At 55.4% G+C, this 57,671-nt stretch carries 34 protein-coding genes (2 of these 34 cut by a window edge); 12 read left to right on the top strand and 22 right to left on the bottom strand.

Annotation, left to right across the window (positions count from 1 at the left end; translation table 11 throughout):
• The 4 genes from CER19_RS28145 to CER19_RS28130 form a co-directional block, all read right to left on the bottom strand.
• Positions 1–5,107, bottom strand: the 5' portion of a protein-coding gene (locus tag CER19_RS28145) for an Ig-like domain-containing protein (protein ID WP_116668762.1). 3,182 nt of this gene lie to the left of the window's left edge; 5,107 of the gene's 8,289 nt are visible here — the first part of the coding sequence; its start codon is at positions 5,105–5,107; its stop codon lies off the left edge, out of view.
• 268 nt (positions 5,108–5,375) lie between these two features.
• The gene (locus CER19_RS28140) at positions 5,376–6,809 is read right to left on the bottom strand and encodes an efflux transporter outer membrane subunit (RefSeq protein WP_116668761.1); all 1,434 of its coding nucleotides are present in this window, start codon (positions 6,807–6,809) and stop codon (positions 5,376–5,378) included.
• Positions 6,806–9,943 carry an efflux RND transporter permease subunit gene (locus CER19_RS28135; protein WP_116668760.1) on the bottom strand — a complete coding sequence of 1,046 codons (3,138 nt, stop codon included), beginning with the start codon at positions 9,941–9,943 and terminating at the stop codon, positions 6,806–6,808. Before CER19_RS28135 ends, CER19_RS28140 begins: the two co-directional genes overlap by 4 nt.
• A 5-nt stretch (positions 9,944–9,948) precedes the next feature.
• Positions 9,949–11,091 carry an efflux RND transporter periplasmic adaptor subunit gene (locus CER19_RS28130; protein WP_371921564.1) on the bottom strand — a complete coding sequence of 381 codons (1,143 nt, stop codon included), beginning with the start codon at positions 11,089–11,091 and terminating at the stop codon, positions 9,949–9,951.
• 219 nt (positions 11,092–11,310) lie between these two features.
• On the opposite strand from CER19_RS28130, the gene CER19_RS28125 reads away from it, so the two are divergent.
• Positions 11,311–12,081 (top strand): IclR family transcriptional regulator, encoded by a 771-nt coding sequence (locus CER19_RS28125; protein WP_116668759.1) that lies wholly within the window; start codon positions 11,311–11,313, stop codon positions 12,079–12,081.
• A gap of 31 nt (positions 12,082–12,112) precedes the next feature.
• On the opposite strand, the gene CER19_RS28120 is transcribed toward CER19_RS28125, so the two are convergent.
• A complete protein-coding gene (locus tag CER19_RS28120) occupies positions 12,113–13,075 on the bottom strand; it encodes a GlxA family transcriptional regulator (RefSeq protein ID WP_116668758.1) in 963 nt (320 codons plus the stop codon).
• 111 nt (positions 13,076–13,186) lie between these two features.
• Between CER19_RS28120 and CER19_RS28115 the strand changes: the two genes are divergently transcribed.
• The 3 genes from CER19_RS28115 (at position 13,187) to CER19_RS28105 (ending at position 17,549) form a co-directional block, all read left to right on the top strand.
• Positions 13,187–13,537, top strand: a complete 351-nt coding sequence (locus CER19_RS28115; protein WP_116668757.1) for a DUF3817 domain-containing protein — start codon at positions 13,187–13,189, stop codon at positions 13,535–13,537.
• A gap of 408 nt (positions 13,538–13,945) precedes the next feature.
• Positions 13,946–16,372, top strand: coding sequence for a heavy metal translocating P-type ATPase (locus tag CER19_RS28110; protein WP_116668756.1), 2,427 nt, complete (start codon positions 13,946–13,948; stop codon positions 16,370–16,372).
• 154 nt (positions 16,373–16,526) lie between these two features.
• Positions 16,527–17,549 carry an AraC family transcriptional regulator gene (locus CER19_RS28105; protein WP_116668755.1) on the top strand — a complete coding sequence of 341 codons (1,023 nt, stop codon included), beginning with the start codon at positions 16,527–16,529 and terminating at the stop codon, positions 17,547–17,549.
• 161 nt (positions 17,550–17,710) lie between these two features.
• On the opposite strand, the gene CER19_RS28100 is transcribed toward CER19_RS28105, so the two are convergent.
• The 6 genes from CER19_RS28100 to CER19_RS28075 all read right to left on the bottom strand — a co-directional run bounded on the left by CER19_RS28100 (position 17,711) and on the right by CER19_RS28075 (position 22,407).
• Entirely contained in the window at positions 17,711–18,412 is a 702-nt protein-coding gene (locus CER19_RS28100) for a DJ-1/PfpI family protein (protein WP_116668754.1), read from the bottom strand.
• Positions 18,413–18,504: 92 nt separating this feature from the next.
• On the bottom strand, positions 18,505–18,723 hold the full coding sequence (locus CER19_RS28095; protein WP_116668793.1) for a hypothetical protein: 219 nt from the start codon (positions 18,721–18,723) through the stop codon (positions 18,505–18,507).
• Between the two features lie 57 nt (positions 18,724–18,780).
• The gene (locus CER19_RS28090; RefSeq protein ID WP_116668753.1) at positions 18,781–19,140 is read right to left on the bottom strand and encodes a Rieske 2Fe-2S domain-containing protein; all 360 of its coding nucleotides are present in this window, start codon (positions 19,138–19,140) and stop codon (positions 18,781–18,783) included.
• A 241-nt stretch (positions 19,141–19,381) separates the two neighbouring features.
• Positions 19,382–20,776: an aromatic acid/H+ symport family MFS transporter gene (locus CER19_RS28085; protein ID WP_116668752.1), complete on the bottom strand. Its 1,395-nt coding sequence runs from the start codon at positions 20,774–20,776 to the stop codon at positions 19,382–19,384.
• A 469-nt stretch (positions 20,777–21,245) separates the two neighbouring features.
• Positions 21,246–21,962: a nitroreductase gene (locus CER19_RS28080; RefSeq protein ID WP_256660571.1), complete on the bottom strand. Its 717-nt coding sequence runs from the start codon at positions 21,960–21,962 to the stop codon at positions 21,246–21,248.
• 28 nt (positions 21,963–21,990) lie between these two features.
• Positions 21,991–22,407: a hypothetical protein gene (locus tag CER19_RS28075; protein WP_116668751.1), complete on the bottom strand. Its 417-nt coding sequence runs from the start codon at positions 22,405–22,407 to the stop codon at positions 21,991–21,993.
• Between the two features lie 343 nt (positions 22,408–22,750).
• Here CER19_RS28075 and CER19_RS28070 point away from each other — a divergent pair, with 343 nt between their 5' ends.
• From CER19_RS28070 to CER19_RS28060, 3 genes are all read left to right on the top strand, one after another.
• A complete protein-coding gene (locus CER19_RS28070; protein ID WP_116668750.1) occupies positions 22,751–23,377 on the top strand; it encodes a response regulator transcription factor in 627 nt (208 codons plus the stop codon).
• 10 nt (positions 23,378–23,387) lie between these two features.
• Complete coding sequence (locus CER19_RS28065) at positions 23,388–26,597, top strand: ATP-binding protein (protein ID WP_256660570.1); 3,210 nt, start codon at positions 23,388–23,390, stop codon at positions 26,595–26,597.
• A gap of 132 nt (positions 26,598–26,729) precedes the next feature.
• Positions 26,730–27,632 (top strand): EAL domain-containing protein, encoded by a 903-nt coding sequence (locus CER19_RS28060; protein WP_116668749.1) that lies wholly within the window; start codon positions 26,730–26,732, stop codon positions 27,630–27,632.
• A 42-nt stretch (positions 27,633–27,674) separates the two neighbouring features.
• Here the strand turns inward: CER19_RS28060 and CER19_RS28055 are convergent, their stop codons facing one another.
• The 10 genes from CER19_RS28055 to CER19_RS28010 all read right to left on the bottom strand — a co-directional run bounded on the left by CER19_RS28055 (position 27,675) and on the right by CER19_RS28010 (position 50,600).
• Complete coding sequence (locus tag CER19_RS28055; RefSeq protein WP_116668748.1) at positions 27,675–28,640, bottom strand: fimbrial protein; 966 nt, start codon at positions 28,638–28,640, stop codon at positions 27,675–27,677.
• A 16-nt stretch (positions 28,641–28,656) separates the two neighbouring features.
• Positions 28,657–31,092, bottom strand: coding sequence for a fimbria/pilus outer membrane usher protein (locus tag CER19_RS28050; RefSeq protein WP_256660569.1), 2,436 nt, complete (start codon positions 31,090–31,092; stop codon positions 28,657–28,659).
• 150 nt (positions 31,093–31,242) lie between these two features.
• Positions 31,243–31,962, bottom strand: coding sequence for a molecular chaperone (locus CER19_RS28045; RefSeq protein ID WP_116668747.1), 720 nt, complete (start codon positions 31,960–31,962; stop codon positions 31,243–31,245).
• Between the two features lie 45 nt (positions 31,963–32,007).
• Positions 32,008–32,598 (bottom strand): fimbrial protein, encoded by a 591-nt coding sequence (locus CER19_RS28040; protein ID WP_116668746.1) that lies wholly within the window; start codon positions 32,596–32,598, stop codon positions 32,008–32,010.
• Between the two features lie 505 nt (positions 32,599–33,103).
• Entirely contained in the window at positions 33,104–37,354 is a 4,251-nt protein-coding gene (locus tag CER19_RS28035; protein ID WP_116668745.1) for an autotransporter domain-containing protein, read from the bottom strand.
• Positions 37,355–37,798: 444 nt separating this feature from the next.
• On the bottom strand, positions 37,799–44,788 hold the full coding sequence (locus CER19_RS28030; protein ID WP_256660568.1) for a S8 family serine peptidase: 6,990 nt from the start codon (positions 44,786–44,788) through the stop codon (positions 37,799–37,801).
• Between the two features lie 9 nt (positions 44,789–44,797).
• Positions 44,798–45,142: a hypothetical protein gene (locus tag CER19_RS28685; protein WP_133298372.1), complete on the bottom strand. Its 345-nt coding sequence runs from the start codon at positions 45,140–45,142 to the stop codon at positions 44,798–44,800.
• Between the two features lie 268 nt (positions 45,143–45,410).
• Positions 45,411–46,826: an HlyD family type I secretion periplasmic adaptor subunit gene (locus CER19_RS28020; protein WP_116668743.1), complete on the bottom strand. Its 1,416-nt coding sequence runs from the start codon at positions 46,824–46,826 to the stop codon at positions 45,411–45,413.
• A 91-nt stretch (positions 46,827–46,917) separates the two neighbouring features.
• Complete coding sequence (locus CER19_RS28015; protein WP_165861683.1) at positions 46,918–49,077, bottom strand: type I secretion system permease/ATPase; 2,160 nt, start codon at positions 49,075–49,077, stop codon at positions 46,918–46,920.
• 116 nt (positions 49,078–49,193) lie between these two features.
• Complete coding sequence (locus CER19_RS28010) at positions 49,194–50,600, bottom strand: TolC family outer membrane protein (protein ID WP_116668787.1); 1,407 nt, start codon at positions 50,598–50,600, stop codon at positions 49,194–49,196.
• Between the two features lie 378 nt (positions 50,601–50,978).
• Here CER19_RS28010 and CER19_RS28005 point away from each other — a divergent pair, with 378 nt between their 5' ends.
• Positions 50,979–51,218: a carbon storage regulator gene (locus tag CER19_RS28005; protein WP_256660567.1), complete on the top strand. Its 240-nt coding sequence runs from the start codon at positions 50,979–50,981 to the stop codon at positions 51,216–51,218.
• 81 nt (positions 51,219–51,299) lie between these two features.
• Positions 51,300–53,207: an NERD domain-containing protein/DEAD/DEAH box helicase gene (locus tag CER19_RS28000; RefSeq protein ID WP_256660566.1), complete on the top strand. Its 1,908-nt coding sequence runs from the start codon at positions 51,300–51,302 to the stop codon at positions 53,205–53,207.
• A 69-nt stretch (positions 53,208–53,276) separates the two neighbouring features.
• Here CER19_RS28000 and CER19_RS27995 read toward each other — a convergent pair whose 3' ends face one another.
• Positions 53,277–53,774, bottom strand: coding sequence for an SgcJ/EcaC family oxidoreductase (locus CER19_RS27995; protein ID WP_116668742.1), 498 nt, complete (start codon positions 53,772–53,774; stop codon positions 53,277–53,279).
• Positions 53,775–53,949: 175 nt separating this feature from the next.
• Between CER19_RS27995 and CER19_RS27990 the strand changes: the two genes are divergently transcribed.
• The 3 genes in view from CER19_RS27990 to CER19_RS27980 are tightly spaced (each overlapping or abutting the next) and all read left to right on the top strand, a layout consistent with a single transcriptional unit that may run on beyond the window.
• Entirely contained in the window at positions 53,950–55,137 is a 1,188-nt protein-coding gene (locus CER19_RS27990; RefSeq protein ID WP_116668741.1) for a sensor histidine kinase, read from the top strand.
• Positions 55,134–55,787 carry a response regulator transcription factor gene (locus CER19_RS27985; RefSeq protein WP_116668740.1) on the top strand — a complete coding sequence of 218 codons (654 nt, stop codon included), beginning with the start codon at positions 55,134–55,136 and terminating at the stop codon, positions 55,785–55,787. The genes CER19_RS27990 and CER19_RS27985 overlap by 4 nt, the downstream gene beginning before the upstream one ends.
• Positions 55,784–57,671, top strand: the 5' portion of a protein-coding gene (locus tag CER19_RS27980) for an ATP-binding protein (protein WP_116668739.1). It continues 440 nt past the right edge of the window; the window shows 1,888 of its 2,328 coding nt (coding positions 1–1,888); the start codon lies at positions 55,784–55,786; its stop codon lies beyond the right edge, outside the window. The genes CER19_RS27985 and CER19_RS27980 overlap by 4 nt, the downstream gene beginning before the upstream one ends.

Raw genomic sequence — 57,671 nt, 5'->3', positions numbered from 1 at the left:
ACGGCACCTCGAGCGTCGCGGCCTGCGACGTAATACCTGCCGCTTGGGCAACCACGCCCACTTCCCCACCGCCCAGAGCCTGGGGCAGCTTGATCACGGCCTGGCCTTGTGCGTCCAGCTGTACCGGCGCACCAACCGGGTTGCCGCCTTTGTCCTGCAACTGAACAGTAGCGTTCGGTTTGCCAGTGACCGACAACTCAGCTTTGGTCGCATCAAATGCCAGGGTTGGCGCAAGCAGCGGAACCACCAGGGCATCGCTGACAGGCGACTTGGCCTCCTTGAAGGTTTGAACCGCCTGCAGAGTCTCTGCGCCAAGGGAGACCGGGATCGAGATCACGCCTTTGCCTTGGGCATCCAACGTCACAGGTGACCCCACCGGCTTGCCGTCCTTGTCCTGCAACTGCACGCTGGCGCCCGCTTTGCCTTCGACCGCCGTCAGGCCGTTTTTTGGATCAACCGGGCCCAACACCACTTTGAGCAAAGGAATGGCAGTCTGTACCGTCGCCGATTCTTCCTGCCCATCCTTGATGGTTACGCTAACCGACTCTCCACGCAATGCCGGAGAAAGGACCAGATTGCCCTTGCCATCATTGCCCAATGTGAGGCGTTCAACCACTTCACCCGCAGCGTTCTTGACCTCTACCTGCCCACCCGGCATACCGACGATTTCCAGGGCGGTGCCGTCTTCGTTGAAAGTCAATTTCGGCTCGAACAGCGGAACCTCAATCGATGGGGCCTTTTCTGAGCGCTTGGCCGGCTTGGCCGGTTCGACCGTTTGCAGCGCCGGGTTGTCAAACTGTGCGTCAAGCGCACCCGTGCGGCTGGTGGTAGCAGCGTCTTCCTGGCTGGCGGTGATGCTTTGCCCGCTGGCGTTGAAGGGTAGCGTTACCGTTGCCTTACCGTCCGGATCGAAAACACCTCGAACGTAGACCTCGCCTGTTACGTCGTTAAATACCTGGAACACGGCCCCAGGTTTACCATCCAGGGTGACACTTCGCGTTCCTCCGTCAACCTGACCCAGTATCGGTGTCAGCATAGGTACCGCCACGCCGGAAGGGCCGGACTCGACACTGTCGACCAATTGGGTGACGGTCAGATCCAGGTTGCTCAATTGCGGGCGCAATGGGATCTGGCCTTCGCCTTGGTCATTCAGGGTCACGGGGTTGCCTATCGGCAGGCCAGTGCTGTCTTTCAACTGCACGGTCGCGTTCGGCTTGCCTTGAACATTCACTAGATTGTTCGCGTCATCGACAGCGCCCACAACCGGCGCAAGCACTGGCGCCAACACGGTGTTGCTGACGGGCGATTGCACAGTGCCCGAGGTTTGAACGGCCTGCAGATTTTCGCCGCTGGCTTCCTTGGGCAGCGTGATCAGGAACTGGCCCTGCTCATCCAGGATCACTGGCGCGCCGATCGGTGCTCCTTCGCTGTCCTGCAATTGCACGCTAGCACCCGGCTTACCGGTAACCAGCAGTTGGCCGGAGGCGTTGACATCACCCAGTTCGGGTTTCAACAACGGCGCGGTCAGCGCGGTGGTGGGTGGTGACTCGATGTTGTCCACGGTCTGGGTGACCGCCACAGGCTGCTCGCTCAGGGTCGTCGGCACTTGCAGTGAGCCCTGGCCTTGCGCGTCCAGCGTGACTGGCGTACCCACGGTGCTGCCTGTGCTGTCCTTCAACTGCACGGTGGCACCCGGTTTCCCCTGCACCAGGAGGGTGCCTTCCGGATCGATTGTGCCCACGACGGGGGTCAATACGGGGACGGTCAGCAAGTCGCTGGCGGGCGATGTGGCTGTACCCGACGTTTGCACGGCCTTCACGCTTTCGCCTGAGGTGTTTGCAGGCAACGTCAGCACGCCTTCGCCCTCGTCACTCAGGACGATTGGAGTACCGATCGGTTGGCCAGTGCTGTCTTGCAACTGCACGGTGGCACCTGGTTTGCCGGTAACCGTCAACCCGCCGGTTGCGGCGTTGACATCACCCAGCTCTGGCTTCAACAACGGCACGCTCTGTGGAGCGGTGGCCTGGGACTCGTTGTTGTTCACGGTCTGGGTGACCGCCACAGGCTGCTCGCTCAGGGTGGTCGGGATTTGCAACGTGCCTTTGCCGTCGGCGTCCAGGGTGACCGGAGTACCCACGGTTTTGCCCGTGCTGTCTTTCAACTGCACGGTCGCGCCTGGTTTGCCCGTCACTTCGAGGATGCCGGTTTGCGGGTCGATTGTGCCCACGGTAGGGGTCAATGTGGGGATGGCCAGCGTTGGGCTGGTCGGCGATGTGATGGTGTCCGACGTCTGCACAGCCTGCACGCTTTCGCCAGCGGTGTTTGCAGGCAGCGTCAACGTGCCGTTGCCCTGGGTGTCCAGGACGACAGGATTACCAATCGGGGCGCCCGTACTGTCTTGCAGCTGAACGCTGGCCCCTGGCTTGCCGATGACCGGCAACAGACCGGTGGCAGGATCGACAGGACCCAACTGCGGTGCCAGCAACGGCACGTCAAGGTTGGTTGTGAGCGGCGGGTTGGTGCCGTCATTGAGCACCACGCCGACCTTTTGGTCACTGGCATTGCCAGGCAGTGTGAGAGTGCCCTCGCCTTTATCGTCCAAAGTGACTGGTTTGCCAATTGGCTTGCCGTTTGCGTCCTGCGCCTGCACGGTCGCGCCTGGCTTGCCTGTGACTACTACGTTGCCGGTGGCTGGATCGACAGTGCCCAACTGCGGAGCCAGCAACGGTACTTCGACGTTGGTCGTGAGCGGTGGGTTGATGCCGTCATCGAGCGCCACGCCGACCTGTTGGCCGCTAGTGTTGCCTGGCAGCGTTATGGTGCCCTGACCTTTGTCGTCCAGAGTGACTGGGTTGCCAATCGGGCTGCCGTTCTGGTCTTGCGCCTGCACGGTCGCGCCTGGCTTGCCGGTGACCACTACATTGCCGGTGGCTGGATCGATAGGGCCCAATTGTGGTGCCAGCAGCGGTACGTCAACGTTGGTCGTGAGCGGTGGGTTGATGCCGTCATCGAGCGCCACGCCGACTTGTTGGCCGCTGGTGTTGCCTGGCAGCGTTATGGTGCCCTGGCCTTTGTCGTCCAGGGTGACTGGGTTGCCAATTGGCTTGCCGCTTGCGTCCTGCGCCTGCACGGTCGCGCCTGGCTTGCCGGTGACTACTACGTTGCCGGTGGCTGGATCGATAGGGCCCAATTGTGGTGCCAGCAGCGGTACGTCAACGTTGGTCGTGAGCGGTGGGTTGATGCCGTCATCGAGCGCCACGCCGACTTGTTGGCCGCTGGTGTTGCCTGGCAGCGTTATGGTGCCCTGGCCTTTGTCATCCAGGGTGACTGGGTTGCCAATTGGCTTGCCGCTTGCGTCCTGCGCCTGCACGGTCGCGCCTGGCTTGCCGGTGACTACTACGTTGCCAGTGGCTGGATCGATAGGGCCCAATTGTGGTGCCAGCAGCGGTACGTCAACGTTGGTGGCCGGCGACTGCGTGTCACCATCCTTGACCACCACACCGACCTGCTGGCCGCTGGTGTTGCCTGGCAGCGTTACGGTGCCCTGGCCTTTGTCGTCCAGAGTGACTGGGTTGCCAATTGGCTTGCCGCTTGCGTCCTGCGCCTGCACGGTTGCGCCCGGCTTGCCGGTGACTACTACGTTGCCGGTGGCTGGATCGATAGGGCCCAATTGTGGTGCCAGCAACGGTACGTCAACGTTGGTGGCCGGCGACTGCGTGTCACCATCCTTGACCACCACACCGACCTGCTGGCCGCTGGTGTTGCCCGGCAGGGTCACGGTGCCCTGGCCTTTGTCGTCCAGAGTGACTGGGTTGCCAATCGGGTTGCCGTTTTGGTCTTGCACCTGCACGGTCGCACCCGGCTTGCCGGTAACCGCCACATTGCCGGTCTCAGGATCGACAGTGCCCAACTGCGGTGCCAACAGCGGCACATCAACGTTGGTGGCAGGCGACTGGGTGTCACCGTCCTTGACCACCACACCGACCTGCTGGCCGCTGGTGTTGCCCGGCAGCGTTACGGTGCCCTGACCGTTGTCGTCCAAAGTGACTGGGTTGCCAATCGGGTTGCCTTTCTGGTCTTGCCCCTGCCCGGCCGCCCCCGGGTTGCCGGCCACCGCCACATTGCCGGTCTCAGGATCGACAGTGCCCAACTGCGGTGCCAACAGCGGCACATCAACGTTGGTGGCAGGCGACTGGGTGTCACCGTCCTTGACCACCACACCGACCTGCTGGCCGCTGGTGTTGCCCGGCAGCGTTACGGTGCCCTGACCGTTGTCGTCCAGAGTGACTGGGTTGCCAATCGGGTTGCCGTTCTGGTCCTGCACCTGCACGGTCGCGCCCGGTTTGCCGGTCACCGGCAATTCCCCGGTGTCGGGATTTAGCGTGCCCAGTGTCGGCTTCATCAGCGGCAGGGTGAGTGCTACGGAAGGATCAGACTGAAGGCCATTCTCCGTCTGAGTCGTGGTAATAGTTTGATGGCTGGCGCTTGAAGGTAGCTCGACCTGTACACGGCCATCATTACCCAGCGTGCCGGAGGCAAGTACCTGACCACCCTCCCCCTTGACCTCAAATGCAGCGCCAGGGCGGCCCTGGATAGCGAGCTTGTTGGCCTGGGTATCGAAACTGATCACGGGCGCAGACGGTTTGGTAGCGCTGACAGCAGCATCTGCGTTTGCGCCACCACCGCCACCACTGCCGCCACTGTGAGTCGCCAACGCCACCACGCCGCCGAGCCCAAGTGCACCAATGAGCCACATGAAGGTGTTGTCACCGTCCTCCACAAGCAGCTCATCTACATTGGAAATCTCTTTTAAAGAAAGTGATGCCTGGCTTGGCTCATAAGTCGCGTGCCAGAATTTCCCTTCGTTTTCCAACACCAACTCATTGTGCAGACCGTCAGCCGCCACAACAAAAAAGCCCTTGAGCACAACCTGCTCACCGGACTTCAACACGATGACCAAATCGTCGCCAGCCCGGGAAGCAGACTTCAGCGTTTCAGGATTCAACGAAATCTTTACGATACTGGGGCTGCCAACGGTGGTGGAATTACCCGTTGCCTGCTCTACCAGTTTTCCAGATTTGATATCTATCAAACTAACCTGCGCCATACGTGCTTTCGCTCCAAATATGAGAAATCCGACTGAGCGCCCTTCAAACAACGTCGAGGGCTAGTCAGCCAAACCAATAACGTCCGGTCACACATGCGGTGTTCGGACATTTACCGGCGCACATACTCGTGAGAAATTTCCCACCAATATGTAGGACATTTCCCAGCAGCATCACCACTGACTCGAGCAGGCGTTTCAGAAAAAAGGAGAGAAAACTCATGACGATCGTTGACGAGCCAGCCAACGCTGGCCCGTTTTTTTGACGTGACTATCGAGCGGAACTGATCAGTTGAGAGGGCTCCCAACCTCCGCCTAGCGCCTTGTATAGCTGGACTTGACTGTCCAGCTTAAGCAGTTGATCGCTCAACAGCCTTTGCTCGGCCGTGAATAACAGTCGCTGGGCATCAAGGAGGGTCAAATGACTGTCAACACCCGTTTCATAGCGCTGCTGCGCCAAATCGAAATAGGCGCGACTATCCATCACCAGATCACGCTGTGCCTGCAACTGCTTGCCAAAGGTGCCCTGCGCCGCCAAGCCATCGGCCACCTCGCGAAACGCGGTCTGGATGCTCTTTTCGTATTGGGCAACGCTGATGTCTTTCTGGATTTCGGCGTAATCCAGACTGGCGCGCAGCCGGCCCCCGTTGAAAATCGGCACGCTGATCTGCGGAGCAAAGCTCCAGCTGCCTTGGCCGCCATTGAGCAGGTCACCCAACTCACTGCTGGCAGAGCCGGCCGTCGCAGTTAAGCGAATCGAGGGAAAGAACGCAGCCCGAGCCGCGCCGATGTTGGCATTCGCCGCCAACAACAGATGCTCGGCCTGCAAGATATCCGGCCGATGGCGCAACAGTTCGGACGGCAACCCCACGGGGATGTCCGCCAGGACGACGCCCTCCAGCGGCGTGCCTTTGGGTAGGTCGTCAGGGATTTTGGCACCCAGCAGTAGCCGCAGGGCGTTGACGTCCTGGGCAACTTGGCGGGTGTACTGCAGCATTTGTGCCTTGGCGGTATCGACCTGAGTACGCGCCTGGCGTACATCCAATTCGGAAGACGTCCCCGCCTGATGCGCCTGGCTGGTCAGCGTCAGACTCGCGCTGTAGCTGTCCAAGGTTCTGGTGGTCAGCTCAAGCAACGCCTGGTCGGTACGCCACGTCAGATACGCACTCGCCACATCGGCGATCAAGCCGATACGGATGCTGTTCTGCGCCTGTGCGGTGGCCAGGTAATTTTCCAGAGCCGCCGCGTTGAGGCTACTGACGCGTCCAAATACATCCAGCTCATAAGAGGTGATGCCGACATTCAGTCCATATTGACTCTGAATACCGGCGCTCCCCGTACTCGACAGATCAGCCGGCAACCGCTGCCGGTTGCCGCTGCCATTCACATCCACAGAGGGAAACAGTGCCGAGCGCTGGATCCGGTATTGCGCACGATAAGCCTGGACATTCAGGGCCGCGACCCGCAGGTCCCGATTGTTCTCCAGGGCCACGGCAATCATCCGTCGCAGCCCGTCATCGCGGAAAAAGTCATTCCACAGTACCCGGGGTGCATTGGCCTCGATCACACCGGGCTGGGCATAGGCAGCGCCTTGCGGCCAGGTGTTCTCGGCAGGCACTTGCAGCCAGGTTTTTTGCGGAATCAGGCTGCACCCCGGCACGCCAATTCCGAGGCACACACAGAGCGTCAACGTTTTAAGTCTCATGCTTGCTCTCCCGACGGGACGTTATCCGGTTGTTTCTTTTTGCTCAACAGGCCGGTGACGAACGTGTAGAACAGGGGCACGAAAAAGATCGCCAGGAAGGTCGCCGCGAGCGTACCGCCCACCACGCCGGTGCCGATGGAGTGCTGGCTGCCGCTGCTCGCGCCGACAGCCCGGGCCAAGGGCAACACGCCCATAATGAATGCAATCGAGGTCATGATGATCGGCCGCAAGCGCAGGCGGGCAGCCTCCACGGCAGCTTCGACCAGCGTGCGTCCCTGGTGCTCATAAAGGTCTTTGGCAAACTCCACGATCAAGATCGCATTCTTCGCCGCCAAACCCATGGTGGTGAGCATCCCGACCTGAAAGAACACGTCGTTGGACAGCCCGCGCAGCAAGGTCGCACAGACAGCCCCGAGAATACCCAGCGGCACCACCAACAGCACCGACACCGGAATCGTCCAGCTCTCATACAGCGCGGCCAGGCACAGGAACACAATCAGCAATGAGAGGACATACAGCATTGGCCCCTGCGCACCCGCGTGTCGCTCCTCATAGGACAAACCGGTGTAGGACATACCGATGCCAGGCGGCAACTGCGCCGCGATGCGTTCAACCGCTGCCATGGCATCACCGGTGCTGTAGCCAGGGGCCGGTGTACCCAGGAGTTCGATGGCAGAGATACCCCCGTAGCGCTCCAGCTTCGGCGAACCATACACCCACTTGCCCGTGGCGAACGCCGAAAACGGCACCATTTCGCCCTGTGCGTTGCGTACGTACCACTTGTCGAAGTCTTCAGGCGCGATGCGTGAGTCCTGGTCGCCCTGCACATACACCCGCTTGACACGACCGCCGTCGATGAAGTCATTGACATAGGCCGAGCCCCAGGCGACCGACATCGTCTGGTTGATGTCGGCGATGGACACCTGCAGCGCCCGCGCCTGCTCATCATTGATGATGACCTGGTACTGCGCTTCATCATCCAGGCCGTTAGGCCGGGTCAGCATCAACGTCGGATCTTGTGCCGCCAACCCCAGGAACTGATTACGGGCAGCCATCAGGCCGGCATGACCGACATTGCCGTTATCCTGCAGGAACACGTTGAACCCGGTCGAGTTACCCATCTCCAGGATCGCAGGTGGCACTAGGGCAATCACGTTGGCGTCTTTGATTGCGCCGAACTTCGCGTTCAAACGCTTGGCGATAGCAAATACCGATAGCTCAGGCGATGTACGCTCGGCAAACGGCCGCAAGGCCACGAACACGATCCCGCTGCTCTGGCCGCGACCGGCAAAGTTGAAACCGTTCACGGTGAAGGCCGATGAAATACCAACGCCTTCGTCTTCCAACAGGAATTTACGCACCTGCCCCAGGACGTCTTCGGTCCGTTCTGCGCTGGCGTTCTGTGGCAGTTGCACCTGAACCGCCATGATGCCCTGGTCTTCGTCAGGCAAAAATGCCATTGGGATCTTGGTAAACAGCAACCCAGCTCCCACGGTCAATAACAGGTAAATACCCATGAAGCGCCAGCGCCGCGTGAGGATGCCTTTGACGCTGCGCTCATAGCGCAGTGTGTTTTTTTCGAACGTGCGGTTGAACCAGCCAAAGAAACCTTTTTTCTCGCGCGCGCCGGCTTTGTGCGGCTTGAGCAAGGTGGCACACAGCGCAGGGGTAAATATCAGGGCAACCAGCACCGAAAAGCTCATCGCGGCGATGATGGTGATCGAGAATTGCCGATAGATCACACCCGCAGAGCCACTGAAGAACGCCATCGGCATGAACACCGCCGAGATCACCAGGCCGATACCCACCAAGGCTCCGGAAATCTGGTCCATGGATTTGCGTGTCGCCTCTTTAGGCGATAACCCCTCCTCGGCCATGATCCGCTCGACGTTCTCCACCACCACGATGGCATCGTCCACCAGCAAACCAATGGCCAGCACCATAGCAAACATGGTCATCACGTTGACGGTGAAACCAAAGGCGAACAACACGCCGAATGTGGCCAGCAGCACCACCGGTACCGCCAACGAAGGAATCAGCGTGGCCCGAACGTTCTGCAAGAACAGGAACATCACCAGAAACACCAGCACGATCGCTTCAAACAGGGTGTAGATCACCGACTTGATCGAGGCTGCCACCACGGGCGAGGTGTCGTAGGGGAATACAATCTCGACCCCTTCCGGCAGGTAAGGCTTGAGCTCATCCGCGGTTTTCTTGACCGCCGCGACCGCATCCAACAGGTTGGCACCGGTGGCAAGGCGCAACGCAAGCCCCGAGGCAGGCTTACCGTTGAACTGGCTGGAAATGGAAAAGTTTTCCGCTTGAAGCCCCACTTCGGCCACATCTTTGATACGCACCTGCGAGCCGTCGGGATTGACCTTGAGCAGGATCTCGCGGAACTCGTCCACGGTGGTCATGCGCGTCTTGCCAATGATCGTGGCCGACAGCTCAATACCTTTACGTGCCGGCAAACCACCGAGCATCCCGGATGACACCTGGACGTTCTGCGCCGAAATCGCGCTCATGACGTCCTGGGGCACCAACTGATAGCTGTTCAACTTGCCGGGGTCGAGCCAGATACGCATGGCGTTCTGTGAACCCAAGACTAAAAAGTCACCGACCCCCTTGGTCCGTGAAATAGGGTCCTGCAGATTGGCGACAATCAGGTTGCCCATGTCGAAGTCCGACATTCGGCCATCGGTCGAGACCAGCCCCAGAATCAACATGAAGTTGACCTGATACTTCACCACCCGAATGCCTTGGCGCTGGACTTCTTCGGGCAACATGGGGGTAGCCAGTTGCAGCTTGTTCTGCACCTGCACCTGTGCGATGTCCGGGTCGGTACCCTGATCGAAGGTGACGATGATCTGCATGCTGCCATCGGTGTTGCTGGATGAGGAGATGTAGCGCAGGCCATCCAAACCATTGAGCTGCTGCTCGATCACCTGCACCACCGTGTCCTGCACGGTCTGTGCCGACGCCCCCGGGTAGGTCACAGTGATCTGCACGGCGGGTGGCGCAATATTCGGGTACTGGTTGACGGGCAGCGAAATTACCGCCAACGCGCCCCCCAACATGAGCATCAAGGCGATAACCCAGGCAAAGATCGGCCTGTCGATAAAGAAACGGGACATGGGTATCAGCTCCCTTCGCCGGTCGTGGCGCTGAAGTCGCTGATCAACTCAACGTTAGTGGCCGGACTGGCCTTGACCTTTGCTCCCGCGCGCAAGCGTTGCACCCCTTCGGTGACCACTTGCTCTCCAGCTTCGATCCCCTTGCCGACCAACCAGGCATTGCCCACGGTGCGCAAGGTTTGCAGCTCACGCAGCTCGACGGTCTCATCCGGCTTAATCACCCACGCCGTGGCGACACCCCGGCTGTCGCGAATAATGCCTTGCTGCGGCACCAGTTTGGCCGCCTCGCGCACGCCTTCCTTAAGTTGTGCATGGACGAACATGCCGGGCAGTAATTTACCGTTGGGGTTAGGAAACACCGCGCGCATAGTCACAGAGCCTGTGCCGGGATCAACGCTGACTTCGGAGAACTTCAACGCACCCGGCAATGGGTATGCACTGCCATCATCCAGGGTCAGGGTGACATGTGCCTGCCCCGCACCCGTGCTCTGCAAGCTGCCAGACTCCAGCGCACGCTCCAGTGCCAACATGCGAGTAATGGGTTGGGTCACATCGACATAGATGGGGTCCAGCTGGTTGACCGTCGCCAGTTCCGTGCCCTGCCCGTTCGTCACCAGTGCACCTTCAGTGATGTTGGAGCGCCCGATCCGCCCGCTGATCGGCGACAGCACCTTGGTGTACTGGACGTTGATGCTGGCGACCTGAACATCGGCCTTGGCCTGCTTCCACGCCGCTTGCGCGTCGTCATGCTGCTGGCGGCTGATGGCTTTGGTTTCCAGCAGGCTCGCGTAGCGTTTGGCCAGGTTTTGCGCGGTGTCCAGGTTGGCCTGCGCGCGGGCCAGGGTGGCCTGATAGGTCGCCGGATCAATCTGGTAGAGCTGCTGCCCTTCCTTGACCTGAGCACCTTCTTCAAACAGACGCTTTTGCAGAATGCCACTGACTTGCGGGCGTACCTGCGCAACGCGATAAGCCGAGGTTCGCCCAGGCAGATCAGTGGTCATGACCAAGGACTCGGCCTTGACCGTATAGACCCCAACCTCCACCGGAGCACTGGCGGTCGAAACCTGTTCGGATTGATTACAGCCCACCAGTAACGCGGTGGTGAGCGGAAGAATATGTACAGCACGCGACGGCCATCTGAGCTTCACCAGAAGCACTCCCCAGGAAGATGAAAAAAAAGATACGTGAACCACGATAAGGTTCAGTGTATCACTATACGATTCACCAAAATCAATCTGTACTTTTCAAAAACCCTTGGCGAACGCTCAAACATCACGCAATCACGTGCGCCAAATGTGGTGATCACCAGGACCAGAGGGCGCTATCGGGTAAGATGGGCGTTCGGCAAAAAGGCGAGCGAATACGACATGAGCGACGAGACACTCAAGCAGGAAAAAAATGGTGGCATTCAGGTCATTGCGCGGGCGGCCGCCATCATGCGTGCACTGGGAAACAACCCGAAGGGCTTGAGCCATGCGGCGATTGCGCAAGCCGTCGACCTGCCGCGCTCAACGGTGCAACGGATCATCACCGCCCTGGAAGAAGAACGCCTGGTTGAGTCGATCGGCCCGCAGGGCGGCTTTCGGCTGGGGACCGCACTGGGCTTGCTAATCAACCAGACCCAGACCGACATCATTTCGTCGGTTCAACCCTATCTGATCGAGCTTGGCCAGTTGTTGAACGAGTCGGTTACGTTGTCGTCCTTGATCGGCGACAAGGTGTATGTGATCGATAGAGTGGTGGCTGAACGGGAATTGCGCATTGTCTTTCCAATCGGTATCAACCCCCCCTCATTTGCAACGTCCAGCGGCAAGATACTCCTGGCCGAACTGTCACCTCAGGACCTCGAAGCGATCCTGCCAAAACAGCTGCCGGCGCTGACAAGCACCACGCTGAACAAAAAGGACCTGCTGGCAGAATTGGAACAGATCCGTGTCAGCGGCATCGCCCAGGAAACGGAAGAGTACATCGAAGGTATTTGCTCCTACGCGACCATCATCCGCACCTACCTGGGCAATTTCTCAATCACTGTCGTGGCACCGGCCTCGCGGGCAAAGGTGCATGCCGAACGTTTTCAAGCCGCGTTGCTCGAAACCAAAGACGCCATAGAACGTGTGATTGGCCGCCAACACGATTGAGCTACAACACCCGACTTGCCAGCCCGGGCTATCACGGCCGAGCGCTTGAAAAGGCGTTCCGATAAGCAACCGGGCTTGTGCCCAGCAGCCGTCGGAAGTGCTCTCGCAACGACGTCGAGGAGCCAAACCCGGTGCGCAGTGCCACCTGCTCCACGGACAAATGGGTGGTTTCCAGGATGTATTGCGCCCGTCGCACCCGCGCCTGTAGTAGCCACTGCAGCGGGGTAACACCCAGTTGTTCGCGGAAGCGGCGGCTCAGCGTTCGGGTGCTGACCGACGCCCTGCCCGCCAGTTGCTCAAGCGTCAAAGGCTGGTCCAGATGCTGCTCAACCCACGCTTGCAGGTGTTGCAGCATCCCGGTTGATTCGGGAGGCTGGTGAACGATGAACTGGGCCTGCCCCCCGGCACGTTCCAACGGCATGACCGCATGGCGCGCCACATCAGCCGCAATCTGAGCGCCATGGTCGCGCCGGATCATGTGCAGGCATAAATCCAGGCCAGCGGATGCACCGGCAGAGGTCAGTACCTGGCCGTTATCGATAAACAGAACGTTGGGGTCGACGGTGACATGTGGATATCGGCTGGCCAACAACGGCGCTGCGGACCAATGCGTGGTGACCCGCAACCCATCCAGCAACCCGCATTCCGCCAGGATGAACGCCCCCGTGCAGATCGAAGCCACCCGGGTGCCGGCTGCGGCGGCGTCACTCAATGCATCCAGCAGGTTGTTTGGCAGAAGTGCGGTGAAATCCAACGCGCCGGGCACAATGATCGTGTCGACATTGGCCAGCTCGCTCAACCCCCACCTCACACGCATGTCAAAGTGCGCGGACTTGATCATGCGCGAGGGGCCGCAGACCAACACCTCATAGACCAGCTCGCCAGTCTCGCGGCGGGCACGCCCAAACGCTTCCAGAGGTATGGTCAGGTCGAACGGCACCACGCCATCGAAAGCAAGCACAGCAATTTTATGCGCAGCAACGTGAATTGACATTTGGCTGTCCGATTTGGCTCGAATCCTTCGGTAATTGGCATTTTAGCCAATTGGCTCGGCACTGCAAGGTCGCCATACTCGACCGTCTACCCTTCATAGATACCCATCCCGATGACCGACTTACCTGTCCGCGCCTCTGATTCGCTACGGCCATTGCGGTATGCCGCCTGCGTAGAAGGCAGCAGCCTGCTCATCCTGCTGACCGTCGCCGTGCCGCTCAAACATTTCTTTGGGTACCCGGCGGCAGTGCAAGTCGTCGGTCCATTGCATGGCTTGGCATTCTTGACTTATTGCTGGCTGGCGATCAGCGTCGCCGCCAGCGAAAAATGGAAACCCACCAAACTGCTGGGCGCCCTTGCATTGGCCTTTATTCCGCTCGGTGGCTTTTTTGCGGCGCGGTTTCTATGGCGGCGCATTGACCAACTCCAACTTGAGCAAAGCCCTAGGAAATTTCCTACATAAGTTGGCTCATCCCCCCATGTATTTTCGCGGTTCCTCCTTTGAGTTATCTCATGGCCGCTCGCATCGATGTGCTCCACTTCGCGAAGCGGCTTTTTTACGCCTCTAACCTGCCTGCAGGAGATCATAGAAAGCCTTGTCAGTTACACCGACGCAATAACCCCATCCCGGTATCGCCAAGAGTTGAATCAACAGCCGACGATGAGCAGGGGAATTCCCTATTCAACCTGGCCCATTTCTCTCTTAGCGTTACAGCGTTCGCCCCGCCAGCGTTTTCCAAGCAGCCTTACCGGGGGACTTGCTGCTGGTATGGGTGAACTCCATCCATGGTGAAGCACCGTCCCTCAACGCGCAGCAGCGAGATGCCGCTGGCTTGGAGTGATGCGACCCGCCCGAGGACAGGAGACCGCAATGAGCACGCCAATTCCTTGCTACCACTGCACCCTGCCCGTGCCTGCCGGCAGCCCCTATACCGCTGTCGTCCTGGGCACAACCCGCGCGTTCTGTTGCGCGAGTTGTCAGGCCGTGGCCCAAGCCATTGCTGCCAATAATCTGGAGGGTTACTACGGCCACCGTAGTGAAGCCTCGACCAACCCCGAAACGTTGCCAAAGCAGTTGCCGGATGAGCAAGTGCTATACGACCGGGTAGATGTACAGCAACACTTCGTCCAGCATGAGGGCGAGCTGGCCACAACCCTCCTGATGATCGAAGGCATCAACTGCGCCGCTTGCGGCTGGCTGATCGAAAAACACCTGCGCGCTCTGCCGGCGGTGGCTGAAGCACGACTGAACTTGTCCAACCATCGCTTGAATGTGCGTTGGGATGACCAGCAGCTACCCCTGAGCCAGGTGCTTAACGAGATCAGACAGATCGGCTACGCCGCGTACCCCTATCAGGCCGATCATGCGTCCGAACAACTGGCCAGCGAAAATCGCCTGGCCCTGCGTCAGCTGGGTGTTGCCGGGCTGCTATGGTTCCAGGCAATGATGGCAACCATGGCGACCTGGCCGGAATTCAATTTGGATTTGAGCCCCGAGTTGCACACCATCTTGCGCTGGGTAGCGTTGTTTCTCACCACACCCATCGTTTTCTACAGCTGCGCGCCATTCTTCAAAGGCGCCCTGCGTGACCTGCGCACCCGCCACCTGACCATGGACGTCTCGGTGTCTCTGGCGATAGGCATCGCCTATATCGCCGGGATCTGGACTGCGATTACCGGAGTCGGCGAGTTGTACTTCGATGCCGTGGGCATGTTCGCCTTGTTCTTGCTTGCCGGACGCTACCTGGAACGCCGAGCCCGCGAGCGTACGGCGGCCGCCACCGCGCGACTGGTGAATCTGCTGCCGGCCTCGTGCCTGCGCCTGGACGCCGACGGCCAGAGCCAACGCATCCTGCTCAGCGAACTGCGCCTGGGCGATAAGGTACTGGTGCATCCCGGCGCCATCCTCCCGGCGGACGGCAAGATCCTCGAAGGCCAGTCGAGCATCGATGAATCCCTGCTCACCGGCGAATACCTGCCGCAACCGCGCAGCCCGGGCGACGTGGTTACCGCCGGCACCCTCAACGTCGATGGCACGCTGACCTTGCAAGTCCTGGCCCTGGGCCAGGACACTCGCCTGTCCGCGATCGTCCACCTGCTGGAGCGAGCCCAGACAGAAAAACCACGCCTGGCCGAAATCGCCGATCGCGCCGCCCAATGGTTCCTGCTGTTCTCGCTGATCGCTGCGGCCGCCATTGGCTTGCTCTGGTGGCAACTGGACGCCTCACGGGCCTTCTGGATCGTCCTGGCAATGCTCGTCGCCACCTGCCCCTGTGCGCTGTCCCTGGCCACACCGACCGCATTGACTGCCGCCACCGGCACCCTGCACAAACTCGGCCTGCTGCTGACTCGCGGCCATGTACTCGAAGGCTTGAATCAGATCGACACGGTGATTTTCGACAAGACCGGCACACTCACCGAGGGCCGCTTGACCTTGCGTGCGATTCACCCCTTGGGCGATCTCGACAGTCAGCAATGCCTGAGCCTGGCCGCAGCCCTGGAGAACCGCTCCGAACACCCCATCGCCCGAGCCTTCGGCCGTGCGGCGCTGGCTGCCGAACACGTGCTGAACATACCTGGGTTGGGTCTGGAGGGCCGGGTGGGCGAGCAACACCTGCGCATCGGCCAGCCAGCGTTCGTGTGTGACCTGAGCGCCTGTGCAGTCCCGCCAATGCCGGATGAAGCCGGCCAATGGCTGCTGCTGGGCGATAGCCAAGGGCCGCTGGCCTGGTTGGTCCTTGACGACCACCTGCGCAGCGACGCCCCCGCGCTGCTTGCCGCCTGCAAGGCGCGTGGCTGGACCACGCTGCTGCTGTCGGGCGACAGCTCGCCAATGGTTGCCAGCGTCGCCACCGAACTGGGTATTGACGAGGCCCGCGGCGGCCTGAGCCCGAATGACAAACTGCAAGTGCTGCAACAATTGCATCGCCAAGGCCGCAAAGTGCTGATGCTCGGCGACGGGGTCAACGATGTTCCGGTGCTGGCCGCTGCGGATATCAGCGTGGCCATGGGCTCGGCCACCGACCTGGCCAAGACCAGCGCCGACGCGGTGCTGCTGTCCAACCGCCTGGATGCGTTGGTGCAAGCCTTCAGCCTGGCACGGCGCACACGTCGGATAATCATTGAGAACCTGCTGTGGGGGGCGCTGTATAACGGCCTCATGCTACCGTTCGCCGCCCTGGGTTGGATCACGCCCATTTGGGCCGCAATCGGCATGTCCATCAGCTCGTTGACGGTAGTACTCAACGCCTTGCGCCTGACCCGGATGCCGCGCCAACGCTCCGCCTCAAACCCATGAAAAGGGCATGGAGCGAGCCTCCCTGCCCTACAGATAATGTGACCTTGATCTGGCTATATTTTTCATGCGTTGAAACGTCGATAGCGCCAGAACTTTTCGATGTGACATTTATAAGAAGACGCAACATCTTCTCTTGCTGCCGTGAGCGTCATTGATGAACAGCTACTTCCAGACACTCGATTTATCCCCCATGTACCGCAACCTGGTCTTTCAGTCGCGCAGTGCGGCGGACTTTCAGGCGTACCTGCGTCAGGCACTCAGCAATCACGTAATGCGCTGGGGGCCTGGTGAAGTGGACTCCGCGCTGTACAGCATCGATACCCGGCACCTGAGGCTGATGATTCTTCGCTATGGGCCGGCCGTTGAGATCCGGCCCGATCCGTGCGATGGTTTCATTCTGGTCCAGGTACCCTTGCGGGGACGCTCGGTCATCAAAAGTGACGGGGCAACCACCTCCATAGGCCCTGGTCAGGTCGCCGTTCTTGCACCGCGACGGGAAATCAGCTTTCGCTGGAGCGAAAACTGCGAGCAACTCATTCTGCGGGTGCCGTCCGCTTTTGCCAGAGATGCTGCTTCGCGGCTTCATACACCGCTTACGGAACTGAACGAGGGGGTAGATCTGGAGCCCGTGGTACTGCTGGACAGTCACGTGGCTGCGCAATGGTGCAGCCTTGTTCAGTCGCTCGTCGACCAGATAAACCCAGGGCACGGCGACGGTTTCGGCCATTGCCACCCCGCCTGGCTGGAGTATCTGGAGATTGGGTTGGCCCTGCTCCTTTTAACCCATACACACAAACAGCCTGACACGCCGGCGAGCCATGCGTCACAGCCTCCGTCAACGAAGCGCTCGGCACTCGACGCGGCGCGCCAGTACAGCCTTGCTCATTTGTGGGCGCCAATCTCACTGCAAGACCTGGCTCGCGCAGCCGGAATCAGTTCACGCACACTGCACACCTTCTGCAAAAAGGAGTTCGGCGTAGGCCCCATGGCCTGGCTACGCAATATCCGCCTGGACGAAGCCCGCCGCAAAATTATCGCCCACTCGCCCAACAGCATTACCGACATCGCGCTGGCGGTTGGTTTCGGGCCTCTGGGTCGGTTTTCGGCGTACTACAAGGATAGGTTCGGCGAGCTGCCAAGCACCACGTCGGCATTGCACAAGTGTGCAACGCCTTAGCTTCCACACAAACCACGCCGGAACTTATCAGGCAACGACTGCGACGGCCTCGATCTCGAACAATATGCCATCGAGTGCCAGACGCGGCCCCCCCCTCCTCACTATTTATTAATAGGGGATCTGAGCCAAATAAAGCACTTGATGCTGGCTCGCACTCGTATTCAGATGGCGTGGAGCAGTCGCTTGTTTCTACGGCATACTTCATTCGTCGCAGCCGCAATCCCATCCGTGATTGGCGCGAGATGAGGCAGCAGCATGGAGAGTATCTCGTCGTCGGCCTGCTCCGGTGTACCCGATGTAAAAGGTGGGGCTGGATCGTACTCAAGAAACAGCGTCATGCCCTTGGCAACATCTTCGCCAATCAATGTCGCCACGACCTTCAGGCCGAAATCGATACCCGAAGTAATCCCGCCGCCCGTGATCCGATTACCGTCAAAGACGACACGTTCCTTGACCACTATTGCACCCAGCCTGCCAAGCTCATCACGCGCTGACCAATGAGTCGTCGCCTTGACGCCCGTCAGAAGTCCGGCTGCGGCCAGGATCAGTGACCCGGTACACACCGATGTGATGTAGCGGCTGGAGCGGCCTTTTTCCCGGATGAAAGACAGTATCTCGGCGTCCCGCATCATGCGACCGGTACCCGCGCCACCCGGTACAAACACGATATCGAGATCGCTGGGGCAGTCGGCCAGTGTGCAATTGGGGTTGATCGACAGGTTTGTGTCGGTTTGTACGGGCTCTAGTGTCTTCCAGACGAGATAGATGTCGGCAAACTTGCTGAATACCGTTTCCGGTCCCAGCAAGTCCAGCAATGTCATATCTGGATAGCACAGCATTGCGATCTTTAGCTTGGTATTCATGAGCCAGCTTTCCTTTAGGTTGGATGTCTTTCGTCATCGATCCAATAGGTAACATCGCCGGTCCTTTGGCACATGGATGATCTGTAAGGGACTTACTTGGTCGTCGATTTGCTTATTTTACGAAGGAGCATGAACACACCCATGAAGGCACTGATCAAACCGCTTATAAGTCCGGTAATGGCATGCCCTATCGAGTTCTCCAGGGAAGAGAGAGGCAGCGGTGAATTCTGATTCACCAAAAAAGATATGACGGCCGAAATGATTCCGCCGATCAAACCTGCAATAAGCGATTCTTTCAGAATGACGTTCATGAAGGCGTTCCCTTTTACGATTTTCAAGAAGGTAATCATTCACGGGGGCGAGAGGTTCTAAACGTTCGGAACTACTCCTGGCGTGAACAGGCGAACCGTCGCAAAGGGTGACGATCGAACTCGCCGCGCCTCCCAACCATCACCCTCGGCAACCAGGTTCGCTCCGCGATGCGGGCAGCGGTAATAGAGCCCGCTGATCTTCTGGTCATTGACCCGCACCATGATGACTTTGTGGTCGCCAAGCTGGGTGGCGTGATAGTCGCCGGCCTTCGGCACCTGGCTTTCACGGCCCACATGGACCCGGGCCTGTCCGTAGGCTCTCTGCATTTCCAGGGACAAGATCTCGGGGTCGGTATAGACACGCTTGTGAACGTCATCTGGACGTACAAGCTGCCTCAATTCATCCGTGCTGATCATGGAGGGAACCTCTAGTGACTGGCTGATCGAAAGACCGCTTGAAGCACATTGCGGGCTACGATTTTGCCGCCTCCCATAACGATCAAATAGCCAGGAATCGCAAAGCACTATCCGTATTTCCCTGCTGAACAGTAAGGGGCCGGCGAACACACCTTCCGAACTCCAGCATTAAGGACTTTTTTGCCAGCAATCTTAAATCTTCAATGCAAGTGATCGGTGTCGTCATTACGTGTTTTCTCACTTAAGGAGCCTTCGCCGTTGACGCTGACAAATCAAGCGTCACATTCGCACCGTCAGAGCGCTCCGAATCTGCCGAGGGCACTGGCGCTGGCAGACGCACCTGAATGACCAACCAGGCGGCAATGACTGCAGGAATCGCGCAGTAGAAGAAAATCTGCGGCACTGGAATATGCATCGCCAACAACATGGCGCCGAACAGCGGACCCAAGATTGAACCAAAGCGACCAATACCCAGCGCCCAGCCTGCTCCGGTGGCACGTACGTGGGACGGATAGAAGTTGTTGGTAAAAGCGTTGAGCGCCAGTTGACCGCCAATGATGAAAAAACCAGCGACGAAAGCCAAGCCCCACAGGTAACGCGGGTTTTCATGGTGCAGGCCGAGCATAATGGTGCATACCGCACCACTGACAAACACGGCCGAGAACAGACGCACCTTGTGTTGCAAGCGATCGGCGAGCCAAGCCAGACAGACCGCCCCGAAGGTACCGGCGAACAGGAATACCGAAGTCACCAGGTTTGCCTCACTCAACTTCATGCCACTCTCAAGCAACAGTGAAGGTAACCAACTGATCATGAAATACACCAGAATCAGGCTAACGAAAAATGTTGACCAGATCAGCAGAGTCGGACGCGCATAACCATGCCGAAACAACTCAATCACCGTGAGCCTACTGCCTTGTTCTGGCTCATTTTGCGCAACTGATGCGACCGGAGGCTGCCAGTCCGGCACTAAACGCGCAGTGATTTTGCGTAGACGTATATAAGGTGGCTGGTCACGCAACAGACGTGGCAGCGACTCGGGGAGGTATTTGAGCAGAAAAGGTAACAGCAACACAGGCGCTAACGCTCCGGCAATAAACACCGAATGCCAACCAAAGCTGCTAATGAAGCCAGCGGCGACAAAACCACCCGCCGCACCACCAAAGGAGAACCCACAGGCTGCCATCGTCACCATCATGGTGCGCAGGCGAGGCGGAGAATAATCAGACATCAACGCCATCGCGCAGGGCATCGCCCCGCCCATGCCGATACCACAGATAAAACGTGCGACCATCAGGCTGCTCAGCGAATTGACGAATACCGTCAACGCCGTGAGGGTCGCGTAGATCACCACGCTGGCCAGCAGAATTCGCCGCACGCCAAACCGATCTGCCAGTGGCGTTATCGCTAGCGCCCCCACGGTCAGTCCCAACAAGTTGGCACTGAACACTGGCCCGAACGCCGCTTTCTCCACCCCCCACTCCTGAGCCAACACCGGTACCACATAAGCCAGCACGTGGGCGTCGTAGCCGTCAGTCACCATCAACAATGTGAGAAGTAAAAGAATCCACCACTGGTAAGACGACACGGGACGGGCGTCGAGCGCCACGCGAAAACTGTCAATCTGATTATGCATTGCCGGTACTCATTTGTTTTTATGGTTATGAGGAGAAATCACCAGTCTTGTGCACGTTTTTATCGGGCGTTTTAAACCCAGGCTCTTAGAATGGTCCTCTGATGAACGGTAAGGGGCGACCAAGCGGAATCATGTAGGAAATTTCCGAGCCGGCTTCTGGGTGACCCGCATTTACAAGCAGTCCTGGCGCATGGACTGGCGCGATCAAGAAGACGTGGAATACCGAGGTAGCTTGCGGCCGGAGGATATGCCACTAAAGGCCTGCCCACAGCGCAGACCGGGCAACGCTCAGGTTCTGGGAGCTCTGTGCTGTCTGTGGCATCCCGCGTGCTGGTTACTTCCAGTCACCCGGGATGAGCAGTACAGCGCCGTTGAACGCAGAAAATTTTCTACATGATCTCGCCATTACATTTCATGTTTTTTAAATCTGCGTCACATACCCACTGAAAGAGTTGAAAAATACGATTCCTCAGCGATGGAAGGTAACGCTGTCGGTGATTGGCGCACGATCAGTAGGTGCCTGATTGCCGGGTGCACTCTCATCCGGGTAACCAAACGACATTCCAAACAGCATTTTCATTTCGTCAGAAATGCCGAGCACCTCCCTGATCGACTTTGCGAAAAAACCGAGGGAGGTTTGCGGGATACCGCCTAAGCCCCGAGCAGCAAGCGATAAGAGAAAGGTTTGACCATACATACCAATATCTCCGGCCGTCCGGACACTGTCACCAAAAACCGGCATAAATAAAAAGACCGCCTGGGGTGCGTTGAAAAAGGAAAAATTCAAGGCTGTTGCTTGACGGTGCCTCGCCTCATCCTCGCGCGGGATGTTCATCGCCTCGTAATAGGCTTTGCCCTGCGCGTTCTTGCGATCCGCATAAATGCCGTAGAAAGCGTCCATATCGAATGAAAAGTCAGGAGTGAATTCGCCAGCTGCATTTTTCGCGTGAAGAACCTGCGACAGCTCTACTAATTTCTGGCCACTGACTATATGCACGTTCCACGGCTGGGTATTGCAGTTGGAAGGCGCGCACTGGGCGTCTTTCAGAACCTCTTGAAGGATGTGATCAGGTACAGGGGTGTTTAAAAAACCACGGAAGGACCGTCGGCTCCGTGCTGTTTTTTGAAACGGTAACGTGTCATCCATCGGCGTTGCGTCATCCAAACCAGCCATTGCAAGCGTCATAACTTCCTCTTGATCAAATATAAGAATTTCAGGCGCCCAGTGGTAAATTGAGCAATGAGCCATTGCGACCACATCCTATCAACGCATAAAGCTCCAACGGACGCAGAGGTGTTTGCAGAACCCCTCGAAGGGGAATGTCATGAGCTTTCGCCCAGAGAATCAGGTTTTGACGCTGTTGAGAATTTACGTCGGCAATCGCAACAACCGATAAGATCGCGCGGTATCGGGTAAACAATTTCAAATTCTCTGCGTCGTTAGGCAGGTCAAATGCGTCATACACCAAGTATTCAAAGTGCTTGCCCGCTTCCAGAGCATCGACCACCTCACTGACGTTGTTGCACAAGCAGAGCAAGAAATACCCCAGATGATTGAGCGTGCGGGCATAGGCAAAAAGCGTGCTGGGATTCTTGCTGACGATAAGAATTCTCCCCGATCCGGTGTGCACTGCTCGCTCCTCGAAAAACGCCAAAGTATCCCGTTGTCGTCGATGGGCCTACGGGATAAATCTCGGCATTTCCTTGGTTTTTCTTGGATTTCAAAAAAGCGTACTACTCACAACAGAAGCAAGATCTTTCTCGATTTCCAGCAAGAAATTTCGCCCCTCTGTTGAGCGCAAAACCTGGAGCTGAGCGCATACCGGGTCTGCAATAATGGCTCACTAAGATAAACAGACTGTTGACGTAAAAAATTCAACCATACTCAACCAGGTCAGTGCCGAGTCGCATGGAAATAGCGCGGTGTACTCCTGAATCCCCCTTCTGCATTCCATAAGGCTAAGCAACTGAAAAATGAGAAAAAAAGTACTGATCGTCGATGATCACCCAATGGTCCGTCACGGTATTCGCGTAGCCCTTGAGTCCATCGGATTCGAGATAATAGGCGAGACCTCCGATGGAGCCGACGCCGTCCAATTGATCGAGTCGTTGAAGCCAAACGTGGTAATTCTCGACATTGGCCTCGAAAAAGTGGACGGCCTGACGATATTGAAACGTATCGTGCGGGAAAAACTTGAAACCCGAGTGCTCGTCTACACATCACAGACCAAAGATACCTTTGCCAGCCGTTGCTTTCAGGCCGGTGCCAGCGGGTTTGTCAGCAAGAGCGAGCCCATGGTCCAACTGCTCAAGGCGATCGAAACGGTCGCTGACGGCTATGTGCTCTTTCCAAGGGATGTCATGCCTTTTTTTTCAGGGACCTCTGTAGCAGGGGAAACTGGCGCCTTGGAAAATCTTACAGATCGCGAAATGCATGTGATGCGGTTGCTGGCTGAAGGTTTTTCCAACCGCGATATTGCGCAGAAACTCAACCTCAGTACCAAAACGATCAGCGGCCATAAAATCAACATTCTCATGAAGTTAAACGTCACCTCGGTAGTGGAGTTGGCTAACATCGCCAAACAACATAACCTCATCTGAGCCTGAGTTCGTGAAGACGATATTTCCCCAAATTAGTGCCCTCCTCTTTGTGCTGATGTTCGGGATTTACAGTCAGGTTCTTGCCGAAACCGGTGACCTTCAGCCTAAGGCGCGACAAACGCTTAACGCCGTGAAAATCCAGCTCAACGAGCAAGAGCGGGCCTGGCTCAAGCACAAGCAAGCATTGATCGTCGGCGTGAGCACTGAATCCTTGCCGCCCTACCGGATCATCAACGACCACTCGAGTTTTGAAGGACTTACAGCGGATTATCTCGTGGCACTGCAGCGTGAGTTGGGAGTGTCTATCGAGGTCAGGCCGTTCGACTCGAGTAAGGAAATCTTTTCCGCGCTGCGCGAGGGGAAAATCGACCTGGTTGCGTACGCGACAATTCTGAATACCAAGAGTACCGATGCGCTTTTGACGCCCCCCTATGCAGTGACACACCTGACCCTTTTTACCGAAAATGGCGACCGTAACGAAAACAACGCCCTGGGTTCCGACCTGAAAATCGCTGTGGCCAATGATATTGCTCTTGCACTGTACAAAAGCAGCGGAGGACAAGGCACATTCACTTCATACCCTTCATCGTTGGCAGCAATGACGTCAGTGCTGACGGGCACTAATGACGCCTACCTTGGCGATCCTGCCTCCACCTACTCTCTATCCAGCCAGTTGTTCAGCACGAGAGTAGGCGTCAGCCAGCGCACACCGCAGCCAGAGATCAAAATCGGCTTTGCGATTGCCCCCGATAACCAGATGCTGGCTGGCCTGTTCGAACGCGCACTAGGCGGGTTAACGCGCTGCCAACTGGCTGACGCCCAATATTTCTGGGGTGATAACCAGCGATGTGATGGGTACGATTTTCGCGCCCGTCTTACCGATTCCGAGCGCACTTGGCTGGACACCACCCAGACTGTGAAATTGGCAATCAGCGAGGATTTGGCACCCTACGCCTTTTTCGACAGCGATGGTCGTTTGAACGGAATTGCCTCTGACTTGCTGGAAATTATTCGCCGCAAATCAGGCATTCAGTTCCAGATCATCCGTGTGAGCTCATTGGGTGAGGTTGATGCCCTGCTGGCGAATGGCGAGGCAGACCTCGGCATTCTCACAGAGGCCAGTCACGCACCTTTGCGGTACCTGCGCAGCCGCCCGGCGGGGGCTAATGCTTACCTTTTTGCCACGCGCAAGGACCACCAGACAGTCCTGAATGACCAAAGCATGGCAACAGTGGCTGTGGCGAAAGGCTATCTTTTGTCCCCGATCCTCGCCCGACAATACCCCCATGTACGTATCCAGGAAACCGACACATTGGGTGAAGCCTTCAAGCTTGCTCGTGATGGCGACGTGGATATCGTCCTCGCTCCCGCGAGCGTCATACGCTACTACCTTTCGTACAAATTCGAGAGCAGCCTGAAAGTTGGAGGCATTGTTAATATTCCCAACGCTAGCGTTGTGTTTGCTACTTCCGAACATCATTCACAGCTGATTTCTATAGTCGATAGAGTGATGGCTGAAATCCCCCCGCGGGAGTTCGTGCAGATTCACGGTCGCTGGCGTGCCAACTCGGCAACTGATGAAAAATACTGGGAGGGGATAGCCGCTTACATCTGGCGATCGTTTGAAATTCTGGGCGCACTGCTACTGATCGCCGGGTTGTGGATCGTGACGCAGCGCCGCCGCATTCTGCACAAACGCCAGGACTTGAAGCAACGGCAGATATTGCTGGATGAACTGCAGGTAGCCAAGGAAGCGGCTGAGACGGCCAGCCGAAGTAAATCAGTGTTCCTGGCCACCATGAGCCATGAAATTCGCACGCCTCTCAATGCGATCATTGGCATGCTGGAACTGGTGCTTACTCGCAAAAACAAAGCCGAGTTAAACACACAGTCCGTACACATCGCGTACGAGTCAGCTACCGGTTTGCTGGCCCTCATTGGTGACATTCTCGACATATCGCGGATTGAATCTGGAAAAATCAGCTTAGTTCCAGAGCCTAACCGGATCAAAACGCTTCTGGAGTCGACAAGCCATGTGTTCTCAGGCTTGGCGCGGCAGAAGCAGTTACATCTGCGGCTGGATATCGCCCCGCTGTCGGCGGAATTGGTTTGGGTCGACGGGCTGAAAATCAAGCAAATCTTGTCCAATCTTTTAAGCAACGCAATCAAGTTCACTGAGCGTGGAAGTGTCGAGGTTCGCTGCCAGGTAAACCCAACGAGCGATACACGCCTGCACTTTCAGATCAGCGTTACCGATACCGGCGCAGGCATTCCTGCCGAGCAAATCGATCAAATTTTCAAACCATTCTTTGTGACGAACGCGGCCGTCAGCGACCCTAATGCCGGCGCAGGCCTGGGCCTGGCAATTTGCAAGGAAATCAGCGAATTAATGGGCGCAAGCCTGGAAGCCCAAAGCACCCCGGGGGCCGGGACCCGCATAACGTTCAGTGTCGAACTCGAGCGCGTCAGCTCAGAGCGCGCAGTCTGTGAAGACAATGCCTGCAAGCCCGTGAAAGCCGACAGTGATGAGCCACTGACCGTGTTGATCATCGAAGATCATCTACCTAGCCAGTATTTGCTCTACCAGCAGATCTCCTATCTGGGGCACCGCGCGCTGACCGCCAGTAACGGCCTGGAAGGCTTGGCAATGTGGCAAGAGCACGCTGTCGATGTTGTGATCACCGACAGTAACATGCCAGAGCTGAGCGGCCACGAGATGACCAGAAACATCCGCGCAATGGAGCAAGCTCAAGGTATCCGCCCATGTTTGATCATTGGGCTGACGGCCGACGCCCAGCCCGAAGCGCATGAGCGCGCTCTGGCCTCGGGTATGGATCACTCACTGGCCAAGCCGATCACGCTGGCTGTGCTGAACCGCTGGATTCCCATGCTCGACATCGACGCCGAGAACCTCAACCAAGCCTCCTCAGCGATGAACAACATCCGCCAAGACTTGTCCGAGCAGGTGGCCGCGAGTAATACCGATGAATCCCTGGCCTTGAAGCAGGCCCTTGATACAGGGGACCTGGCTCAAATCAAACGCATCTCACACAAGCTCAAGGGCACGGCATACATGCTCAATCACGCAAGGCTGCTCGACCACTGCAATGAGGTCGAAGACATCTGCGCTGAAGGCGTGATATCCGATGAAACCGTCGAGGCTGTGACGGAGCTGATCCAGCTACTGGAAACAATCAGTCAGTCGCTGCGACCGGAATGACCACCCGTCAACCACCAAGAAACATCTCGGTAAAACTCAAGAAAAAGCGCGCCCACACCACAGATGCTTCCTTAGCAATGCCAAAGAGAATTCCCATAAGCTTTGAGGGTATTAACACCAGGCTTGGCCCTCATGCACTACAGCGCTTCAAGCTCGTTTCTATCGAGCTTGCTTCCCCGAACAAAGGAAATTTTACCCAGGCAATCGGACTGCCCTGACGAATTAGCACCACCCGCTCAACTGTCCAGCGCGAAAGATGTGCAACTGGGCCTTTGGCTGCGAGAGTTTCGTGCATATCTACAACCCAAATTCGACCTTTGCACCGGAGAGGTCAATGCCGCGGAAGTGCTGGCGCGCTGGCACCATCCACTGCACGGCGTGCTTGGGCCTGCCCACTTCCTCCCGCTTATCAAGCAGGAGCGCTGGCTCGACGACTTGTTATTTGTACTCCTGGAGCAAGGGCTGGCTTACCAGCTCCAGCTTCACCGCATGGGGCGGTCTCTCAAACTTGCGTTTAACCTGTCACTCAGCCAATTAAATAGCAGCACGTTTGTCGACCGATTGGAAACATGGTTACTCGATCATCCCGTAAGACGTTCGTCACTGACCTTTGAGATTACCGAAGACGGCCCGGTCGACCTTTCCGATGCGCACATCAAGCAGCTCAATCGCCTGAGTCGCCTGGGCGTTCGCCTGTCAATCGATGACTTCGGGACGGGTTATTCATCACTGCTGAGACTGTGCAAGGTGGTGTTCCATGAAATCAAACTGGCCAGAGAATTCATTGGGGCGGTTGATAGTTCAGAGCGCTATCGGGTGGTTGTTCGCAATGCGCTGGCATTAGCTAATGCGTTAGGTATGGAGGCAGTGGTGGAAGGTATTGAGACACCCTCACAACGCAATTGCCTGGTCGAAATGGGCGCTCGGGTGGGCCAGGGTTACTTGTGTGCCAAGCCTATGCTGCTTGAGACATTTGATAGTTGGCTTAGTGAATCGTATCAGCGTTTTCAGACAATAATCTGCAGTCATAAATAATATTAACGGGGGAACCAAAAATTCAGCCCCCCCGTAAAACGTTCAATTATATTCAAGAATATAGTTCAATGTTGCATTAGCCTTACCTGGCTTGACTTTCTGGAAGGCTTTTTTTGTATACTCTGCAACAACAGGAAGACGATAGATTTCGCCGCCTGGCTCACTTCTCATCCAAACCATGCTCATGGCGTTTCCCGCGGTGAATGGCAGCTGTACATTATTGTTATTGCGCAATTTAAGCTCAACGCCTTCAGCACCGCCTGGCTCTAAATTTAACCGACCAGGGCCGTTAGAGTCCCCTTCAAAATACACGTTTACCGGAACCTTCGCCCCCTCTTTCATGCCAGAGCACTTTACGTCCAAATTGAAGGACTTTTGCTGTACGCCTAAATTACCTATCGAAACACGCCCCATAGGAATATTCAGCTTTTCAACCCCCTCACAGCCAGAAAAATATGCCTCGCTCTGAAAGTCAGTATCCCCGGTAAATCTCACTTCTAGCGAATTCCAGTAATTAACGTGAACCTGAACTGTGAATTCCATTGCTGCTTTGCCCATGGAGATTTTCCGAGAGGTACGCACATACTCAAACACCAATGAACTTATTGACTGTATCCAACTACTTGGCCGCGAATATTTTCTTGTGTAGGGCAAAGATTCACGATCGCCAAAACTATAATCCATAATTCTGACACCGACACCAGAGATGCCTGTTTGGTAAACGTCAGTGAAGCCTTCAGCCAGCGCTCCTTGAACTATTGAATAGTCCTGTTGTACTTCAGTGAGGGCGCCGCAGTCATGGCCAGTTCCAGAAACCGGAATCAGTCGCGAAGTAGCCATTACCGAACCAACAGGTACGTTACGTAAGGATATCGTTGTTGGTGAGGCCGCTATACGTACTTGCTTATCCCTGCCCCCATTAACAAAATGACAGCCATCTATAATTTTCGCCTGCACTGTACTGACACTCAATGAAAAACACACAGAGAAAAAGATTTTCCACTTCATTTAATTACTCCACTAATCATTGAACACCACAGGTGGCTTTCACTTGGTCATACACCAACAACGGATTGCGCTCAGGCAATTTATAAGGAGCACTACATTTGCCGCCCGACCAGTTCAACATCAATAGCCCTTGGTCTTTGATACCAAACACAAGCGCACGTGACCGGTTGTCTACCACCGCCAACAATATATTGTTCTCATCGAACAGTTGCGTACCAAATGGCAGCTTATTCCCGTTGGCTTGCAACAGTTCAAATTGCACACGACGGCCTGTAGAGGCCTCAAACCGAGCCTTCACTATTGAACCCCGGCGCGGAACCACACGCTGCGAAGTCTCAGTAACATCTACATCACTGCCCAATGTCTGCGTATCAATGTTCACCCAGTTATAACGATACGGTTGTATGTAGCTCTGAACCGTATATCCCGCGCCATCGGTGCTAGCCGTAGAGCCTTCAAGCGCGACCCCGGCCACGCCGGGCACCTCGACCAGGGCGAATGTTTCGCCTACCGATCGCCCGAACGTCATCCCGTCTCCATGAACCACCACAGAACCGGAAGCAGTCATATCCAGATGACGCGAAGGACCGGACTTTGAATAATTGGCCGCGAGTTGAGCAGACGGACCATCCCAGCCCAGCCCAACACCTGCCGATTTGTCGCCGGATGAGCGTCCCGCCTGCGCCGAATAGGACAATGTATTCGAGCCGTCCAGGTAGCCGGCCACCCCGGTTTGCACACTGTCCTCACCTTTTCCTCCCGAGGTGAGGTTGCTATAGAACCGCTGCGAACGCGCACGTGGGCCGAAGGGCACGCTCATCGAGAACGCCAGCTGATTGTCGGATTGGCGCGAACGACCAACGCTTTGAGTGTGCGAGGCAGACAGGCTATAGCTGACTTCACCGACACTGCCGCTGTAACCCACTTGCACGTTTCGCGTGTTGCCACTGCGGTCCCAATAGTTGACCTCGCCACCGTTTATATAAAACGAACCATAAGTGCCGATGGTCTGCCGAATGCTCAGGTCGAGACGATTTTTGGGGCGGCCACGACTGCCGAAATAATAGTCGGTATTCCCCCTTTCATCGATATACTCACTCAGCGTGCGATAACCCGAGGTGGAATAGCGGTAACCCACCATGCTGAACGTTGTATTGGTGCTGCTCAGCGTTTTCGAGTATAGAAAACGCGCACTCTGCCCCGACGCTTGCTTACCGCTATCGGGCCTGGAACGGCTGCTGGTCACGTCCATGGACATCCCGCCCAACGATGAGTTGATACCAATGCCCAGGTTGAGTGCCGTGTAGCCCTCACTGGCGAGCACACCACCGTAGGTCGTCAGGTTGTCGGTCGCGCCATACACCGCTGTGCTTTGGAGCAGCTTCGGGGACACGGAGCGTTCGTTGTCGTAATGGCCCAGCGACAGGCTGTATTGAAAACTGCCCCGGCGAGTCATCACCGGGAGGTAGGAGTACGCCTGAGTGTATTTACGCTCGCGGCCATCAGCCTCGATGATGGTGATATGCAAGTCGCCGTTGGAACCACCCGGGTAAATATCACGGATCTCAAAAGCCCCCGGCGAGACTGTGGTGGAGTAGATAACGTACCCATTTTGGCGAATCTCTACGGTCGCGTTCGTCTCGGCAATGCCATATACGACGGGGGCGTAGCCCGCTTCATCATCCGGCAGCATGCCAATGTCCGAAGCAAGCTGAGCACCGCGAAAACGGCTGCTGTCGAAAATATCGCCGCGACTATAGAGTTGGCCGAACGCAATACGCCCCTTGAGGCTGGTGATGTCGCGCTCAAGGTAAGTCCGGTTGCTAGAGAAGGTCCGTCTCATCCCGGTGCCCTGACTGATAGCCGAGTCGTTACGCAGGCGCCATCGACCTATATTCAGCCCGTTGCGCAAGCCCAGGTAGCCGTAGTCACTGCTGAACCCGCCGGTGTTGCGGTTGAAGTTCAACTGGTAGTTAGTGAAAAATGCCGTGATGCCGTCGTCCCACAAAGACGGGTCGACATAGCCCCTGCCGCGACGCTGGATGTAGGCCTGCGGGATGCTGATGAACAGCGACAGCTTAGTCACATCGAGTTCAACCGAGGCACCGTCGATCCGCAGCAGCGTGACAGGGTCGCTGTCAGCGCTGTCTGGAGCGACGATACCTTCCTGCCGCAGGCGGTCCACATTGACACCGAGCTCACGCAACAGCGCGACAGTCAACACCGGTTGAGCCTCTGAGCTTTCGGCCTCCTCGCCAGCTTGAAAAAAAAGCTCCTGGCGTCGCTCCAACTGCTGGTTCAAGTACAGATCGACGCTATAAGTACCCGGGACAATACCGTTGGACTTTTCGAAATAACGCAAGTCGACTTCAGCGCCCTTGTTCTTCAGAAACAGCGGGTTGAATTGCGCTGCACTCGTAGCTGTGGAGCTGAGCACGCCGATAACCGCCAAGCACGAAAGGCTCTTTCTTGAACCCGAATTTGAAGATTTCACCTGCCTGTAATACGAGAAAAAAGAGTTCAAAACGGCACCTTCTGGACACGCCAAACCCTGAGCCAAAGCCCGAAAAAATGGTTAGTAGAATTAAAAGTATCTGAGGAATTAAAGGGCTAGATCAGCTTCATGCTTAACCAGAGCGCCATAATCATTAACTGATTCCCAAACAACACTAAGCGCGCCACTGTAATGTTTAGGCAGCTCGTTGATTTTCATCTTTGTCGTTGCATTGGGGCTGACCATCTGCGCCTCAACAGTGTATTTTTTCCCGCCTGCCAACACCGCGACGCTACCCAGGGAAACGTGAAACGCAGTAGCGTTATTTACCAGCAACATCGGTTCAATAGCGCCTTTAACGAAGCTCCACTTTAATTTTTTTGCAGCCTCGTCCGGAGTACCCGGAAGTTTTGCTGGACGAAAGAAAAGTTTAAGACGCTGACGGAACGCAACTTGTAAACTGTTCTCTGTCTTGGACACCTGCGGTATTTCCTGAATGCTCAACCAGAACACCGATTCGCGATCCATGGGCAACCCTTCGCCCTGGTAAAAAACCCGTAGCATTTGCTGTTTTTTATAACTCAACCGAGCCAGGGATGGAGTGATCGCAAAGGGAACTTCGCTTGCATCTTGACCGGGTGGCGCTTCGATCCAGGACTGGATCATGATGTCTTCAGCACCTTCGTTGCGAACCTGAATCGAGGCTTCGCGGTCGGTGGAGGGGAAAATGATCCGTGTGCCTCCGACTTGGAGCCCCGCAAAACAAATGCTGGAGCAGGCATTCAACACCAGCAGAAAAAAAAAGTGTTTTATTAAAGTGGCGTACATTCACGACCTCACAGAAGGCGGGGCTGTTAAGCCCCGCAATACGAGTTATTCGTAGGTCAGAGTGAAAGGCAGTGTGCCGTTGGCAGTGCCTGGAGTGATGGTGTCGCCGTTAGCCACGTAGGCTGCACGCATACTCAGAGCCGCCGTATATTTAGTGGCTTCATCCTCTCCACTCTTTACCAGCGCAGCGGAGTAAGCCTCGTTCGCGGACAGATTGATCAGTTGGTTATCGGCATCAAACATGCCGATACCCACGCCTTCGGCAGTACCCACCGTCTTCAGAAGACTGTTCTTCTTCAAGTCGACACCCGACCCGGCCATAGGATCGAAACCGAGTTTGACGGTGGTCAAACCAGCCGCGGTATTGCCGCAATCCAGGTTAAGGTTGATCGACTGACCGGCAGCAATGCCTTCACCCGCCACACCGCCGAGGGAGTCCATACTTACCTTCCCCAGGTTGACGTCCACGACCTGATTGCCAGCGCTGCCACCCACTGTGGCTCCAGCCCCTGCAGATGCAACACAGGAAGCCGCAGTGATTTCGCCGGTGAAGTTGATAGTCCCATCCGCGGCCATAGCGTTATTAGCCAGCGCACACATCGCTGAAGTGAGAACGAGCAGTTTCAATGCTTTCATTGGAAAGAGTCCGAAAAGTGTTTTAATGTTGATGAGTAGAGCGATTTATATCGCGGCAACAGATTAGTTTTCCAGCGCCACATCATCAACAAGAAACAGCTTGAATCGAACCAAGATTTTTCTTGAATCAAAAAACTAGCTAAACAAAACAACACCAAGCGATGACATTATTTTTATAGAGTTAATCCCCCAACCCTATATATCCAAGCACATTGCAATTAATGCCACTTAATACAGTTCAAGATCCCTCGCAGGTCTTGAGGGATTTGTAAGTTGGACCGCCCGATCATCTGCAAGTTAATGGTCGCCGGCCCATTGGACCAGGGCGAGTTGGCGCGCGAGCGTGCCTGGGCGACAAACAGAACGCCTATAACTCACTCAAACGAATCACGCCAGCCAGCGAAAAGGCGCGAGTCTGGAGAAGTGATATGTCCAGGCTGCCGCCAATCGCTTCAACAATCCTGCGGTTATCCGCTAACCGCAGGACTATGTGCTCTGATTGTCCCTAGAACGTCCATGAAGCCATGGCGGAGGTGCTCTGATCGTGAAAGCGCTGGCCTATTTCGCCTGTGTACCTCAGCCCCACGGAAAAGGCCGGCGTCAAATCCAACGTAGCGCTGAACGCCAACTGAGCCGTGTCCTGCTGCACGGGCAAGCCGGAAATATTCACGAAGTCTCCTTGGGACTGCAACTTCAAACGAGTGTGCGTGGTTTTCTCCGTGAATGCGTGTTGCAGCCCGGCGCTACCGTTCAGACGCACGGCCATGCCATTGGCCAGAGGATGAACGGCGTTCACGCGCGCACCGAGTCGGGCCGAGGTCACGTCCATGCGGCTTTTTTTGCCACTGAGGGCGAAGAGGTTCTCCTTCTCTGAAAATGCTTTGGTTTCAACGTGGACGTAGTTGAGCCCGATGAAGGGTTCCAGCGTCACTGTGTTGAAGTTAATGTTGTGGGATAGCTCGGCAAAGGCCTGACGGGTGCTGCCGTCATAATTGCCTTTTAGTCGCGTGGAGCCATTCTTGTGGGCTACATCGCGTTTGCTGTCGATCTCATGCCAGGCATAAGCCGCACCGACGCGCAGGGTGAGACTGTCGAATTGTTTGCTCGCATAGGCAGCAAGGCTGTAGGTTTCAACGTCGGCAGAAGCACTCTGCGTGGACAGCGAGGCGGAACTGTTTTGATAGCTGGCAGCAAGACCGGCTTTCAAGCCGCTTTCTTCGTCCTGTCGATCAATCCCTCCGATGACGCCTTGAATCGAACGATTGAGTTTGGCTGCATCGCCCTCCCGGTTTTGTGTCCCTCTGGAATCGAAGGCATACCCCCAGACGCCAAGGGCACGTGGGTTGTGCTCTGTCTCGTAGAGACGATTGAGCGTGGCGTTGCGCACGTAGCTTGAGTCTTGCAGCAGCGCATTCTTGAGTGAAGCATGCAGCTCGCCCGTCATGGGCTTCATGATGTTCTTGAACTCGTCCCTGGAGAGTCCGATCAAGGCATCGTTTTCTTTCTGGGCCCAGGTAAGAGACGGTGCCGGCGCAGCGTTCAGTGTGGGAGCTGCGTCCAACAAGGCAGCGGATGGGGCCAGCTCTGATGTGGTTATAGTTGACGATGCCGTGCTAGCGACTGGCAATGTCGCGAGCGGTGGGATGACCGGCTCTTCGTATTGAGTGATAACAGGCCGAGATGTATCAGGCAAAGTAACAACAACAGGTTCGGAGGTTGTTGGAACAGAGGGTTCAGAGGTCACCGGGGAAGGCTGTACGTCGGTGGCCGCCGAGCCTTTGCCTGGCAGCGTTGCCGCCGGACCGGCCGGTATCGTGGTGAGCAACTGCGTGGCCAGGGCTTTTTCGTTCTCGTTCTTGAGCAACTCTGCGGGGCGAATATCATTACGCAGCAGGTTCAGGTTTACCTGGTTGGGTTCGTAAGCGAGGCTGGGCGTGAGAAACGCCAGGTTGGAGGTCACTTGGGCAAATTGACCACTGACACCTTTCTGCGCCTGGATAATGGCCAGCGTGGTGTTGGGCCTGTAATCACCGGCCTGCGCCTGGACGTCGACCAGACCACCTTGCAGTTCCGCGCGCCCGGCCACTTCCAGTTTGTCGGTACGCCCAGCCGCATCGACCTCCACCCGGTAAATCGACTCGGGGTTGAAGGTCAGGTCTTGGGCAACACGCAAGGTGCCGATCGAGTTGCCCGGGGCGATGATCCCGCCCTTCTTGACGGTGACTGCGCCGACTTCGCCGATACCTTGCAACTGAGCACCGGATTCGACGTAAAGCATCGCGTTGCTCAATGTGCCATTGGCGCTCAGCGTGCCTTTGTTGATATCGATGCGCCCGGCCATATCGCCGCCGCCCGTCAACCTGAGCTGACCTGCGCCGGTTTTAACCAGATTGGCGTGGCCACTGAGGCTGCCGCCAAAGACTTTATCCTCGTCGCTGCTAAAAAGTACGGACAGCTCGTCGCTCGTTGTGATGCTCGGCACCGGTGGCGTGATCGCTTGAGCAATGGCAGCAAGAGAGGAACTCGGTGCAACGGGCTGGGTTGGAAGGGGTTGAGTGATAACAGGCTGGGGTGCGTCAGGCACAGTAACAACAACAGGTTCGGAGGTTGTTGGAACAGTGGGTTCAGAGGTCACCGGGGAAGGCTGTACGTCGGTGGCCGCCAAGCCATCGCCTGGCAACGTTGCCGCCGGGCCGGCCGGTATCGTGGTGAGTAACTGCGTGGCCAGGGCTTTTTCGTTCTCGTTCTTGAGCAGCTCTGCGGGGCGAATATCATTGCGCAACAGGTTCAGGTTTACCTGGTTGGGTTCGTAAGCAAGGCTGGGCGTGAGGAACGCCAGGTTGGAGGTGACGCTGGCAAATTGCCCCTTGATACCTTTTTGCGCCTGGATAATGGCCAGGGTGGTACTAGGACGATAATCGCCGGACTGCGCCTGAACATCGACCCGACCACCTTGCAGGTCAACAGGCCCGGCCACATCCAGCTTGTCTGCACGCCCAGTGGCATCAACCTCGACGCGGTAGACCGACTCGGGCTTGAAGACCAGATCTTGAGTGATACGTAGCGTTCCGATCGAATTGCCGGGCGCGAGCACCCCGCCTTCCTTGACGACAACCTGACCGATTTCGCCGCTGCCCTGCAATTGGGCGCCGGACTCGACGTAAACCAATGCATGGTTCAGCGTGCCATTGACCTTCAGTACACCCTTGTCGATATAGGTGTAACCCATGGAACGGTTACTGCCCGTAAGTTCGAGGGTGCCTGCCCCGTCTTTTATGATGTTGCCGTAACCGCTGATGTCGCCGCCAAAAACCAAGTCATCGCTGCGATTAAAGGTCAGCGTGCCCTTGTTGTTGATATTGCCCAGCACTGAGCCTTGTGCACCGCCGTTACCAATTTGCAAGGTGCCCTGGTTCAGATCGATGCCACCACCAAAGGTGTTATTGCCCGTGAGAATGAGCGTTCCACTGCCCTCTTTGATCAAACCGCCAGGGCCGCCAATATCTTCCTTCCAGGTATCGACCTGAGAAAAACCGGCCAGGTCCAGATCCGAATCCGGGTTTTGGTTGACCGTGAAGTTTTCATAGAAATAGGTGGGGCCGCCAAAAGCCTGAGGCAGGTTAATCAGCCCCCAATTGGCATTCGGGTTATTGGCATCGAAGGTCCAGCCCGCCAGCGAATTGCTGGGATAAGCCGTGCTGGCCAGAATCTGCCGCCATTCGGGTGATTTCAAATAGGGGAAGCGAAAACGCAGCAAGGCGCCGGCCTGTTGCGGGATATGCTCAGGCGCGAGCACAACGGCGTCACGCGCGAGCATTTGATTGTAGTAACCGAGGCTGTAGTTTTCTTTGGCTTGGGTATCGGTCAAGGGCGAGTCTTGAGCCTCAAGACAGCTGCGCAAGGTGCCCGAGCACAGTTTCGATGCTTCTACCTGCTTGCGGATATCCCCGCTCAACTCAAAAAAAGTCTTTGCCAGCGTGTCGTCTTCCAGCATTTTGGACAGGTAGTAATAGTTACCGATACGGGACGCGATGGTGTCGGTAGGAAAGTGCGCTCGCAATACGACCCGGCTTTCGCCGTACTGCAAGGCGCGGGAAATGATTTCACTGCCACGCTCTGGAAATACCAGGCTCATGCCCATTGCCGTTTCATAGCCATCCCACGTATGGCCGCTGGGGAAGGATGAACCTTTTATGGACTGGTAGTTTTTTATGTATTGTGAGTTCTCAAGCACGTCCTTGGGGCGACCACGAAGGAACTTGTCTTTTAATATGAAATCTGCAGTTCGCTCTTTTTTTTCATTAGCGTCATATGAGTAGCTTGCCAGGTTGTATAGATCTACCAAGTGACTGTATGAATCGAAGGTTGAGAGATCCAGCGGCGCGCTGGGTGTTTTTTCAGGGGTGAGGGAGCCTAGCGCTGACTGCGTCATGATCGCCCGCTTATAGACAGATTTCTGGGATGCATCGCTGATGGCGAGCCGATATCTGTCGCCGCTGTCCTGCGCGTAGGCAATAGACCCTAGTCGGTCAAGGTTTGCCGCTTCTGATCCTGGTTGTGGGTAGCGAGTGATGACATGGCTTTGCAGTTCTTTGAACCAGGCCGCTCTTTTGGAGTCAATCAACCCGTTAGCGGTGTCGATATCAATGTCGGCTAATGCAGATGCTGGTGAAGCCAACCAGACAAAAAATGCATATTTCAAAGCAGTGTATTGGGCAAGTAGGCGCACATCTGAAATTTTGATTGTTGACGGCATGATTCTTCCTGAGTCATTTGGCTTAGTTGGAAGATACCGTTATGCAGTTTTTTCTTTTCGGTTTTGTTACCACACTATAAAAAACTTTAAAAAAATGCACCCATCCGGGCTGACCAATTAAATATCCGCTACTTGGCGCCCTTAGGAAATTTCCTATTGATTTTTTTACTTAGAAGAGGCTTATTTTTTTGAATAACGGCAACGTTAACTATATAACCGTAAAGATTATTACCCACCATTCAAGCCTGCCCGCTCTCACCGGAGAAGGAGACATGGCACTGATGAACTTGACCCAACCGAACAACGTTTAACGAACATATATGCTAACTTTGCTGACAGCGGTCTTCTCAGGCCGCATGTGTAAAAAGCTCCCTGCAAATTACTCATTGCAGGGAGCTGGAGTTTGGTCAAAAACTATGACCTAAGTTGATATCGACGCACCGTTTACCACCAATTTGCTGCTATGACGGGTTGAAGGGACTGCTGTTCGGAAGCGGCAAGACTGGTTAAGCCAGATGCGGGAGGTGCGAACGCGGCCATAGCCTGTACTAATTTTTCGACATTCCGATCATATAAGCGCTTACCGTCCCCCGTGCTGATGGTGCTGGGCCGTTCTGGTTTACTCGCATACCAGTTGAGTAGCGTCACCTCTTCCTTGGAACCGAGTACAGAAATTTGTAAATTCTGCCCTTCATGCTCAAACCACAACTTATCAGGAGTAATATTCTTACCAAACTCCAAGGTGCTCATAGATCCCCGGAACTCTAGATCGTAGCTACCCTGTCCCACTTCCACAGTAGACATGACACCACTGATGGTCGCTGTATTTGTGCCACGTCCTAGTTTTACATTTGCCATAGACTCTGTATTAACAATTAAATTATCACCATCCCCCACACTGAGGTCTCGGATAGCACCTGTGATTGTGTTGTCGCCATTGCCAACCGCCACCTTCTGATAGATACCCTTTATAATATTTTTACCATGGCCAGCCTTTACCGTTGTGCTTCTTTCAGTCGAATCAATTATATTATTTCCATTGCCAGCGTCCAGCGCTCCAAAAACCCCACTAAGTTTAACATTATTATTACCTCCCCCCAACACCAGCTGCGTTCGAACTGCGGCAGTTACTGAATTGTCACCCTCACCGGCTACCAGCTTTTGATAGGCCCCCGTTATAGTATTGTTTCCATTCCCAAGCGCTACGACTGCGGTGCTTTCAGTCGAGTCAACTTTATTGTTTCCATCTCCCGCGACCAACTCGGCAAAAACACCATCAATTTTAACATTGTGATTGCCATCACCCAATTTCACCTTTTCGAAAGTCTTACTTATAGCCAGAGTATTATCAGTATGGTTGAGTAAAGAATCTTTCCGCTCAGGAGCACTAACCCTCACTGTTTTGATTTCACCAGACGCACTGGGTTTTGACAGTCCTAGCGCATTTTGGTGAAGACTTGTCACTCCCACATCTGCCGAGTCGCGATAAACCAAGTCTGTAGCCCGAGGGATGACCGGTGCTCGTAGATCTATACTTGACCTGTGTTTCTCATATGATGGAAACGCTTCTGAAGCCATATCTGGAATATTTATGACTCTTGGTTTGTATTGATAAAAACTATTATCGACATGCCTTTCTACAACGGTTGGTGTATGTGCAGCCATTTCAACTATCTTGGTCCGATCGCTATTATGCGCCGCAAAAATTTCGTCAAACCTACTTCTTCTGATTTCTGTCGGACCAGTATCGCCGCCCCTACCAGCCTCTCTACCAGCAACTATAGGCGTGGGTGTAGTCATGACAATCGGCTTGGTTGGGTCAACCCCTCGTTCAGCTAAAATCTCTTCAATACTTCTTACCTTTGTATCCGTTGGAAAGCGATCTCGCGCTGCCAAAAGCTCTTTGACTGTGGGGCCAGTAGGAACGTTGATTGGAACAATAGGCGGCAAAACGATGGGCAATATATCAATATTCGGCCGCTTGATAGCGGGCTCCAATGTGCCCGGGACAGTAATCGTCGGATGCAATCGATCAGGGGCCGTCACAACAGGAGTGATCATCGGACGAGAAACAGAAGGCTCCACGGGACCCGGAACTGTAATCGTCGGCTGTAATGGTTCAGGAGTGGTCACAACAGGTGATACTTTTGGGGGAGCAATAGGGACCAGATCCAGCGCATGGGAAGCGAATATGAAATCGGCCCGATTCAACTGAGACACATCAAGCGCGTCCAGATAAACCAATTTTACCTTCGCACCAGTTGGGTCAAGTGCGGTGGTCGCGATCTCTACGCCGTGAATTTGCGACAGCCCGTTTATCGTACCTCGATTGCTTTTACTGATTGAGAGTTGTTCAAAACTGGTGATGCCCGTCTGACTTAAATCTATTTTATCAGTGCCCTGCCTAAATCCCCTTAACGCGTTTTGATAATTCTCAACTCCTGGCTGTCTGGCGACAACAAAAGTATCTGAAGTAGCACTGTCATGGCTGTACACGGTACCGGCCAGAGACGCTACAAACTGACCGTCGGCTCCTGTCGTGATACTCACGCCCTTGGCCCCCCCCTTCAACACGACAGTACCCAAGCCCTCCTGAGAAGTGACCGCAGAAGCATTGCTGTTAACGTATGCCGCTGGTGCAACGAACGTATCTTGGAACTTGAACAGAGCAGAGGTAAAAGCGGATGCGGACTGATTCTTCAACAAGATAGACTGAGCACCGCCGAGATCCACGCTCACATCAGCACCGCGTTGTGTGATGAGCAGGTTTGCAAAGGTCTTGCCTGCGAAGCCAACCAGATTGATTATTTCCCCCCGGGCAGCGTCGTAATTCACCACGGTATCGTTACCGCCACTGCGGCGATGAACCACAAAAAAGTCCTTACCCGTGCCACCCTGCAGAACGTTGTTACCTCGGCCGCCATCAAGCAATGCATCTGCCGGACCTGCGACCAGCGTGTCATTACCATCGCCAGTCACAATGTTTTGGATAGGTGAGCGACTCTTGATCGTGAGGGCCGCTCCTCCAATGTTTGCAACGCCTGTTACCAAATTGACAGAAGTATCACCAGAGACCGCCGCGGCATTGAGCGTATTACGCCCACCAGCAATTGCATCTGCGGCATCGTCCAATACACCACGTTTAGCCTGCGCAGCTACCGCTTTGATGTACTCATCTGTATAAAAGAACGTGTCGTCAGCACTCATCTTGCTACCGTACAGGCGCAACGACCAACTGTTCAGCGTGACAGGAAGCCCATTGGCGGAGTCGGTCACCTCAAGCTTCCATTCACCTGCCGTGAGCTCGCCCCAGTGATGAGTACTCATGAAGGTATACTTGAAAGCGCCTGACTGTGCGCTGCCCACGTCAGTATCGCTCGCCCCTGCCGTACCAACCGGCACCTTCCCCTGCCGGTTAAGCAATACGCTTTGTGTTCCATCTGGAGAAATTAGCTTAAGGGTCACATCTCCCAAACGGCCGACCTGAGCATCAAAGTCGATTTCGGCATGCTCAACGTACGAGACCGTATTCATTACCAAACTTGATGAGAAGGTTTCACCCGCCGCCAACGTTTTACCCACAACACCACTGGAAGCACTGAACACTGACTCGTTGGCGCCAGTGCTCTGAGTCATCCAGGCTTCAGACAGCCGCACAGCGGCACGGGCATCGACTTCACCGAAACCGTAGTCATGACTGGTGTGCATGCCGGCTCCGTTCCAGTTGCGGGCGCCGTTATCGCTCCATACCGTAGACGGATCGTTAACCTTGCGTGCCGACAGCGCCAGAATTTGCTGAACATCACGGTAGCCCAAGTTTGGATTGGCTTGAAGCATCAGCGCAATGACGCCTGAAACGATCGGCGCAGCGAAACTGGTGCCTTGCATAGCACTGTAGCTATTGCCGAACGTTGAGCCACGATCAGTTTCCAGCATATGGCTGGTGGACACGACATTACTGCCTGGCGCCGAGACTAATAGACTTGCACCTGGATTAGAGAACGGTGCAGAGCCTATTTGTAAAGTCGACAAATCAGCTTGCGCATTGATGGCTCCGACCTGAATCGAGTGGCGGGTGTTGTTGGTCAGTGATCCTTGTGCATTGCCACCCGTAGCGCGACTGTTGCCCCCGGCAGTCACAATAATGGTCCCTAATCCACCTCGACCATTATTTGCAGCATATTGGGCATTGGAAGTCAGTGAGCTGGCGGTATTGATTTTGCCTTGCTGCATGTTACTGATGGCGAAATCACGCTGAAACCCCCAGCTGTTGTTGGCAATGTCGTAACTGACCATGTGGCCGAGCCCAGTCAGATCATCACCTTCGTTGGCCAGATAATAACCGCCCAGCGTTGCATCATGTGCAACTCCGACCCCCCCGATACTATTCTTGGCTCCGACCATCACGCCGGCAACCATTGTCGCGTGATTGGACACCACGCCTGGCAAGGTTTCATTCGTCTGCTGAGTCTGCAGCCAAGCTTTATCTACGTTAGGTGCAAGATCCGGGTGCTTAACATCGAAGATTTCAGGCTGGGTAGCAAACTCACCGCCTGGCTCAAACTGACCTATTCGCACACCTTTCCCGGTGTAATCCTTCCAGACTGGCAACACATTGATATCGCTGAGATACCACTGTTGTGCCGCCAACGGATCCAGCGGTACTTCTGGAGTCAGCAACGAAACCTTGGCTCGCATGGGAGCCGTTTGCCCTGTACCTAGGTCGACTACCGTGGCAGAGGGGTTGCCCGCGTCATTAATCACGCCATATTTGAAGCTGAGCAATCCCGTGAAGCGTGGATCAGGAGTAAATAGTACATCGCCCTGTTGGGTAAGGCTGACGGTGCCACCAATAGCCTCGTCCACACTTGCAATACGTAGAGCACCTTTACTGTTGAGATGCTGATCATTGGCGAGCAGGCTTGCTGCTGAAATCAAGTGGGCTTGTGTCCGACCAAATGCCTTGCCAGCCTGATCGACAGTTAGAACATCGCCCACCGGCATTGCGTTGGGCAAGTCCAAATCTACAGCTGAAATATCCGAAAAGTTCAGCTTTTGGATATTTTTCAGTGTGACAGTACCGTCTCGTCCAGCGACCTTATCGGCCACTTCGTAACCAGTGGCAGTACGTGTGATTTTATAATCGCCATGGTTGCCATGTAAGGTAACAATATTGATTCCGCCATCACCGTCGATAATGGCGTTGCCGCGCCCTACCTCGACTACATCATTGCCTACACTGCCGTAAATAATGTCCGCACCACCGCCCGCATGAATGATGCTGCCGCCTTCTGACGCGTAAATGGTGTCGCCTTTCGGTCCAGCATAAATAACGGCCTTCCCACTGCCGCCCAAAATAGTGTTGCGGCCGGTTCCTCCAACCAAAACATCATTGCCCGCACCACCGATCAGCGTCGAATCTCCTGAACCACCTTTGATGAACGCACTAGAGGTGCCACCGCTGGTAATAACATCATTACCACTGCCGCCCTGAGCAATAGTCAGCCCAGCTCGCGCCATGTTTAAAGCTACCCCCTCACCGCCAACGATAATAGCCGTGTCGCGTCCGCCATTACCGTGGATATTGTCCATACGATCTGATGCACTGATCACAAAGACATCGTTACCAGTAGAACCCGTATAGGTATTACTCCCCCCTCCACCCACCAGCCAACTGCCTGTTGGCGCGGCAATCAAGGTATCGTTACCGATACCACCATATAAATTGCTGACCCCTAACTGAGCAGCATCGAGCGTTTCGCCGGCAGTGCTCTTACTTGCATAGGCAGTAGTTGTTACGCCTTCAGAGGTCGTGGTCACCTTGGTTCCAGTGCCCTGATCGAGCAGCGTGCTGCTTACAGGATCTCCCAGAAAATCAACAGCGAGCGCCTCTTGGGTTTTACCGTTAATTGTAAAAGTGCCATGGGCAAGCACCCTGTTTCCATCACGGAGTTCATTACTGGCCGTTGTGGACCGCACATTGATTTGGGTAATACCCAGTTCGGCCAGGGTCTTGAGCTCACCGGCATCGGTTTGAGCATCATGAGAAGCATCCACCCATACGCGCAATTTGTTCCAGATCGGATCATTCTGGTTAATCACGCCATCCGCATTGGCGTCTTCGCTAGCGAGTGCGGCGAAGCCGTCTTTGAATCGTACCTCTCCAGCAGCACCGCCAACCCCAGCCTTGCCAGCATAGTATTCGGAAAACATTTGACTGATATTTTTGATCTGGCTGCTACCGTCGTCAATAACCAACATCCCGGTGCTGCGGTCGGCCCATCCCGTGCGCTTGAGTGTGCCGCTATGGTCGGTATCAAACAGCACGCCATCTCGGATATCGGTCATGCGAACGCCATTGCCACTCAGATCCAACAACAATGGGTCGACGTAGGTATTCACCGTTGTCATTGCCGCAAGACCGTTCAGGGTTACAGCGTTTCGCAAACTGAAGTCTGGCCGAGTGCTGTTGGGTGCCTGGTAGAATTGTGACAGATAGGCATTCGGGCGCGCATTAGGGTCGAGTTGTATTTCGCCAGGGCGTATTCCGCCCGTAGCTAAACTGCCTATTTGAGTCGAAGTAAAGTCTGTATTATTTAAGGTTTTATCTTTGAATGAAATACTGTGGGTAGGCGAGTTTACGACATAACCATTACTGACATCTTGACGAGCTTTATTTTCGCCTTGAATATTTTGCTGAGCTCGTGGATCTGGCGTAATCTTAATATCGATCAGTTGTTGTGGTGTACTTTCGATTTCTGCGTTAACAGAACTAGAAAAAAACCTATATAAGTTATCACCAATCCATTTATTGACATCCCGAGCAAGCCTCCATTGCTTACTTGTGTCAAATGGCGTATCACGGTCCAGAAACCTATTAAGGCCCGCGGCATTTTGCATGATCGCGACACCTAAATTCTTGCTATATTCTAAGCGATCGCTACCAGTCACCTGAACAAAATCTTGCCCAAGTCCAAATGGAGACGGGAACTGGTCACCAATGGTTCCTGGCCAGTTCCATTGCTGTAAACCAAAGCCACTAACAGCTGCGGCCACATCAGTTTGGATTATCTCCTGAGGGGGTACAATTGCTCTTGCATCTAAAACAGTTTGCGCTACGCTTTCTGCCAGCTTATTTGAAATTACTTGAAATCCATCATCCGTTAATGGCCTGCCTGTGGTCGCCACAGCGAACTTTATCGAACCGCGAACCATGTCACTAAAAAAACTTCGATTGTTTGAGTTTATTGACTGTGCGCCCGCCAACCAATTAGCGGTTTTTTCCAGTTCTGGGATTAATGGATCTCCTGGTGAGGTCGAAATTTTTTCAAGGACCAATTGTCGCAGATAGCTATACATCGCAGGATACTCTTTACTATCCCGCAATGCTCCTAACTCTGCGAGCTGCGCGGAACTCAAGTTTACTCCACTCATAGACACTCCTTATTTACGTGTGATTTTCTTAACAAAATCTAATGCAAACCCATCCATTGCCTTCAAGTCTTTATGCTTCAAAGCGTATTGATAGCGAATTTGGATTCCATCACTGAATAAGTGCCTCGCGCTTCGTGAGTTTGGCCAATTCGATACGAATGTCGGATTCCCATCGCCACCTATAAACCTAAAAAAAGCGCCCTCTCCTTCTCCATATTTTTCAATCCCATCATGGACCCTCGTAGGGTGTTTATTTTCAGTAGCAGCGTCTTGATTAAACGTTGCTTTAGATATATATACCAAGCGAAAAATCACAAGAGAGTCGTCAACTGCTCTCTCGTTAACAATCTTCATACTCGGATACTCAACATACATTGTTACAACGTTCCCCCCACTGTAACGAACTAGCTTGCACTCTGAGCCTGAAAGATAAAACTTATACGCTCCCCCCTTTTTAGAAGGGTCAGAAACAAGGCACTCAGCTGATGTCGAACACGACAAAAAAACCAAGCTAGCAACAGCTATTAACCGCTTTACTTTCATACCAACTTCCTGAAAATCATGTCATGAGACCTCGCATCATGAAAAATTTCTGCGCTTTTATTACCTGCAGCATCAAATCTCAGCGTTCTCTTAAGCTCTCGTCGATATGCTGCTGTAGCGGACTTAGGAAGTAATCAATTACTCGGCGTTGATCTGTTTTAACTTCAGCCGTGACAGACATCCCCGGCGTCAGCGCAACACGTTGTCCTTTGATCATTAGGCTGTCGGACTTAAGCCGAATACGGCTGCTGTAAATACGGCCTCGCTTTTCATCCTCGATCGCATCATTTGAAATACTGACAACTTCGCCTTCAACCGTGCCATATTTGGTAAACGTGAAGGTTTCCACTTTGACAGTGACGGATTGACCGATTCGAACAAACCCCACATCTTTGTTTTCCAGCATCGCCTCAACCTCTACAGGCTGATTACTAGGCACAATGACCATGAGTTGCTGCGCTGGCGTCACAACCCCGCCGACGGTATGGACGGCCAGCTGTTGAACCGTGCCATCCACGGAAGCCCTAAGAAGTGTCAACGTTTCCTGGTATTGGGCTTTAGCCAGCTCTTGAATCAAGCTGGCTTCTTTCTGATTGGCTTCTTGCTGCAAATCGAGCATTGAACGTCGGGTTTGGGCCACCACGCCTTCACGCCGACGTTTGGCCTCACCCTGAGCAGCGGTTGATTGCAATACACTCGCTTGCTGGACGCTAAGTTGGCGCTGAAGGTCCAGGCGAGCTTGCTCTTTTTCCAAGTATTCGTGCCTGGCAACGTACTGTTGGGCCAGTAGTCGCTGATAATCTTCAGCGAGCTGGGTAGCTATCGGTAAGGTTTTCAGCAAACTGGAGACTTGGGATCGGGCGGCTTGTATATCCGCGTCGCGTTGAAGAATTTCGGCCTCGACAAGATCGAGGCTGCTGCGATATTCCTGATATTGACCTTGCAGCCAGCGCTGCGCCGTTAACACTTGTTCAGGAGTAGCTCCCTGAATCAGACCTTTTAAAGGTTGAGGCTCTTTTTGATGATTGATCGCCTCCAGCATTGCCCCGCCTCGTACACTGTCGATCCGGGCGGCTAAAAGATCACTTTGAATGCGCCGAACGTCGGCATCTGCCGAGGTGGGGTCTAATTCGATCAGGACTTCTCCCGCGTTGACCACCTGACCATCGGTGACATGAATCGCCGTAACGACTGCAGTCTCACTGGATTGAATCAACTTGGTCTTGCCACTGGGAACAATTTTCCCCGGCGCCACCGCGACCACTTCAATTTTACCGAGGAACGCCCAGAGCAAAGCCAACGTGGCAAAGCCAAGAATGCTCCATATAAAAATGCGGGGTGCAGGATGTACCGGCTTTTCTTGCAGCTCTAAGGCGGCCGGTAAAAATTGAACCTCGTGAGGAAGTCGTTTGGGGGCGTCCATGGCTTTTCGCCGACGCCACGACTCGCGCCAGGCATGGCGGTAGCGTTGAAACAAATCGGAGCGAGCGCTCATACGATTATCGTCCTATGTAAAAACCTATGCACATCCGTGTCGCCTCCCGAAAAGAGGCGAGATCAGTTCACACATCACGCAACCAAACGGCTCAACCTTGTTGCATACGATGCAATCGCGAGTAGTGCCCCGCTTGATGGGCCAATAACTCGGTATGCGTGCCCTGCTCGACTATTTGCCCGCGATCAATCACCAAGATACGGTTGGCATCCCTGACGGCGGATAATCGGTGGGCAATAATGATCACCGTGCGGCCCTTGCAAATGCTCTGCATGTTCTGCTGAATGATCCGCTCGGACTCATAGTCCAAAGCACTGGTCGCTTCATCGAAAATCAGAATTCGTGGATTGCCGATCAATGCACGCGCGATCGCTACGCGCTGCCGCTGACCACCTGACAGTGAGGCACCGTGCTCGCCGACTATCGTGTCGTACCCCTCCGGCAACTCCAGAATGAATTCGTGGGCTCCGGCCATCTGTGCCGCATGCATGACAGCTTCAAGGGGGGTGCCAGGATCGGCCAATGCAATGTTTTCGCGGATGCTGCGGTTGAACAACATGTTGTCCTGAAGTACTACACCAATCTGGCGGCGCAGCGATGAAACATCTGCCAACGCCAAGTCCATGCCGTCCACCAACACCCGTCCTCGCTCCGGGACATACAGGCGTTGAAGCAGTCTGGTGAGTGTGCTTTTTCCAGAACCTGAGCGACCCACAACGCCGATGACTTCGCCCGCCATTATTTTCACGCTAATGCCCCGGAGCACTTCAGAACCATCGGTGCGATAGCGAAAGTGCACTTGGTCAAATTCGATGTGCCCCTTCAGTGGCGGCAGCGCGCTTCTGTCGGCCTGGGACAACTCCGTCCGAGTATTGAGGATGTCGCCTAAACGTTGAACGGACACCCCGGTTTGCTGGAAACTGGTCCAGAGTTGCGCCAGACGTATAATCGGTTGCGAGACTCTGCCGGCCAGCATATTAAAAGCAATCAACTGACCTACCGTCAGGCTGCCATCGATGACCAAGCGAGCGCCCATCCATAGGGTTGCGACCGTCACCAACTTACCGATCAGCCCAACACTTTCGTTAGCAATCATTGAGAGGTTTTGTGTCTTGAAACCAGCGGCAACGTAAGCGGCTATTTGGTTCTCCCACTTACGAATGGCTTGCGGTTCAACGGCCATGGATTTGACCGTATCAATGCCATTTACCGTTTCGACAAGAAACGCCTGATTCTCGGCCCCACGGGAAAAACTATCCTGTAGTCGCGCACGCAGCACCGGCGTGATCAGCGCCGAAACCAATACATAGAGAGGTAACGACAGCACCACAATCAGTGTTAACCAGGCGCTGTAGTAAAACATCACAGCGATAAATACGACGGAAAACATGACATCCAGGACAAGGGTGATAGCGTTGCCGGTCAGGAAACTGCGGATGTTTTCCAGCTCCTGGACACGTGCGACGGAGTCTCCCACCCTGCGAGCCTGGAAATAAGCCAAGGGTAAATTGACCAGATGTCGAAAGAGGCGAGAACCCAGCTCCACATCAATTCGACTGGCTGTATGGGCAAACACATAGGTGCGCAAGCCGCTCAGCGCCGACTCGAACAGCATGATCCCTAAAAGACCTATGGCGACAACGTCCAATGTGGTCAGCCCATGGTGTACCAGCACCTTATCCATCACTACTTGAAAAAAGAGCGGTGTCAAAAGGGCAAATATTTGCAGTACAAAAGAAACCAGCAGGACTTCACCGAGTAGCTTTCTGTACTTCACGATGGCAGGAATAAACCAGGTAAAGTCGAATCGTGATGTCTCACCGAGGTTTCCCGCTTCGGAACGAACCAAAATCAATTGACCATTCCATCGCGCGAGCAGCTCTTCGGCGCTAATAATTTCCGCACGCTCAACACGCGGATCCTGAATAAGCACTTTGCCTTGATCGAGCCTGGCGATAATGAAAAAACGTCCTTCTTTATCAATCGCTATGGCAGGTAGAGGCGTGCTGCCTAGGCGAGCAAGTGAGGTACTCACCCTTTTGGCTTTCAGGCCAAGCTTTCTTGCCGCAAGAAGCAGCTCAGCTTGAGAAAAGACTTGGTTATCAACTGAGAACTCATGAGAAAGCTGTTCAGCAGAAGCCGACAAATTGTGAAAGCGAGCCAGCATGACCAGACAGGCTAAGCCCGTGTCCATGGCATCTGAAACTGAAGGCTGTGCAGGCGGCTCGACGCTTGGAGTGTATGTACTCATATTGCTGTTGCGTCCTTGCGTCCCAACTAGGGAGAAATTAATACCAGGCTTAATACTTCATAACCCACATGAAGGATGTGCCACCTATACCTCGGCAATCAGCGTTTGAGTTGCGCTCATGTTTGTTCACGGGCATCAGGAGGAAGAAAGTCACGATCAGGATCGTAATTTTTGGTTAGATACATGGCTAAATCCGCCAAATCAGCAGGACTTAATGTGCCAGCAGCGTCTTTTAGCTTAAGGGTATCGATAATGTAATCGTAACGAGCGTTGTTGTACTCTCGAACAACGTTGTAGAGTTGCCGCTGAGCATTTAATACATCGGCTGTATTACGAGACCCCAGCTCTCGCCCCACCGTGTTTGCCTTCACCGATGCTTGACTGGAGAGAATCGTTTGTCGCCGAGCACTCACTTGTTCTATGTCTGAATTGACAGCCCGATGTAAATTTCGAGTACTTTGTACGACCTCACGACGCCGATCATCTCGTTCATCTTCACTCTGAGCTAAACGCTCAGTGGCTTCACGAACTTGCGAGCGCGTCATGCCTCCCGAATACAATGGAATATTGAGCTCCAACCCAATGCTTCGTTGTGCAACATCGCCCCGATAACCAGAGCGACCAAAATCGGTGGGGTTGCTGTAGCCAAAGTTATCGTTATCTCCATGACGATAGGAGGCAACGGCATCCAGGGAAGGAGCAAAACCGGCCTTGCGCTGCTGATTGGTTTTCTCGGCAGCTGTCACCGCAAAATTGCTGGCGAGCAAAGACAGGTTTTGTTGCACAGCCTGACTTACCCAGGCACTGGCCTCATTGGGCACAGGCGTCACCACAGGTAATCGATGCTCAACACCCTCGATCGATGAATAGTCCTGCTTGGTAAGGCGTGCAAGGGCCTCATAAGCATCGTCAACCTTACGCTCGGCCAGCTTGCGGTTGGCATTGGCGTTATCGTAGGCAGCCTGAGCATCTAGCACATCCGTGATACTGGACGCTCCATTGTCAAGGCGCGCCTGAGCCTGCTGGTGCTGGCGTTGCAAGGCTGCCTCCTCTGCCTTGGAAGCCGCTAATGTGTCCAACGCGCGCAGCGTTTCAAAATAGGCTTGCGCGGCACCAAGGACCAACGCCTGCTCCTTGGCAGATAATTCCAACGCTGCTTGTGCCGTACTCGCCTGCGCAGCTTCGAGTTGAAACCAGCGATCAAGGCGAAACAACGGCTGATTCAGGTTGGCTTGAAAGACGGACTGGCTGCGCGTTCGCGTCAAGCTCGGCTCATCGCGCTGCAAACGAACCGACTCGACCGACCCGCCCGCGCTGAGCGTCGGTAACAACCCGGCCCGGGCCTGTGGAACCGCTTCGCGAAGAGCCTGATACTCATGACGGGCAGCTGAAAGTTTGGCGTCATTGATGACCGCTTGCTGATAAACGCTCAGGAGATTTGCACGGCCGGACTCGGCCGCAGCATTAGCACCTGCACTGGCAAAGGTCAGAAAAACATAGCCTGCGTTTTTGATGAAAGACATACGCCTCCTGCGATGCTGCTCGATTGCCGTTACGAGTTCGCCGTCTGCAATCTTTTCGGCCTGCTGCAAAAATCGATCAAGTCCCCCTCGATCGACTCGATACTTACCCTCTCGAGCGTCAATAAATGTAGGAAATTTCCCAAGCACAAAACTGACGAGGCATTGGCTGAACAGGTCTCTGCAGGACTGGAATGTAAACAATGCCCCGGCTTGTACCCTGGCTTGCATCCTCCCGAGCGGGCGACGGAGATCAAAAAGCCCTAACATTTTCGGGCCTAAAACTGAGACACCCAACCAACCACAGCGCAGGAAATTTCCTACATGAATTTCGGACAACGCATGGAATTAATGGCCCGAACATTCCCCCAAATTTGAAAGGTGCTGCCATTGCTACTTATCACTAGGAGGCCCGGCGAACGCTTACGTATCGACGACGAAATTCAGATCAGGGTGATTGACGTTATAGGCAGTCATGTCTCTTTAGGCATCGAGGCACCCAAGCACATCCCGATCGCTCGATCCGAACTGCATGAAAGGGCTATAGATGCCGAGGACAAAGACAAAAAGCCAGGCTCGCCATCCGGACCTGAATCACCATTGCCGAAAATTCGGTCATGAGAGACCGTCCCGCGATTGGTAAGCACAGTCAAACTGCGAACTTATTATTTTGCGTCGCTCTGAATCATATCGAGTACGCAAATGATCGAGGCATACGACATGGCTCTACATTTTCCCTCCCGCAACATCTGTCGGTTTGATACTGCGGGCGAGCGCCGTCTGGCTGAACGCCTGGAAAAGAAACTGTCGGACGATTGGCTGTGCTGGTTCAATGTACCTGTGGGCCCTAAAGGCTTGCGGCCAGACTTCGTGCTGATGCATCCGCAACGAGGGATTCTGGTGCTGGAGGTAAAGGACTGGAAGGTGGAGACCATCGAAAGCCTGACCGGTGAGCACGCCAGGATCCGTGTCGAAGGTCAATTGAAAACCGTAGCCAACCCGTTAGCACAGGCTCGGATCAACACCCTGGAGGCCGTGAAGCTGCTGCAAAATGACCCGGCATTGCAACAGCCAGCCGGTTCTATTCGCGAGCGTAGCTTACTGATGCCCTACAGCTGGGGCGTGGTACTGGCAGAGATCACCCGTAAGCAGTTCGAGAGCGCCGGGCTTGCCAATGTGCTGGCTGAACAGCGAGTCATCTGCCGAGATGAAATGACTGAGGCGGTAGAAAGCGAGGGCTTTGAGGCGCGCCTGATCAGGATGTTTGCTCAGGTGTTCGCCTGCCACCTCACAGATGAGCAAATTGACCGAGTGCGCTACCACTTGTTTCCGGAGGTACGAGTAAACCTCTCACCGGGTCAGTTTGGTCTGTTCAGCGCCCACGAAGCGCCTGTGCCGAGTTTGATCAAGGTGATGGACCTACAGCAGGAGCAGTTGGCACGGTCCATGGGCGAAGGCCATCGCGTGATCCATGGTGTGGCGGGTAGTGGCAAAACCATGATTTTGGGATATCGCTGCGTATACCTGGCGCAAACCAGCAACAAACCCGTCCTGGTACTTTGCTACAACAAGTCTCTGGCAGGGCGTTTAAAACAGGTACTGGCAGCGCGAGGCCTGGGTCATAAAGTATCGGTGCGTAATTTTCATAGCTGGTGTCGGGACCTTCTAAAGGCTTCGGGCGGCGAACTGCCAAGTCGTACATTGAACCTCAAGGACGCCAATGCACTGCTTGTGCGAAACGTGATTCTGGGTGTTGCCAGGGGGCAGATCACCAAAGCGAAATATGCCGGCATCTTGATCGATGAAGGCCAGGACTTCCAGCCAGAGTGGTTCAAATTGGCGGTTGATTTACTCGACCCTGCCAGCAACTCGCTGTTGGTGCTCTACGATGATGCGCAATCTATCTACCGAGGTAAGGCAGCTAAAGGCGGCATGGAGTTCAGCTTCGCCAGCGTCGGCATCCAGGCATCGGGGCGTACGACCATTTTGCGGCTCAATTACCGCAATACTCTGGAAGTATTGTCTGTTGCCCAGGCCTTCTCCCTGGAGATGTTGAATGCCCGTGAAGCTCAGGAAGATAATATCCCGGTAGTCGCGCCACAAAGCGCCGGTAGACGCGGCCTCCTCCCGGAACTTCTGCACTGTGCAACACCATGGCAGGAGCACAATTGCATCGTCGAGCGCATTCGCGACGAACAGCGCAAAGGGCGTGCACTGGAAGACATGGCCATTATCTGCCGATATTGGGCTCAGGCCATCCATATTGAAAAAGTCCTGAAGGACGCCGGCATCCCCTTTGTCTCCGGGCGCTTCGATCAAGACCGCAGCAAACTCTACGATGGTGCAGACGCAGTCAAAATCGTCAGCATGCACTCCAGCAAAGGTCTGGAGTTCGGCTTGGTTATCCTCCCCTATTTGCACAACATGCCCAAAAAAGACGCAGATGGCATAGATGAAGCGCGCCTGCTATATGTGGCCATGACCAGGGCCATCGATCGCTTGGTGATGATGCACCGTGATCACTCCAGCTTTACCCGGCGGGTCCAGGAGGCGATCAGGGTGGTCAGTGAGCATTTGGCGGGGAACGATGCGCAGAACACTGAACTATAAAAAGGACCTCAAACTGAGCAGCAGTGAGGTCGATCATTGAAGGTCACGTCGCGCGGAGTCTCATTGCTCCTAGGCTTCAGGCATTGCCGAAGAATGGTGATTGAGAATCTTCCACTGGCCGTCCACCTGTTCATAGACAAAGGTATAGCGCGCCTGCACCCGACGCGTCTTGCCCGTCGCCTCGGTCAGGGTAAAAGTGTAAACGCCGCTGTCCACGGCCACGTTGCTGCCCAGCAGACTGATGTCGCGGTAGTTGATTTGGCCAACAGGCTTGAGCGCTATGAAGTGATCGAAGTACTCCTTGATCTGAGCCGACGTGGTGCGCAGCTGATTGGACATGGTTGGCTGCAGCACCGCGTCCGGCGCGTACAGGTCGACCACCGATTGAGCGTTACCGGTCTGTAACATGCTGTTCCAACGGTCAAACAAACTGGCAATCTCACGATCCTTCACGTTGGCAGGCGCTTGGGCCACAGTGCTGTAGACATACGGGGGCGTCTGCGCTGCTTGAACAAACGGTGCGCTCAAGGCAAAAAGCAAGGCGATGGTCGGGGTTTTGAATTTCATTGCGATACTCCAGTGCAGGGTGGTCGAGCACACTTTGCCAACCCGCCAGCCCCCCGACATCGGCCAACCGGAATCATTTAGCTATGCCATTTGGCAGATGGCACCCCGTACCGTTAACAAGGTTTAATGACCCCTCCTGCGCCCGTGGCGCTTGCCCCAACGCGAGAGCCCAAGCATGCAAAACCTGCCACATGACCCCGGTAGTGCCTTGGCCATCCGCACCCAATATCGGCAATCCGAGAGTCGCGCGGCGCGCCTGCGGCTGTTGGTGCATACCGGGCAGGAGTTGACCCGCCTGGCCCCGGACGCCATGCGCGAGCAAGTGTTGGCGCGGGCTTGCGCCTTCCTCGCGATGGACCACGGGATGCTGCTGGAGTGGGACGCCGACGGGCGCGTTAGCACCACCGCCCGGCATGGCAGCCGTGATCGACTGAACAGTCTGGAGATCTCCGCCGACCGTACAATGCGCACGCCGAACTGGCAGGATCGTCCGGGGGAATCCTTGCCCAATGTGCTGCGGGTGCCGTTACGCGGTGGCGACGGGAATGCCTTTGGCGCCCTGGTGCTGGCCAACAGCGTGAGCCTGCGGGCGCCGGACAACGAAGACAGCGAATCCATGCAACTGCTCGCTACCCTGCTGGCTGCGCACCTTGAAAATGACCGATTACTGACGACGCTCAAAGCCCGGGATCGCACTCTGTCGGATCTGGTCAAACGGCTGTTTTGTGCGCAAGAAGACGAACGTAAGCACGTCGCCTATGACCTGCACGACGGCCTGGCGCAAACCCTCGCTGGCTTGCACCAGCGGCTGCAAGGTTTTGCCGGCAGCTGCCCGACACTGCCGGGCACCCTCGGGGCAGACTTGCAGGCGATTCTGGCACTGGCCCGGCATTGCGTGGTTGAAGGCCGGCAACTGATCAGCGGCCTGCGCCCGACGGTGCTCGACGATTTCGGATTGCTCAAGGCGGTCGATAAAGAGGCTGATCGGCTGCGCGAAGCCGGAATCAGCGTGCATTGGTTAACGCGTTGCGAGGTGCGCTTTCCCAGTCAGGTGGAGATCGGTTTGTTCAGGATCGCCCAGGAAGCGATCAACAATATCCTCAAACATGCGCACGCCAAACAGGTGCAACTGGGGTTGGAACTGCACGACGGTCAGGCCTGGCTGCGGGTAAAAGATAACGGCAACGGCTTTGCTGCCCCCGAACTCCAACTCGATACCGACAAAACTCGACATCTGGGCCTGGCCACCATGCAGGAACGCGCCAGCCTGTTGGGTGGACGCCTCACCTGCACCAGCGCAATCAACGGCGGCACCCAACTGCACGTCGGCGTGCCCTTGAACCTGGATGGAACACCCCAATGACTCACCTCCTACGTCTCGTGCTCGCTGATGATCATGAAGTCACGCGCACCGGTTTTGTCGCCTTGCTGGCCGGTCATCCGCAATTCGAAGTGGTCGGTCAGGCCCGCGATGGTCAGGAGGCCGTCGAGCTGTGCGAACGGTTGCTGCCGGATATAGTGATCCTCGACATCCGCATGCCGTTGCTCAACGGCCTGGGCGCCGCACGTCTGCTTCAGCAACGCCTGCCGACCCTGAAAGTGGTGATTTTCACCATGGACGATAGCCCCGACCATCTGGAGGCGGCCATGAGTGCCGGCGCCGTCGGTTATCTGCTCAAAGACGCCAGCCGCGACGAAGTGATCGACGCCCTGCAGCGCGTCGCTGCCGGTCAAGAAGCCCTCAATCGTTCCGTCAGCGCCCGCCTGCTAAGACGCATGACCGAACGTAATGCGAGTGGCGGTACACCCACCGAAAACCTTACTGCACGAGAACGCCCGGTACTTGGGCTGGTGGCCAACGGCATGAGCAATCGCCTGATCGGTGAGAAGCTGGGGATTACTACCGGCACGGCAAAAGCCCACGTCGAACGGGTCATCGGCAAACTCGGGGCGGCTGACCGAACCCAGGCTGCGGTGCGTGGCATTGCTCTGGGCCTGGTGACTCAACCATGAAGGTGTTTTATGCCGGACGCTGGGCCGCCCTGCCGCTACGGGGCAAGGCCCTGGTGGTGATTTCCCTGCCATTGGTGATCCTGCTGCTGTCACTGGTGTTGATCTACATCACCGAGCGCCAGACCGCCCGTGCCGAAGAAGACGTGCGCCGGGTATTGCTGGTGCAAGGCGATATCCAGACTGTGCACACCTTGCTCGCCGAAGCGGCCGCCAGCGTGCGCGGTTATCTGCTTACACATCGAGAAGATTTCCTGCCGGGCTATCTGAAAGCCAAGCCCCTGATCGAATCGGCCCTGCGCCGCCTCGACAGCCATGTGCGTGATGAACGGGTGCGTGTGCAACTTACCGCCATTGCACCGCTGATCAACAGCAAAATCGATGGGCTGGAGCAAATGCTTCGCGATCGAGAGGCTAAACCGGAGTCGCTCACCACCATCCTGGTCAATAACAAATACATCCTCGATGAATTGCGCGAGCATATCGGCACCATGCTCACCCTTGAGGACACGTTGCTGGCCGAGCGGACTGCGGCGGCATACGCGACCCGTCAGCGGCTGTTGTTCTCAACCTTACTGGCCGCCCTCTGCGGACTATTTGGTGCCATCGTGGCGGTACTGTTTTTGTCCAAAGGGATCGTAGCCAGGGTGCAGCAGGTCCAGGGTAATGCCCAACGCCTGGCCCTGGGGCAACCTTTGCAGCCACAACCGCCGGAGAACGATGAGATTGGCCAGTTGGGTACTCGCCTGGTGGAAGCCGGCCTACTGCTGGCTGAACGTGAACGCGCGTTGCGCGACAACGAAGAACGCTTGCGGCTGATCATCGACGGCGTGAAGGACTACGGGATCTTCGCCCTCGACACCCAGGGTTATGTCACCAGTTGGAACGCAGGCGCCGAGCGGATCAAGGGCTATACGGAGCAGGAAATCATTGGCCAGCATTTCTCGATGTTTTACCTGACACAAGAGTGTCCGCAGCATCCCGATATGGCCTTGCGTGAGGCCACTCGCGACGGGCATTACATGGAGGAAGCCTGGCGTTGCCGCAAGAATGGCAGCCGCTTCTGGGCCAGCGTGGTAATCACTGCGCAATACGACAGCAGCGGCACGTTGCGTGGGTTCTCTAAAATCACCCGGGACATTACCGATCGCCGCGCGGCCGAGATTGCGTTGCGCACTGCCCGCGAAGAGGCCGAGCGCGCCAGCCTGGCTAAAAGTGAATTCCTGTCGCGCATGAGCCACGAACTGCGCACCCCGCTCAACTCGATCCTGGGCTTTGCGCAACTGCTGGACATGGACGCGCCCCCTGGGCAAAAGGCGCAGATCGGTCACATACTGCGTGCCGGCCAGCACCTGCTGATCCTGATCAATGAAGTGCTGGACATTGCCAAGATCGAAGCCGGACGCCTGCCGCTGAACATCGAATCCGTGCCCTTGGCAATCGCCTTGCAAGAAGCCTTGACGCTGGTCTCGCCAATGGCCGCCGATGCCGGCATCCAGCTGGCACCGCTGCCAATCCTGGCCGCTGACAGTGGGATCGTCGCCGATCGACAACGCCTGACTCAGGTGTTGCTGAACCTGCTGTCAAACGCCATCAAATATAACCGGCCTGAGGGTCAGGTCAGCATTGAGGTCAAGATTGATCAACAACGAATTGCCGTGTCAGTCAGCGATACCGGCAAAGGCATTGCGGCTGATCGCCTGGTTCGCCTGTTCAAGCCGTTTGAACGCCTGGAGACCGACCCGAATGTGGAAGGCAGCGGCCTTGGTCTGGCACTGAGCAAGAGCCTGCTGGAAATGATGAACGGTAGCCTGACCGTGCAAAGTCAACCCGGCGTCGGTTCCCGATTTACCCTGGAGCTGGCGTTTGTACACTTGCAGGACGCCT

The organism is Pseudomonas sp. GL93, from assembly GCF_003408955.1.
GTDB classification, from domain to species: domain Bacteria; phylum Pseudomonadota; class Gammaproteobacteria; order Pseudomonadales; family Pseudomonadaceae; genus Aquipseudomonas; species Aquipseudomonas paracarnis.
Note: the sequence above shows the minus strand (reverse complement) of the source record. Positions and strands in the feature narration are given on the sequence as shown.

Excerpts from the sequence above, each read along its gene's own strand:
- CER19_RS28140 (WP_116668761.1), bottom strand. The coding sequence starts at position 6,809 with ATGAGACTTAAAACGTTGACGCTCTGTGTGTGCCTCGGAATTGGCGTG.
- CER19_RS28135 (WP_116668760.1), bottom strand. The coding sequence starts at position 9,943 with ATGTCCCGTTTCTTTATCGACAGGCCGATCTTTGCCTGGGTTATCGCC.
- CER19_RS28125 (WP_116668759.1), top strand. The coding sequence starts at position 11,311 with ATGAGCGACGAGACACTCAAGCAGGAAAAAAATGGTGGCATTCAGGTC.
- CER19_RS28120 (WP_116668758.1), bottom strand. The coding sequence starts at position 13,075 with ATGTCAATTCACGTTGCTGCGCATAAAATTGCTGTGCTTGCTTTCGAT.
- CER19_RS28115 (WP_116668757.1), top strand. The coding sequence starts at position 13,187 with ATGACCGACTTACCTGTCCGCGCCTCTGATTCGCTACGGCCATTGCGG.
- CER19_RS28110 (WP_116668756.1), top strand. The coding sequence starts at position 13,946 with ATGAGCACGCCAATTCCTTGCTACCACTGCACCCTGCCCGTGCCTGCC.
- CER19_RS28105 (WP_116668755.1), top strand. The coding sequence starts at position 16,527 with ATGAACAGCTACTTCCAGACACTCGATTTATCCCCCATGTACCGCAAC.
- CER19_RS28100 (WP_116668754.1), bottom strand. The coding sequence starts at position 18,412 with ATGAATACCAAGCTAAAGATCGCAATGCTGTGCTATCCAGATATGACA.
- CER19_RS28095 (WP_116668793.1), bottom strand. The coding sequence starts at position 18,723 with ATGAACGTCATTCTGAAAGAATCGCTTATTGCAGGTTTGATCGGCGGA.
- CER19_RS28090 (WP_116668753.1), bottom strand. The coding sequence starts at position 19,140 with ATGATCAGCACGGATGAATTGAGGCAGCTTGTACGTCCAGATGACGTT.
- CER19_RS28085 (WP_116668752.1), bottom strand. The coding sequence starts at position 20,776 with ATGCATAATCAGATTGACAGTTTTCGCGTGGCGCTCGACGCCCGTCCC.
- CER19_RS28080 (WP_256660571.1), bottom strand. The coding sequence starts at position 21,962 with ATGACGCTTGCAATGGCTGGTTTGGATGACGCAACGCCGATGGATGAC.
- CER19_RS28070 (WP_116668750.1), top strand. The coding sequence starts at position 22,751 with ATGAGAAAAAAAGTACTGATCGTCGATGATCACCCAATGGTCCGTCAC.
- CER19_RS28060 (WP_116668749.1), top strand. The coding sequence starts at position 26,730 with ATGCACTACAGCGCTTCAAGCTCGTTTCTATCGAGCTTGCTTCCCCGA.
- CER19_RS28055 (WP_116668748.1), bottom strand. The coding sequence starts at position 28,640 with ATGAAGTGGAAAATCTTTTTCTCTGTGTGTTTTTCATTGAGTGTCAGT.
- CER19_RS28045 (WP_116668747.1), bottom strand. The coding sequence starts at position 31,962 with ATGTACGCCACTTTAATAAAACACTTTTTTTTTCTGCTGGTGTTGAAT.
- CER19_RS28040 (WP_116668746.1), bottom strand. The coding sequence starts at position 32,598 with ATGAAAGCATTGAAACTGCTCGTTCTCACTTCAGCGATGTGTGCGCTG.
- CER19_RS28035 (WP_116668745.1), bottom strand. The coding sequence starts at position 37,354 with ATGCCGTCAACAATCAAAATTTCAGATGTGCGCCTACTTGCCCAATAC.
- CER19_RS28030 (WP_256660568.1), bottom strand. The coding sequence starts at position 44,788 with ATGAGTGGAGTAAACTTGAGTTCCGCGCAGCTCGCAGAGTTAGGAGCA.
- CER19_RS28685 (WP_133298372.1), bottom strand. The coding sequence starts at position 45,142 with ATGAAGATTGTTAACGAGAGAGCAGTTGACGACTCTCTTGTGATTTTT.
- CER19_RS28020 (WP_116668743.1), bottom strand. The coding sequence starts at position 46,826 with ATGAGCGCTCGCTCCGATTTGTTTCAACGCTACCGCCATGCCTGGCGC.
- CER19_RS28015 (WP_165861683.1), bottom strand. The coding sequence starts at position 49,077 with ATGAGTACATACACTCCAAGCGTCGAGCCGCCTGCACAGCCTTCAGTT.
- CER19_RS28010 (WP_116668787.1), bottom strand. The coding sequence starts at position 50,600 with ATGTCTTTCATCAAAAACGCAGGCTATGTTTTTCTGACCTTTGCCAGT.
- CER19_RS28000 (WP_256660566.1), top strand. The coding sequence starts at position 51,300 with ATGATCGAGGCATACGACATGGCTCTACATTTTCCCTCCCGCAACATC.
- CER19_RS27995 (WP_116668742.1), bottom strand. The coding sequence starts at position 53,774 with ATGAAATTCAAAACCCCGACCATCGCCTTGCTTTTTGCCTTGAGCGCA.
- CER19_RS27990 (WP_116668741.1), top strand. The coding sequence starts at position 53,950 with ATGCAAAACCTGCCACATGACCCCGGTAGTGCCTTGGCCATCCGCACC.
- CER19_RS27985 (WP_116668740.1), top strand. The coding sequence starts at position 55,134 with ATGACTCACCTCCTACGTCTCGTGCTCGCTGATGATCATGAAGTCACG.